This is a genomic window from Streptomyces inusitatus, assembly GCF_014651115.1.
GTDB lineage: Bacteria > Actinomycetota > Actinomycetes > Streptomycetales > Streptomycetaceae > Streptomyces > Streptomyces amakusaensis.
Genome location: NZ_BMWG01000021.1, coordinates 1 through 57671, shown reverse-complemented (window position 1 = coordinate 57671; position 57671 = coordinate 1). Strand labels below are relative to the sequence as shown.

Below are 57671 nucleotides of genomic sequence, written 5' to 3'. Positions count from 1 at the left end.
GGTCGAAATTCGGGTCCGCGAGGGCGGGTGTGGCGACGAGCAGCCGCCCTGTGAGCGAGGACACCTCGGTCATGCGAGACATGATCCCGCATCTTCGCCCCGCGCGGGGGCCGACCGTCCGACCGCTCGGCCCCACCCCCCAGAATGGGCCGTGACGGCACCCCGGAACCATCCGGAAGGTGACACTCCGAAGGCGGGGCGGAACCCAGCGTGCTGTAGCGAACTCATGACGTCGTGGAGGCTCCCGGCCCTTACTGCGGCGGGATCCCCGCCCCTTACCCTTTTCTCTGACCCTCTGCCCGACCTCCCCTCGCTCCACTGGAGGGGACACCCTCCGGAACGCGAGATTCATGACCGGCACAGACGATGTACTGCTTGTCCACGGCGGGACCCCGCTGGAGGGCGAGATCCGCGTCCGAGGCGCCAAGAACCTGGTGCCGAAGGCCATGGTCGCCGCCCTCCTCGGCAGCGAGCCGAGCAGAATGCGCAATGTGCCCGACATCCGCGATGTGCGGGTGGTGCGCGGACTGCTCCAGCTGCACGGCGTGACCGTCCGCCCGGGTGACGAGCCGGGCGAGCTGGTGCTGGACCCGACGCACGTCGAGAGCGCCAATGTGGCCGACATCGACGCCCACGCGGGTTCCTCGCGCATCCCGATCCTGTTCTGCGGTCCGCTGCTGCACCGGCTGGGCCATGCCTTCATCCCCGGTCTCGGCGGCTGTGACATCGGCGGCCGGCCGATCGACTTCCACTTCGACGTGCTGCGGAAGTTCGGCGCGACGATCGAGAAGCGCGAGGGCGGCCAGTATCTGGAGGCCCCGCAGCGGCTGCGCGGCTGCAAGATCCGGCTGCCGTACCCCTCGGTCGGCTCCACGGAGCAGGTGCTGCTGACGGCGGTGCTGGCGGAGGGCGTCACCGAGCTGTCGAACGCCGCGGTGGAGCCGGAGATCGAGGATCTGATCTCCGTACTCCAGAAAATGGGCGCGATCATCTCGCTGGACACCGACCGGACGATCCGGATCACCGGTGTCGACCGGCTCGGCGGCTACACCCACCGGGCGCTGCCGGACCGTCTGGAGGCGGCCTCCTGGGCGTCGGCGGCGCTGGCGACCGAGGGCGACATCTATGTGCGGGGCGCCCAGCAGCGCTCGATGATGACCTTCCTGAACACCTACCGCCGGGTCGGCGGGGCGTTCGAGATAGACGACGAGGGCATCCGCTTCTGGCACCCGGGCGGCACGCTGAACGCGATCGCCCTGGAGACGGACGTGCACCCCGGTTTCCAGACCGACTGGCAGCAGCCGCTGGTGGTGGCGCTCACCCAGGCGACGGGCCTCTCCATCGTCCACGAGACGGTCTACGAGTCCCGGCTCGGATTCACCTCCGCGCTCAACCAGATGGGTGCGCACATCCAGCTGTACCGCGAGTGCCTGGGCGGCTCGGACTGCCGCTTCGGCCAGCGGAACTTCCTCCACTCGGCGGTGGTGTCGGGTCCGACGAAGCTCCAGGGCGCGGATCTGGTCATCCCCGACCTGCGGGGCGGCTTCTCGTATCTGATCGCGGCGCTGGCCGCCCAGGGCACCTCCCGGGTGCATGGGATCGACCTGATCAACCGGGGTTACGAGAACTTCATGGACAAGCTGGTGAAGCTCGGGGCGAAGGTGGAGCTCCCGGGCCGCTGACACCGTCCCCCGGGGGCCCCGCGGGGCTCCCGGGGACACAGCAAGGGCGGCCACCTTGGCAAGGTGGCCGCCCTTGTGATGTTTCAGCGGTCGGACAGTCAGGCCCAGGGGCCTTACTTGCCCTTGGCCGCTTCCTTCAGCTTCGAGCCCGCCGAAACCTTCACGCTGTAACCGGCCGGAATCTGGATCGGGTCGCCGGTCTGCGGGTTACGCGCGGTACGAGCGGCACGGTGGGTGCGCTCGAAGGTCAGGAAGCCGGGGATGGTGACCTTCTCGTCGCCCTTGGCGACAATCTCGCCGACAGTCTCGGCGAGGGCGGCCAGCACGGCGTCGGCGTCCTTGCGGGTCACCTCGGCGCGGTCGGCCAGCGCGGCCACCAGCTCACTGCGGTTCATGTTCTTACTCCCGTGTTTCTACTTGCCTGTGAGGCGTGAGATCGAAGCCGATGCTGCCAGGGCCCTCTGACAGTCCCCGGACCAGGGTCTGCATCAGACCCTCTCGCCCGGTTACGCATCCTGCCCCCACCAATGGCGGGAACGCCAATCCGGCACCCTCCTGAGTCACACGAAAAGCGCCACTACCACATCGTGGTGACGCTCCGTTCACCAGGCGGGGACTCCGTGGAGCCGCCGGGGCCATGGTCCGCCACCCTAGATCGGCTGCCGGGGCCCGGCATCCCACGACGCGCCGGAGGTCAGGCCATGGGCGCACCGCCCAAGAGGGGCCGTCGGGAGAACTGTAAGTGGCCGCGGAGCCCTCGGCGACCGGGGGGATCCCCCTTGATCGTCCTGGGGCGGCGCTCACGGTCCGTACAGGCCCCGCCCGTGCCCCGGCCGCCCAGAGGGGCTCCGAGGCCGCCTGGGAGGGGTCTGGGGGCGCGCTCCGGGGCCGTCCCCGGGGCGCGCCGGGGCATGATCGGGCCGATCACGCGCGGGAGGGCCGGTCCCGGGTGTCCGGGCCGGCCCTCGCGCGCGCCCGGGCTACTGGTCCTGGGCGACGGGGGCGGCGGCGGCCCTGGCGGCCGTGCGGACGGCTCCGGCCACGGCTCCGGCGACCTTGTCGTTGAAGACCGAGGGGATGATGTAGTTCGGGTTCAGCTCGTCCTCGGTGACGACGTCGGCCAGCGCGGTCGCGGCGGCGAGCATCATCTCCGTGTTGACGGTGCGGGACTGGGCGTCCAGCAGACCGCGGAAGACACCCGGGAAGACCAGTACATTGTTGATCTGGTTCGGGAAGTCGGAGCGTCCGGTGGCGACGACCGCGGCGGTCTGGCGGGCGATCGCCGGGTCCACCTCGGGGTCCGGGTTCGCGAGCGCGAAGACGATCGCGCCGTCCGCCATCGCGGCGACGTCCTCCGCGCCCAGCAGGTTCGGGGCGGAGACGCCGATGAAGACGTCCGCGCCGACCACGGCCTGCTTCAGGGTGCCGGTGACGCCCTCGGGGTTGGTGTTGTCGGCGATCCAGCGCAGCGGGGACTCGGGGGCGGCGTCGACGAGGTCCTCGCGGCCCGCGTGCACCACGCCGTGGATGTCGGCGACCACCGCGTGCTTCACACCGGCGGCGAGCAGCAGCTTGAGGATGGCCGTGCCGGCCGCGCCGGCGCCGGACATGACGACCCGTACGTCGCCGACCGCCTTGTTGACGACGCGGAGCGCGTTGGTGAGCGCGGCGAGGACCACGATGGCGGTGCCGTGCTGGTCGTCGTGGAAGACCGGGATGTCCAGGGCCTCGCGCAGCCGGGCCTCGATCTCGAAGCAGCGGGGCGCGGAGATGTCCTCCAGGTTGATCCCGGCGAAGCCGGGCGCGATGGCCTTGACGATCGCGACGATCTCGTCGGTGTCCTGGGTGTCCAGGCAGATCGGCCAGGCGTCGATGCCGGCGAACCGCTTGAACAGGGCGGCCTTGCCCTCCATCACCGGCAGGGAGGCCATCGGGCCGATGTTGCCGAGGCCGAGGACGGCGGAGCCGTCGGTGACCACGGCGACCGAGTTCCGCTTGATGGTGAGACGGCGGGCGTCCTCGGGGTTCTCCGCGATGGCCATGCAGACCCGCGCCACACCCGGGGTGTAGATCATCGAGAGGTCGTCACGGTTGCGGATGGGGTGCTTCGACTGCATCTCGATCTTGCCGCCGAGGTGCATCAGGAACGTACGGTCGGAGACCTTGCCGAGGACGACGCCCTCGATGCCGCGGAGCTCTTCGACGATCTCCTCGGCGTGCGCGGTGGAGGTGGCCGCGATGGTCACATCGATCCGGAGCTTCTCGTGGCCGGAAGCGGTCACGTCCAGACCGGTCACGGAGCCGCCGGAGGACTCCACGGCCGTGGTGAGCTGGGAGACCGCGGTTCCGCTCGCGGGCACCTCCAGCCGGACCGTCATCGAATACGAGACGCTGGGCGCCGTTGCCATGACCGGGTTCCTCTGCTTTCCCTAGCTTCATTGCTATGCGCCCGCTGCGGGGGCACCCCGGGCGGACGCTTTACCGATGGTCGCACCTACCAGCCGGTAGCCGGTAATAGTGGTCGTTTTGTTTTCGGAAAGCGAATTCCGTGATACGGGAGAAATCCCCTCGGCGGGAACCCCCGAACGGCCCAGGGAGACCCCGGGAGACCTCGGGCGGCCCAACGGCAACAGGTCCATGCCGCCGGGGAGCCGGTGGCATGGACCTGCTGAACGAAGAGTGAGTGGCACCGACCCGCCATGCTCGCCTCGCGGCAAGTGGTCGCTCGAAGCGACGAAGGTTGGGCCCGGGGGCTTGGATCGAGCCGGTGCCACAACCAGGCTAACAAACCACCCCGGTAAGTGATTCCCCCCGCGCGGGTTGACTCCTCGTCACTCCCGTGCCTGGTCCGAACGGGTCTGGTCCGAACGGGTCTGCGGATTCCGGTCACCGGACGGGGACCGCTCGCGCCGCCGCCCCCCGGAGCGTCTGCCGCGCGCCTGGCGGGGCGGCTGCCCGCCCGCCTCCTGCTCGCGCGGCGGCTCGGCCGCGTCCTCGCGCAGCAGCCGGGGCACGCCCTCCGCGTCCGGCTCGTCACGGCCGCCCGAGATCACCGTCAGCTCCTGGGTCGCCCGGGTGAGTGCGACATACAGCACACGGAGTCCGACCGCGGAGTTGTCGGCGATCTCCGCCGGGCTGACCACGACGGTCGCGTCGTACTCCAGGCCCTTCGCCTCCAGCGAGCCGAGTGCCACCACCCGCTCGCCCAGACCCGCCAGCCAGCGCGCGGCCTCCTCGCGGCGGTGCATGGCGACGACCACGCCGACCGTGCCGTCCACCCGCTCCAGCAGCCGGCGCGCCTCCTCGCGCACCACCTCGGCCAGTTCCGCCCCGCCCACGGCGGCGAACCGGGGCACGATCCCCGTCGAGCGGACCGCCGCCGGGGACTCCATCCCGGGCATCGCCAGCGCCAGCACCCGGGCCGCCAGCTCGGCGATCTCCGCCGGGTTGCGGTAGTTGACGGTGAGCTGGAAGCGGCGGCGCGGACGGGTGCCGAGCGCCTCGTCGCGGATCTCGGCCGCCTCCTGCGGCTCGGGCCAGGAGGACTGCGCCGGGTCGCCGACGATCGTCCAGGTGGCGTGCCGCCCGCGGCGGCCGACCATGCGCCACTGCATCGGGGTGAGGTCCTGCGCCTCGTCGACGATGACGTGCGCGTACTCGGTGCGCTCCGCCGCCAGCCGCTCGGCCCGCTCGCGCTGGGTCTCCTCGCGCTGGGGCATCAGCTCCTCAAGACCGGTGAGCTGGTCCAGCGGGTCCAGCTCGCGCTTCTTCTTCGGCCGCGCCGGAGCCCCCAGCAGCGTCTGGAGCTCGTCCAGGAGCGCCACGTCGTGCACCGAGAGGGGACCCTTGCCGTCCTCGCCGGCCCGCCGGAGCGAGCGCGCCAGCCGGCGGATCTCGCCCGGGTTGAGGATCCGGCGCGCCCAGCGGCCGAGCCGCCGCTCGTCGGCCATGGCGGCAAGCACCCCGCGCGGGGTCAGCTCGGGCCACCACTCGTCCAGGAAGAGCCGGAAGCTGTCCTCGCCGGTGACGTCCTCGTCGAAGGAGGACCGCAGCTCGGCGGCGAGCTCCTGGTCGGTGTGGCGGCCGGCCGCCCCCGAGCGCGACCACAGCGCGTCCAGCAGCAGCCTGCGGGCGCGCGGGCGCAGCAGATTGACCGGGGCGGTGCCGCCGAGGACGTTGTTGCGGATGCGGCGCAGGTCGTCGGCCTCCAGCTCCAGCCGGCGGCCGAAGGCGACCACGCGGAGGCGCTCGGGCGTGCCCGGGGTCTCCTCGTCGCCGAGGGCGAGCTGTCCGTCCAGCACGGTCACCGTGGGGCCCGGGCGCTCCAGCGCGCCCCGGGAGGCGTTGCGGAGGACCTTCAGCATCCGGGCCGAGCCCTTGATCCGCGCCACGGCCGGCTCGTCGTACGCGGTGGCCTCCGCGCCGTCGACCAGATGGCCCACCGCGCGGATGGCGACCTGCCCCTCCTCGCCCAGCGAGGGCAGCACGCCCTCGGTGTAGGCGACGAGCAGCGGGGTCGGCGAGACGATCAGGATGCCGCCCGCGTACCGCCTGCGGTCCTGGTAGAGCAGATACGCGGCCCGGTGCAGCGCGACGGCGGTCTTCCCGGTGCCCGGGCCGCCCTCCACATAGGTCACGGAGGCGGCGGGGGCCCGGATGACCATGTCCTGTTCGGCCTGGATGGAGGCGACGATGTCGCGCATGGTGTGGCTGCGGGCCTGCCCGAGGGCGGCCATCAGCGCGCCGTCGCCGATGACCGGGAGTACGGAGCCGTCCAGACGGGCGGTCAGCTCGGGGCGCATCAGGTCGTCCTCGACCCCGAGGACCCGGCGGCCCTTGGAGCGGATGACCCGGCGGCGGACCACCCGGCCGGGCGCGACCGGGGTGGACCGGTAGAAGGGGGCCGCCGCGGGGGCCCGCCAGTCGATCACCAGGGGCGCGTAGTCGGTGTCGAGGACGCCGATCCGGCCGATGTGGAGGGTCTCGGCGATGTCGGCGGTGCTGTCGGGGCGCACCGCGTCGTCGGCGGGCTCCACCGAGGTGAACGCGCCGTCCGGGCCGCGCTCGCCGTCCTTGCCCAGCAGCAGGTCGATGCGGCCGAAGAGGAAGTCCTCGAACTCGTTGTTGAGGCGACTGAGGTGGACGCCGGCGCGGAAGACCTGCGCGTCCCGCTCGGCGAGCGCCCCGGGGGTGCCGACCTGCCCGAGTTTGGCGGCGTCCTTCATCAGGAACTCCGCCTCGTCGATCTTCTCCTCCAACCGGTGGTAGACCCGGTCGAGATGTTCCTGCTCAACGGCGATCTCGCGGTCCCGGACGGAGTCCTCCGGGGCGGATCCGCGGGCGGAGTCCTCCTGGACTGCGTCCCCCGCGGACTGATCGACAGCGTCGACAGCGGCTTCCTGCGCGGCCACCGAGGCCCCCTTCTGACGTGCACTGGGCAGCCGCCAACCGTACGCGAAGGGGGCGAATCTGTCAGGCGTCGACCTCCACGAGCTTCCTGCCGTCGAACGTACGCACCTCGAAGCGGTCGATCTGGGCATGGTCCATGGCCGCCCCGCCGTGGATGTACAGCGGTCTTCTGGAGGTGTCGTCCGGGCCGTCGGCCAGGCCGTAGCCGCCGCCGGGGACGGCCCAGGAGGTGATGATCTCCTCCTCGCCGGACTTGGAGACGGCGACGAGCAGGCACTTGAGCGGGCCCTTGATGTTCTTCAGCCGGAGGACGGCGTGGGTGCCCCAGTCCTTGCGCTCGATGCCGACGGAGGCGTTGACCTGGGTCGCGGAGTCGGTCGCCTCGGACTTCCGTTCGATGTCGTGGAAGAAGGCGTGCTCGGCCGGGGTGGGGTGACGGCCGCCGGGCCGGGCCGCCGCGCCGTCCCCCCGGGCGATGGTCACGACGGCGACGGCGGGGCCGCCGATGATCAGTACGGCCGCGACGGCCACCAGGATTCTGCCGCGTCTGCGGGCCGCGGCGCGGCGGGCCGCCACCTCGCCGAGCAGTCCGTTCAGCACCCTGGGGCCCGGCGGCGCGGGCTCCAGGGGCATGAATCGCGGGGGCGTCACATCCGTCCGGTCCGTGCGCTCCGCCCGGTCCGCCCGCTCCGTGCGATCCAGCGGCGGCGCCCCGGCCAGGGCCGCGAGCATCGGCTCCAGCCCGGAGAGTTCCTCGACGCCGGCCGAACAGCTCTCGCACTCCGTGAGATGCGCCTCGAACGCCGACGCTTCCGCGTCGTCGAGAACACCGAGCACATACGCGCCGACCGCGTCGTGCACGGATTCCCGATCCGGCATGGTCATGCCGTGACCCCCCTCTCCTCCAGCGCGAGTTTCATGGACCGGAGCGCGTAGAACACCCGGGAGCGCACCGTGCCGCTGGGTATGCCGAGCGTCTCGGCCGCCTCGTTGACCGTGCGCCCCTTGAAATACGTTTCGAGAAGAACTTCCCGATGCGCGGGTGTCAAATCATCGAGCGCGTCCGAGAGCGTCATCAGCCACAGCGCCTTGTCGATCTCGTCCTCCGCGGGCAGGACCTCCAGCGGCGACGGATCGACCTCCTGCGGCCGGGCCTGCCGGCTGCGGTGGCCGTCGATGACGATGCGGCGTGCGACCGTCACCAGCCAGGGGCGGACCGATCCGGTCGCCCGGTTGAGCTGACCGGCGTTCTTCCAGGCACGGATGAGCGTCTCCTGCACCACGTCCTCGGCCCTCTGCCGGTCCCCGGCGACGAGTCGCAGTACATGGGCGAACAGAGGCCCCGCGTGTTCGCGATACAGCGCGCGCATGAGTTCCTCTTCGGGGACCGAGGAGTCACGGCGCGCGTTCTCGCTGCGATGGCGGGTCCTGTGCGGACGGTCATCGGCCACGGCCGCATCTTTGCGCACCTGCAACCTCCCGGTCGAGACCTTGGTGTCGGCGGCTCTCGGCTGACTCCTTGTCCCTCTCTCCTACGGAGAAGGGCGGGGAGGCATTCAAAGCCTGGCCGAAAACATCCGTACCTGGTACGGGAGTTGACCGGTACGAGGTGGGTGCGGGCGATGCGGGTGGGGCGAATGGGGTGAGGGGGATCAGGGAGGCCCAATGGACCGATGTCGTCTTAGGGAGTGTCTTCGAGGACACTTCCGCAACACGCTTCAGGTCCGGGCCACGGCGGCGCGGCGGCGGTGGCGGGCGACCCGCTCGCGATTGCCGCAGACCTCGCTGGAGCACCAGCGCCGCCGGTGGCCGCGCGAGGTGTCCAGGTACACCCGCCGGCACCCCTCCCCCGCGCACTGCCGCAGCCCCGACCGGGCCGCCGGGTCGGTCAGCAGCTCCACCGCGTCCCGGGCCACCGCCGCCAGCAGCGCGCCGCACTCCGGCGGGGTGCCGAGCGTGCGCACCAGAGCGCCGTCGGTGTCCCGCACCGCGCGGATCGCCGGGGGCGGGCCGGCCGCCACGGCGTTGATCCGCTCCAGCGCGGACTCCGCCGAGCGGCCGTCGAGTTCCGCCCGTACCAGCTGATCGGTCCAGCTCCGCAGCTGTATGAACCGCTCGACCCAGGGCCCGGCCACCGCGCCCACCGGGGTCCCGGCGGGCAGCAGCCCCGCGCCGAGCAGCCAGCGGGCCAGCCGGCCGGCCCCCGCCAGCGGCTCCCCGCCCGCCGATTCGCCTTCGCCGGTCGCCATCAGGTCCAGACAGAGGCGGCCGGAGTCGAACCGCCAGTCGTGGGGAGCCGTACCGGTCGCAGCTGCCGTCATGCGCCTGTCACCGCCTCAAGGTCACTGGCTCGGGGACACCGGGTCCGGCCCGGGCTGGCCGTGCGCCCCGCCCCGGGTCTCCCTCCAGAGTGCCTGTCCCGGCGGGCGGCCGGAACCCCTCCTTCTGCCGGGATCGGACCGGCTCGGCGCGGGCGGCGGCCCGGGGGCGGTCGGGGGACGGTCGGGGGCGACGGCCCGGGGGGCGGTCAGCGGCGTACGACGTCCGGCGCGATGTCCTCGCGCTCGGCGGGGGCGGCGGTGCGCGCGGTGGCCTCCGTACCGCAGAAGGCGGCCTCCAGCGTGCGCGGCAGGGTGTTCAGCACGGCGGCGTTGTTGGACGCGTTGGCGAAGGAGGTGAGGGAGCGCTTCCCGTCCCCGGAGGCGAAGGAGTAGGTGTAGTACCCCTGCACGGCCCCGGTGTGCCCGTAGACCGAGACCCCGCAGGACAGATCGCGGCGGCGCAGCCCCAGCCCGTACCCCTGGGTGCTGTTGACCGTGGTCCAGCGCCGCATCTGGGTCAGCCGGGCGGCGGAGGTCAGCTCGCCGCGCAGCAGCGCGGAGAAGAAGGTGTTGAGATCGCGGGCGCTGGAGATGATCGCGCCCGCGCTCTGCGCCCAGGACGCCGTCTGACGGGTGGCGTCGACCAGGGAGGTCCCCGAGTCGTCGGAGGTCAGATACCCCTTGGAGTGCCGTCCGGGGAGGGCGGTCTCGGGGTGCACGTAGAAGGTGTCGGCGAGCTTCAGCGGGGTGATGATCCTCTCCCGGTAGGCCGCCCCGGTGGAGGTGCCGGTGAGCTTCTCGATCAGCATGCCCGCGACCACGAAGTTGGTGTTGGAGTACGCGTAGGCCCCGCCCGGCGAGCCCGTCGCGGCCTTCGCCAGCGAGAGGTCGAGCAGCTGCCGGTGGGTGAAGACCTTGTTCCGCACGGCCTCGAAGCCGGAGACGGTACGGGCGAAGAGGGTGTTGGTGTAGTCGTACAGCCCGCTGCGGTTGCCGAGCAGATGGCGCACAGTGATCTTCTTGTTGGGCAGCGCCCCCGGCAGATGCTTGACGACCGGGTCGTCCAGCCCCAGCACCCCCTCGTCCACCAACTGGAGCAGCACCACGGTGGTGAAGGTCTTGGTGACGCTGCCGATCCGGAACCGGTCCTCGGCGGTGATCGCCCGCTTGGTCCCCCGGTCCGCGAGTCCCTCGGCCAGCCGGTGCGCCTTGCCGTTGTCGTCGACCCTCGCCAGCGCCCCCGGCGCCCCGTTCGCCAGCGCCGAGCGCAGCGCCGCCCTCAGCGCCACCGGGTCGGGAGCGGCGGCGGGCAGGGCCGCCGCGCGCTCCGGTGCGCGCTCCGGTACGGGCGAGGGGGCGTGCGCGGCGTGCGCGGGGGTCGCGAGGAGGGACAGCAGGACCGCGCCGAGCGCCGTCGCCCTGCCCATCGTGCCTGGAGCCATGGAGCCGTTCTCCCGTTCTGCGGTACGGGCCGGGCGGCGGACGCGCGCCCGGCTGTCGCGTATATGAACGCCCCGGCCGCCCGCTTGCGTTCGTATGGCGTCGAGATCCCCCGCATGGCCCACAGCGCTCACTCCGGCGCGGCACCGGGCAGCCAGCGCGAAGGGTCCCTGAACAGCCGGCCGCCGCCCGCAGCGCGTCCAGCCCCGGGTGCCGCAGCCCCCGCCGCCACACCATCGAGAGCGGGGCGAGCGGTACGGGATCGGTGAGCGGCAGCAGCACACCGCCGGGCATCGCGGGGAAGTCGGCGACCGCCAGAACCGGTCTGCGGTCCCTGGCCATCACCCGGCGGAACTCCTCCGCGCCCACGGCCATGGGGGTGGGCGGCAGCACGGCGATGCCGCGCCCCGCGAAGAGCCGCCCCGCGAGTTCCGTCCACTCCGGGGTCCGGGGGTTGCCCGCCCCCGCGTAGACCGACTCCCCCGCGAGCGCGCCCAGCGGCACGCTGTCCCGCCCGGCCAGCGGATGGCCGTACGGCAGGATCACGGCCAGCGGCTCGTACCGCACCAACTGATGCTCAAGCAGGCCCCGGAGCGGCTGTTCGAGCCCGGCGGCGTAGCCGAAGGAGACATCGAGCCGCCCGGCGGCGATCTCGGTCGCGGGGGTGCGCGCCTTCACGGCGGGCGCGCTGCTGACCCGGCTCCCGATGGGCATGTTCGCCGTCAGCGCGGTGATCATGATCGCCGGGTCGCGGGGTTCCTACGCGCTCGCCGGGGCGGTCACCGCCACCGGGCTGGCCGTCACCGCACTGGTCGCGCCCTGGACCGCGCGGCTGGTGGACCGGCACGGGCAGGCCCGGGTGGCGGTGCCCGCCGTCGTGCTCGCGGTGCTCGGCTCGCTCGCGCTGGTGGTGTGCGTACGTCTGGACGCGCCCGACTGGACACTGTTCGCGGCCTACGCGGCGACCGCCACCACCCCGAACACGGGTGGCATGTCGCGGGCCCGCTGGGCCCACCTGCACCGGGACGACCCGGCCTCACTGCACACCGCGAACTCCTTCGAGCAGACCGCCGACGAGGTGGGCTTCACGGCGGGGCCGGTCGCCGCCGCGCTGCTGTGCTCGGCGCTCTTCCCGGAGGCGGGCACCCTGATCGGCGCGGCGCTGCTGCTGACAGGGGTGCTGATCTTCACCGGCCGGCGCGCCACCGAGCCGCCGCCCGTACCGGCTCGGCGGTGGCACTCTCCCTCGCCCTGCTCGTGGCGGGGGCGGCGACCGCCCCGGCGATGGTGACGGGGATGACGCTGGTGCAGCGGCTGACGCCCCGGGGCGCGCTGAACGAGGGCATGACGCTGGCGGTGACCTCGATCCTGGGCGGCATCGCGGCGGGCTCGGCGGCGGGCGGGGCAGCGGGCGGGGCAGCGGCGGCGGGCGGGGCAGCGGCTCCGGGCGGGGTCGCGGGGCCGGGCGGGCATGACAAAGGCCCGGCTGCGATGGCAGCCGGGCCTTTGCCCACATGGGATGAAGTGGAGATGGCGGGAATCGAACCCGCGTCCAACGGTGCGGAATCAGGGCTTCTCCGAGTGCAGTCCGCTGCGATTTTCTCGGCCCCGGAGATCACACGGACAAGTCTCCGACGGGCTCAGTCACTGTTTGATTTCCCTCTAATCCCCGTGACCGGGTCTAGAGGTTTAGTTCCCTAGTTGACGCCAGGAGCCGGGTCGGGAACAGTCCCCGGGCTGACGCTCCATGAGTGAAGGTTCGTTCTACTGCTTATTAGGCAGCGAGAGCGAAGGCTTCGGAGTTATCGCGCTTAGAATTGGCGATTATTGTTTGCGACATATGGTTAACGAGATCATTGCCGCTTCCTCGACTCGCTTCACCTGCTTCGACATCCGCTGTCGAAACCGATCATCCCCATGTTGATTTTTCAAAATGCGCCCCTGTGGTGGGGGGCAGTGCCATCGTACGTGACCGACCCGGCCGGATGCCAGCTTATTAACCCGGTCACGCGCTCCGCTGACGGCGGCGGACCGCCGACATCGCGCGGTCGGCCTCGCGCCGGTCCTGGCGCTCGCGCATGGTCTGGCGCTTGTCGTACTCCTTCTTGCCGCGCGCGAGAGCGATCTCGACCTTGGCCCGGCCGTCCCGGAAGTAGAGCGCCAGGGGCACGATCGTGTGACCCGTCTCCTGGGACTTGGACTCCAGCTTGTCGATCTCGGCCCGGTGCATCAGCAGCTTGCGCTTGCGCCGGGCGGCGTGGTTGGTCCAGGTGCCCTGGGTGTACTCGGGCACATGGACGTTGTGCAGCCATGCCTCGTGACCGTCGATCTGGACGAAGCCGTCCGCCAGGGAGGCCCGCCCCTGCCGCAGCGACTTGACCTCGGTACCGGTCAGCACGAGACCGCACTCATAGGTGTCGATGATGTGGTAGTCGTGCCGCGCCTTCTTGTTCTGCGCGATCAGCTTGCGCCCTGGGTCCTTTTCCTTAGCCATAGTGCGTTCATTTTCGCACTACGGCGCAACAGATTTACGCCCAGGATTCAGGAGGCCGCGCCGAGGCCGTCGAGCACGGCCACGGCCCGCTTCTCGGCCCCCTCGGCGGCCGGTACGTCGGGGGTGATGCCCTCGCCGTCGACATCGTGGCCGGCCGGGGTCCGGTAGTGGCCGACGGTCAGCTCGGCCACCGAGCCGTCGGGCAGCCGGCTCGGCATCTGCACCGAGCCCTTGCCGAAGGTGCGGGCGCCGACGGTCACCGCCCGGCCCCGGTCCTTCAGCGCCCCGGTGACCAGCTCGGCCGCGCTCATCGTGCCGCCGTCGACCAGCGCCACCACGGGCCTGGCGGTGTCGCCGCCGGGCTCCGCGTACAGCGCGCGCTGCTTCCCCCGTACGTCATAGGTGGCGATCAGTCCGCCGTCGAGGAAGACGGAGGCGGCGTCGACGGCCTCATGGAGCAGACCGCCGCTGTTGCCGCGCAGGTCCAGCAGGACTCCCGCGCCCTCGGGGGCCCGCCGGACGGCCTCCCGGACCCGGCCGCCGGTGCCCCGGGTGAAGGCCGCGACCCTGATCAGCACCGCGCCGCCGTCGAGCCGCCGGACGGTGACGGACTCGGTGCTCAGCTTCGTACGGGTCAGGGACTGGGTCCAGGACCGGCCCGCGCGCTCCAGGCCCAGGGCCACATGCGTACGGTCCCGGCCGCGCAGCAGGCCCACGACCTCGGTGACGGGCCGCCGGTCGACCCGCTCGCCGTCGATGGTGCGCAGCCGGTCGCCGGCCCGGATGCCGGCCCGGCCCGCCGGGCCCCCGGCGCGCACGTCGGCGATCTCGACCAGCCCGTCCCCGTCGCGGCGGGCCACCAGGCCGACGCCCGTGTACTCGCCGTCGAGGGCCTGGCGGAATGTCTCGTACTCGCCCTTGTCGTACACCGCGCCCCAGCGGTCGCCGCTGCGGCTGACGACCTCCTCGGCCGCCTCGGTGCCGGACTTCCCGTCCGCGACGGCCTCGGCGGCGGCCCGGGCCAGCAGGTCCTGGTCGACGGGGGCCAAGGCCTGGTCCCCGGCGCGCGGGGCGGGCTCGGGGTCCTGCTCTCGGGGCAGTGATCCGGTGGCCGCGGCGGAGGCGAGAACGGTCGCGAAAACCAACGTCAGGACCGCCCCGCGGCTGGTGCGGCGGGGCCGGCGGTGATGATCCGGGCCCGGCATGGCGCCGAGTCTAGGCGAAGCGAAAGGCGCCGTACGGCTGTTGCCGCACGGCGCCGGGGGGCGCGTGTCACACCTTGAGGTACTTGCGCAGCGCCAGGGAGGCGGCGATCGCGGGCATCAGCAGACCGATCGCGAGCACCAGCGGGAGCTTGGTGAAGACCGCGTCCCAGCCGATGAACTCGATCAGTTGCACCTTGTCCGCGAGGGCCAGGCCGTTGTCGATCAGGAAGTACCGGCCCAGCAGGAGGAATCCGCAGGCGACCGCGCCGCCGAGGAGCCCGGCGAAGGCCGCTTCCATGATGAACGGCATCTGGATGTAGAAGCTGGAGGAGCCGACCAGACGCATGATCCCGGTCTCACGCCTGCGGCTGAACGCCGAAACGCGCACGGTGTTGACGATCAGCATCATCGCGATCACCAGCATCAGCGCCATGACCACGAGCGCGGCCACTCTCATCGCGTTCATCAGGGAGAAGAGGTTCTCCAGGATGTCGCGCTGATCGCGCACCTGGTGGACGCCCTCCCGGTCCGCGAAGGCGCTCGCGACTACCTGGTACTTCTCCGGGTCCTTGAGCTTGACCCGGTACGACTCCTGCATCTGGTCCGGCGTGATCGTCGCCGCGATCGCCGTGTCTCCGTACTGCTCCTTGTAGAGCTTGTACGCCTGCTCGGCGGTCTCGTAATGGACGGTCTCGACAATGGACATCTTCTTGAGATCGGCCTGGATCTGCTGCTTCTGCTGATCGGTGACCGCGCCCTTGCCGCAGGACGAGCGATTGGTCGTCGCGTCGTTCTTGTTGCAGAGGAAGATCGAGACATTGACCTTGTCGTACCAGAAATCCTTCATCGTATTGACCTGCTGGCTCATCAGCAGCGCACCGCCGAAGAGCGCGAGCGAGAGAGCCACGGAGACGATGACGGCGAAGGTCATGGTGAGATTGCGGCGGAGACCTACGCCGATCTCCGACAGTACGAACTGGGCGCGCATCGCGTGCGTTCAGCCTTTCCTTGCGCTTTTCTGGCTCAGTGCTGGTAGCCGTAGACGCCGCGCGCCTGGTCGCGCACGAGACGGCCCTTCTCCAGCTCGATCACCCGCTTGCGCATCTGGTCGACGATGTTCTGGTCGTGGGTCGCCATCACCACGGTCGTACCGGTCCGGTTGATCCGGTCCAGGAGTTTCATGATGCCGACGGAGGTCTGCGGGTCGAGGTTGCCGGTGGGCTCGTCGGCGATCAGCAGCATGGGCCGGTTGACGAACGCGCGCGCGATGGCGACGCGCTGCTGCTCACCGCCGGACAGCTCGCCCGGCATCCGGTCCTCCTTGCCGCCGAGTCCGACGAGGTCGAGGACTTGCGGCACGGCCTTGCGGATCTCGCCGCGGGGCTTGCCGATGACCTCCTGCGCGAACGCGACGTTCTCGGCGACCGTCTTGTTCGGCAGCAGCCTGAAGTCCTGGAACACGGTGCCCAACTGGCGGCGCATGTGGGGCACCTTCCAGTTGGAGAGCCTGGCCAGGTCCTTGCCGAGGACATGCACCAGACCGGTGCTGGCGCGCTCCTCGCGGAGGATCAGCCGCAGGAAGGTCGACTTGCCGGAACCGGAGGAGCCGACGAGGAAGACGAACTCCCCCTTTTCGATATCGAGAGAGACATCGCGCAGGGCTGGGCGGTTCTGCTTCGGATAGCTCTTGGACACGTTGTCGAATCGGATCACGGGTGCACCATGGTCGGCCGGGAGTAGGTGTGCGTGACACTACGCGAAGCGGACTCGCGGGCGCAGTCCGCGGCCGGGGTTGTGCGCTTTGTCCCTCCAGTCAAGGGGGCCTCCGGGCGGGGCGCGCCGAAAAGCGCGGGAGCTGGCACAGTGGTAGGGGAACAGTCGCGTTTCCCTGGACGTTGTGGGGAGAGAACTGTGCTTACGGTCCGCGTCTGCGGCTCCGGCGCGCGGGAGGAGGAGAGCGCATGACCTATGACAGATTGGTATGCGCCAACTGCGCGGCCCCGGTCACCGAGGGCCGCTGTCCGGTCTGCCGGGCGAACCGCGCGCGGCTCGAACAGGAGCAGGGCGGCCCGTTCGGCGGTCTGAACCCGGCGCTGCTGATGCTGCTGGCCCTGCTGGTGGGCGTGCTGGCGGTGCTGGCCGCGCGCACCGCGTAGGAGACATGGACGCAGAAGGGCCCGGGGTGCTGTGCCACACCCCGGGCCCTTCTTCTGTGGCCTTCACCGACTCCCGTCCGTCACGACTCTGACACCGTGGGCGACGGGGGTACGGGTCGGTCCGCGCCGTTCCTGGATCAGGCAGCGGTGCGGTTGCCGCCGACGAGGCGCGGCAGCATACGGAAGCCGATACCACCGGCGATCATGGTCGCGGCGCCGATGAGCAGGTAGGTGGTCTCCAGCGCGCCGGTCTTGGCGAGCTCCTCCTTGGCCGCACCCTGCTCGACCGGCTTCGAGCCGGCGTTGTTGGTGTCGGTGTTGTCGGCGCTGTCGGCGCACTCGACGCCGTCGGCGTTGACGGTGCAGTCGGAGCCGGTGTCGCCACCGCCGCTGCCGCCCGCTTCACCGTCGACGGTCTCGCCACCCGTGCTGCCGGTGTCGCCCGCTTCACCGTCGACGGTCTCGCCGCCGGTGGTGCCGGTGTCGCCGCCGGTGGTGCCGGTGTCGCCGCCGGTGGTGCCGGTCGTACCCGTGGTGCCGGTCGTGCCGGTCGTACCCGTGGTGCCGGTCGTGCCCGTCGTACCCGTGGTGCCGGTCGTGCCCGTCGTACCGGTGGTGCCGGTCGTACCCGTCGTACCCGTGGTGCCAGTCGTACCGGTCGTGCCGGTCGTGCCGGTCGCACCCGTGGTGCCAGTCGTACCCGTCGTACCCGTCGTACCGGTGGTGCCGGTCGTGCCCGTCGTACCCGTGGTGCCAGTCGTACCCGTCGTACCCGTGGTGCCGGTCGTACCCGTCGTACCGGTGGTGCCAGTCGTACCCGTCGTACCGGTCGTACCAGTGGTGCCCGTCGTACCCGTCGTACCCGTCGTACCCGTGGTGGTGGCACCCGTGGTCCCGGTCGTACCCGTCGTGGTGGTACCCGTCGTACCGGTCGTGGTGGTACCCGTGGTCCCGGTCGTACCCGTCGTGGTGGTACCCGTGGTCCCGGTTGTACCCGTGGTGGTGGTACCCGGGTCGCCGGTGGTGTTACCGGTGGTGCCCGGGTCGGTGCCACCGATGCCGCCGACGGTGCCCGGGTCACCGGTGGTGTTGCCGCCGGTGGTGTTTTCGCCGGGATCGTCGTCCGAGCCGACGCCGAGACCGGCGTCGGCACCCACGTTGAAGTCGGAGCTGACGGCCGAGGCAGCGCCCGCGGCGGTCAGGGACGCTCCGGCGACGATCACCGCACCGGCGGCGATTCGCGCCACACGGAGCCGCATCTTCTTCGTCATCTAGCTGCTACCCCCAGTAGCTAATCGTTCAATCGAGCAGGGTCCGGGGCGGTGATCCGCCGGGGAGTTCGTTTTCCCCTCGGTTCACATCGGCCCCGGAAACACGCATGCCGCGCGCAACCCTTCCCAGTTTCCCCAGACGCGTCAAGACAGTTGTGCGTGCGATGTCCGCAATAGAGACGCTTGCCCGACGTGCGGGGATGCAACTGTGACATAAGAAGAGGGGGAGGGCGGAGAGAGCCGAGTTACCTTGTCGACAAAGAGAGCTGATTCGGGGATTTCACTCGTCCGAATGAATTCATCGGGGAGCGGCGAGAGGCTCGTATACGAAAGGCGCCGGACCCCTGAGGAGTCCGGCGCCTTTCGTGCGAAGAATCGGTGTTACTTCTCCTGGCGCTTGCGCCAGCGGATCCCGGCCTCCAGGAAGCCGTCGATCTCGCCGTCCAGCACCGCCTGCGGGTTGCCCACTTCGAACTCTGTGCGCAGGTCCTTGACCATCTGGTAGGGGTGCAGAACGTAGGAACGCATCTGGTTGCCCCAGGAGTTGCCGCCGTCGCCCTTGAGGGCGTCCATCTTGGCGCGCTCCTCCTGGCGGCGGCGCTCCAGCAGCTTCGCCTGGAGGACGTTCATCGCGCTCGCCTTGTTCTGGATCTGGGAGCGCTCGTTCTGACAGGAGACGACGATGCCGGTGGGGACGTGGGTGATCCGGACCGCGGAGTCGGTGGTGTTGACGCCCTGGCCGCCGGGGCCGGAGGCGCGGTAGACGTCCACGCGCAGCTCGGCCTCGTCGATCTCGACGTGGTCGCTCTGCTCGACCACGGGGAGCACCTCGACGCCCGCGAAGGAGGTCTGGCGGCGGCCCTGGTTGTCGAAGGGCGAGATGCGCACGAGGCGGTGGGTGCCCTGCTCGACGGAGAGCGTGCCGTAGGCGTACGGGGCCTTGACGACGAAGGTGGTCGACTTGATGCCGGCCTCCTCCGCGTAGGAGGTCTCGTAGATCTCGGTGGTGTGGCCGTGGCGCTCGGCCCAGCGGATGTACATGCGCTGGAGGCGCTCGGCGAAGTCGGAGGCGTCCACGCCGCCGGCCTCCGCGCGGATGTTGACGAGGGCCTCGCGCTCGTCGTACTCGCCGGAGAGGAGGGTGCGGACCTCCATCTCGTCCAGCGCCTTGCGGACGTCGGTCAGCTCGGACTCGGCCTCGGCGAGCGTGTCCGCGTCGTCCTCGGCCTCGGCCAGCTCGAAGAGGACGGAGAGATCGTCGATGCGACCGCGGAGTGCCTCGGTCTTGCGCAGCTCGGCCTGGAGGTGGGAGAGCTTGCTGGTGATCTTCTGCGCCGCCTCGGGGTCGTCCCAGAGGGACGGGGCCGCGGCCTGCTCCTCAAGCACGGCGATGTCGGCCCTCATCCTGTCGAGGTCCAGGACGGCCTCGATCGACCCCATGGTCGAGGAGAGGGACTTCAGCTCTTCGGATACATCGACGACTGCCACGGGTCCAGCGTAACGGCTCCGGGGAACGTTCCCGGCGGGTCCCTGTCATACGGGCCCCGGGAGGGGCGCTCCCCGGGGCCCCTCGGGGCTTGCCGGGGCCTTCTGGGACTGGCCTAGGGGGTGGGGGTGGAGTGGCGGGAATCGCGGGCCGGGGGGGTGCTCTCGCCGTCGCCGACGGCCAGCCAGCCGCCCACGCCGAGGGCGGCGGCGAGGGCCAGGCCCGCGACGCCGAGGGTGATCCGGCGCTTGCGCACGGCCCGGGAGACCCCGCCGGGGCGCGGGCCGGAGGCGCCGGACGTTCTGCCGCCGGCCTTGTTGCGGGCCGAGCCGGGGCGGGGCTGGCCGGGGGCGCGGGGCGCGCGTGCGGTGCCGTGGGCGCCGCCCGCCAGCTCGTCGGGGGCGGGGACCCGCATGGAGGTGTGGGTGTCGCGGTTGGAGTCGGCGGGGGCCGCGCCGGGGACGAGCGGGACCGCGCCCCGGCGGCGTGCCTCGGCCGCCGGTTCGGGGGTGGGCTCCCGGTAGGGCTCCGGCTGGGGCTCGGTGCCGGGCTCGTCGACGTCCAGCGGGGGCATGCCCGCCAGCATCGGCAGCAGCTCGCGGAGGCGTACGCCCAGCTCGGAGGCGCGGAGCCGGGAGGCGGGGGCCTTGGCGAGGCACTGGACGATCAGCTGCCACAGCTCGTCGGGGATGCCCGGGAGCGGGACCACGGTCTCGGTGACATGGCGGCGCAGGACCGCGCCGGGGTGGCCGCCGCCGAAGGGGGTGAAGCCGGCGAGCAGCTCGTACAGGACGGTCGCGAGGGCGTAGATGTCGACGGCGGCGCGCGGTGGCAGGCCTTCCACTATCTCGGGGGCGAGATAGTCCGGGGTGCCGATGATGCGGCTGGACTTGGTGCGGCGCGGGGTGTCGATGAGCTTGGCGACGCCGAAGTCGGTCAGCAGCGCGGGGTGGGAGCCGGCCGGGCCGAGGGGGCCCTCCATGTCGAGCAGGATGTTCTCCGGCTTGACGTCCCGGTGGACGACTCCGGCCTTGTGGGCGACGGCGAGGCCGTCGGCGACGTCCGCGACGATGGCGACGGCGGCCTCGGGGGCGAGGCGGCGCTCCCGGTCGAGGCGGGTGCGCAGGTCGGTGCCCCGGATCAGATCCATGACGAGGGCGAGGTCGTTGCCGTCGACCACGAGGTCGCGGACGCCGACGATATGGGGGTGGTCGAGCCCGAGCAGGGCGGTGCGCTCCTGGACGAAGCGTCCGACCAGCTCCTGGTCGGAGGCGAGGTCCTCGCGCAACAGCTTGACGGCGACGGGCCCGTCGGGGCCCTCACCCGCCCAGACCGTGCCCGCGCTGCCGCGCCCGAGGATCTGGTGGGCTGTGTACCGGCTGCCGATATTCCGTGCCAAGACTGCTCCCTCAGCGGCTGGCGTCGTCCCTAACGTACGCGGGGATCCGGAGCGTGTGTGCCCCGGATGACACCAACCTTCACTTCTCCGGGCGAAATCAACCCGCAGAAGTCGACATGTCTATTCGGTGGCCGGGTCCGGTCTCTCGACCGGGCCGGCCCGGTCGGGCCCGGCGGCTACTGCCCGCCGCCGCCACCGCCGCCGCTGCCGCTCGACGCGCCGATCTCGGAGATCCAGTCGGAGACCGCCGAGATGCCGTCGCCGATCGCGTGCCAGTAGCCCTTGCCCTGGGCGACCCAGTCCTGGAGCGGGGTCAGCTCCCAGACCAGCCAGCCGGCGACGACGAGCATGAGCAGGGAGACCAGACAGCCCTTGAGGCAGCCCAGGCCCGGGATCCGGGTCGGGTTGGCGCTCCGCTGGCGCGGCGGCCTGGGCTCCCGCCGCTGGGGCTGCTGAGGCTGCTGAGGCGCCTGCGGCTGCTGCGGAGGCGCGTACGGCTGGGGCGCGTACTGCTGCTGTTGCGGCTGCTGAGGCTGGGGCTGCGGGCGCTGCCGCCGGGGCTGGGGGCGCTGCTGGGGCGGCTGCTGAGGCTGCTGCGGCGGCGGTTGCTGCGGCTGGTAGGGCTGCGGCTGATGAGGCTGCTGGTAGGACTGCTGCTGATGCTGCTGGGGCGCGTACTGCTGCTGTTGCGGCTGCTGGGGCTGGCGCTGGGGGCGTCGTCGCAGCGGGTCCTGGCTCGGGTCGAGGTACTGGACCTGGGTCTGCTCATTGCGGTCGCGGGCGGCCTGGAGCTGGGACTGCCAGGGGTGCGGATCCCCCGGCCCGGGCTGCGGCGAGCCGTCCGGGCGCGGCGGCACGGGCGGCATCACGGCGGTCGGGTCGGCGGCTCCGGCTCCGGTGTGCGGCAGCACGCTCGTGGGGTCCGCGGCTCCCGCGGCCCCGGCGGCTCCCGTGTGCGGCAGGACGCTGGTCGGGTCGGCCGCGCCGGCCGGGCCGCCGGTCCCCCGCATCATGCTGGTCGCCGCGTTGGGGTCGAAAGAGCCCGCGTTGCCCGGCAGCACCTGGGTGGGGTCGGCGGCGCCCGGGGTGGGCGGGACGGGCGCGGGGGACGGGTCCGGTGTGAGCAGGGCGGCGACCCCGAAGGCCGCGTCGGCCTGGGCGGGCGTGGAGTGGACGCCGACCCCGGCCGCGACCGTGCGCAGCGCGCGGGCGAGGCTCTCGGCGCCGGGCCGCTCGCCCGGCTCCTTGCTCAGACACCGCTCGATGACCGTCCACAGCGGCTCGGGGACGGTGGTGGGGCGGCGGGGCTCCTCGGTCAGATGGCGGTGGAGCACTTCGAGGGCGGTGCCCCCGGCGAACGGGGGACGGCCGGTGACCAGCTCGTACAGCAAAATGCCCGCGCCGTAGACGTCGACGGCGGAGGTCTGCGGGCGGCCCTCGGCGGACTCGGGGGCGACATAGGACGGGGTGCCGACGAACTCATGGGCGCGGGTGAGGCCCGGGGAGTCCGCGAGGCGCGCGATGCCGAAGTCGGTCAGCATCGGGTGCATCTGGCCGTCGGCGTCGGTCTTCAGCAGGACGTTCGCCGGCTTGAGGTCGCGGTGGACCACGCCGTCGGCGTGGCTGGCGGCGAGCGCGTCCGCGACCTGGGCGGTCAGCAGGGCGGCGGCGACCGGGGTGAACGGCCCGTTCTCCCGGAGATAGCGGTGCAGGTCGGGACCGTCGATCAGATCCATCACCAGGGCGAGGAGGTCCCCCTCGACGACCAGGTCACGGGTCCTGACGATATTGGGGTGGGTGAGCCGGAGCAGGACGGAGCGCTCGCGCAGAAAGCGCATCACGATGTCCGGGTCGTTCGCCAGCTCCTCCTTGAGGACCTTGATCGCGACGGTCTCGCCCGGCTGGCCGGGCACGGCCGCCTCGGCGCCCGCCGTCTCGCGCTGACGGGCACGCCAGACGGTGCCCGTGGCACCGCGTCCGAGCGGCTGCTCCAGGAGGTACTTGCTGCCTACAGGCCGCACGTCATGCGCTCCCTGCTGATCGTGGTCCTTGCGTGGTCCTTGCGTGCTCCGGGCCCGCGGTGACTCCGCCCGGGTTTCCGGACCACTTTAGTGCCGCCGGGTGCGACACCGGCTGTTTGTCCACAGGCCGCACCCGGTGAGCCGTCCGGACGATCTTCGTCCGGCACGCTCCGGGCCCTCGCGGCGGTCCGCGGCGGTCGCGGCGGTCCGGACGCCGCAGAAAGAAGACGTCCGCGCGGGGGAGAAGGTTGCCGCACCGGGTGTGCCGTACACATCACACCGGCGGCCGGGAGAACCCAACCAGGCACTTTTCCGTCCGGAGCGGACCAATCAAGATCACTTATTGCCGGTACCCGGGCGTGTTGTCAGTGGCAGGTGCGAGGATGCCCTCAGCACGGAGCCGTGGGGGCGGGAGCCCTGTGGCCCGTGCCGACCTGCCGGGTGGGGGCGGTCCGAGGCGGCTCCCCCGCCGGGCGCCCTGTGCAGAAGGGATTGCTGACGGCGATGCAGCTCCGGCTGACCGTGTCCGCGCCGCGCGGCGGGCAGTCCGCGGCGGGAAGCGCGTCCGGGTCCGGCGCGGTTTCCGGGATCCGAGCGGGCTCCGGCTCGCGCGGGCGCTCGGGCGCGCGCGCGTGCGACGTCCTGGTCACCGCGCCCGCCGGCACGGCGCTGGCCGCCGTGGCATCGGCCCTGGCGACGGCCGTCGCCGGGCCGGACGCCCACGGCCCCGTCGTGGTCTACGCGGGAGACGAGCGCCTCGACGCCCAGCGCCGGGTGCTGGGCGAGCCGCCGCTGGTCGACGGTGCGGTGCTCTCGCTCCACTTCCCCGGCGAGGCCGAGCCGCCCGGCACCGACACCTCCGCGCAGCTCCATGTCGTCGCCGGGCCGGACGCGGGCGGGGTGCATCTGCTGCACGGCGGCCGGATCACCGTCGGCCGCTCGGCCGAGGCCGACGTCCCGCTGGCCGATCCCGATGTCTCGCGGCTGCACTGCGAGGTGACGATAGGGGACGACGGCCGGGTCACCGTCGCGGACCTGGGCTCGACCAACGGCACCTCGCTGGACGGCAGACCGGTGGGCCCCGGCCCGGTGCGGCTGCCCCCGGGCGCGCTGCTGCGGCTGGGCGAGTCCACGCTGCGGCTGACGGCCGGCGGGCGGGTACCGCCGCTGGTGACGGTCCCCGACGGAGAGGGACATCTGCGCGTGCCGTCGTCCGCCGCCGCCGTCGGCACCGACACGGGCACGAACACGGACACAGACACGGAATCCGGGGATGAATCCGGCGGGCCCGCCGAAGGCCCCGAGGGCGTGGAGAGCGCCGGGGAGGCCCCCGGCGTCCGGGCGCCCATATCCACGAGCGGGGCGGCCGGTCCGCGGGCCGCCCCGCTCGGGCTGACCTCCCGGGTGCCCGCGCAGTACGCCCCGGTCCGCTCGACGGACCCGGCGGACTCGGCGTACGAGGAGCCGGACGGCTCCGGCACGCCCGGGCCCGGCGCGGGCGGCACCCACGCGGCCCTGGCCGTCCCGCCCGCCCCGCTCCCCGAGCCGCCGCGCAAGCGGGGCATAGGGGCCTGGGCCCGCAGGCTCGCCGGGGGCCGGGAGGAGCCGGTGGAGCCGGTGCGTCCGGAGCCGGAGCCCCCGGTCCCCGCCGCCCCCGTCTCCGACATCTGGCCCGACCCCGCCGCCGTACTGCTCACCGCCCTCGGCCCCGGGCCCCGGCTGTGGGAGCGCGGGCCCGCGCACCCCGAGTCGCTGGTGCTGCGGCTGGGCACCGCCGACCGGGACGGGCTCTCGTCCGTACCGGTCACCGCCGGTCTGCGGGAGGCCGGGTCGCTCGGGCTCGCCGGGCCCCGGGAGCGGCTGGCCGGGACCGCCCGCGCCGCCGTGGCGCAGCTCGCCGCGCTGCACGCGCCGGCCGATCTGGAGATCGTGCTGATCAGCGCGGACCGGGCGCGGAGCCTGGAGGAGCGCAGGGCCGAGTGGTCCTGGCTCGGCTGGCTGCCGCATCTGCGCCCCGCGCACGGCCAGGACTGCCGGCTGCTGCTGGCGTACGACAAGGAGCAGGCCGCCGCGCGGACCGCCGAGCTGGTCCGGCGGCTGGACGACGGCCCGCTCGGCCCCGGCTGGCCCAGCGCCGACCGCGACGCGGTGGCGCGGGCGGCGGCCGGCCACGAAGGCCCCCGTACCGTCGTCGTCGTCGACGGAGACCCCGGCTCGGCCGCGCTGCGCGAGACCACGGCCCGGCTGGCGGGCGTGGGGCCGGCCGCCGGAATCCATCTGATCGTGCTGGCGGAGACCCCCGCCGCCTCGCCGCTCTCCCCGATAGCCGCCACCTACGAGACGGCCTGCGAAGCCTCGCTCGCCTTCCGCGAGTGCGGCGCGGTCGCCATACTCAGCGGCGATGTCGCCACCGCGCTGCGGCTGCTGCGCACGGCCGGCGGGCTGCCCGCGGGCCAGGGCGTCCCGGCCTCCGTGGACGCGGTCTCCGCCGCCTGGGCCGAGCGGTTCGCGCGGGCGCTCGCCCCGCTGCGCACCGAGGGCACGGGCCCCGGCCCGAGCGCAGCCACGGCGCTGCCCCGGTCGGCCCGGCTGCTGGACGAGCTGGGCCTGGCCCGGGCCACCCCCGCCTCGCTGATGGCGCGCTGGGCCTCGGGCACCTCCGACGGGGCCGTGGTCCTCGGCGCGGGCCCGGACGGCCCGGTCGCCCTCGATCTCACCGAGGACGGCCCCCATCTGCTGATCGAGGGCCCGCCCGGCAGTGGCCGCACCGAGCTGCTGCGCTCGGTCGCCGCCTCGCTGGCGGCCGCCGGCCGCCCCGACCGGGTCGGGCTGCTGCTCGTCGACGGAGCGGGCGGCGGGCGCGGCGAGGGGCTCGCGGTCTGCGAGGAGCTGCCGCATGTCGCCGAGCACCTGGTGGCGAGCGACCCGCTGCGGATGCGGGCCTTCGCGCAGGCGCTGGGCGCGGAGCTGAAGCGGCGTGCCGAGCTGCTGGGCGGGGTGGAGTTCGCCGAGAGCCAGACCCGGCGGCAGGTCGCGGAGCGGCTGGTGGGCCAGCGTCCCCCCGCCCCCTCGGTCTCCGCCCCGGCCCCTCACACCGCCTCCGCAGCCGCGTCCGCGGCCACCTCCGCGTCCGCGGCCACCTCCGCGTCCGCAGCCACCTCCGCCTCAGCCGGGCAGCACGACGGCACGGCGCGGGGCGATCTCGAATCCCCGCCGAGCCGCACGCTCCGGCTGCGCCCCGGCGCGCGCAACCGCGTCCCGGCACTCGCCGAGCGGCCGCTGCCCCGGCTGGTGGTGCTGGTGGACGACTTCGACGCGCTGGTGGCCCCCGCCCTGGGGAGTACGGGCAGGCCGGCCGCCGGTTCGGTGGTGCGGGCGCTGGAGGCCGTGGCGCGGGACGGCGCGCGGCTCGGGGTGCATCTGGTGGCGACCTCGGCCCGTCCGGAGCGCACCGCGGACACGGAGCCCGCGCGCGGTGCGCGGCTGCGGGTGGTGCTGGACGCGCCGCCCGCGTCGGCCGGGCCGGAGGATCCCGTTCCGGGGCGGGGCAGGCTGATGCTCCCGGACGGCCGGGTGACGCCCTTCCAGGGCGGCCGGGTGACGGGCCGTATTCCGCGCACGGCGACACTGCGGCCGACCGTGGTGCCGCTGGAGTGGGAGCGGATGGGCGATCCGCCCACCAGCCGTCCGGTGCGCGAGCTGGGCAACGGGCCGACGGACCTGGCGCTGCTGGCGAGCGCCCTGGAGCGCGCGGCGCATCTGGTGGACGCGGCCCCGGTGCCGCCGCTCTCCCCCGTACACCCCTGACCTTCCCCCGGGCCGGTCCCCGGGCGCCGGTTGGCAGTTGGCAAGGGGTGAACCGGCCAGGCTCGGCAGCCGCGCGGGCGGGACGCGGGCGAGATCACCTCACAGAGGGATCACGAAAGGCTCTCGGGTCGCCCGTCCGGTATTGCGGGCCCCCGGAGCCGGGGCATACACCTGTCGGGCAACGGGACAGCGCACGCGAGAGACGGGGCAGAAATGCACACAACTCTTCGCACGGGCAAGGCCGCAGCGGTATTCGCCGTCATCGCCGCACTCACCCTCGCCGCGTGCGGCGACGGGGGCGGCGGGAATGAGGGCGGCAGTGGGGGCGAGAGCGGGAAACCGAGTCCGCCCGGGGTCGAACTCCCCCGGCTGGACGGTGAGAAGATCCAGGTCACAGCGGTGTGGAGCGGGCCTGAGCAGGAGAACTTCGTCAAGGTTCTCGATGAGTTCGAACGGCGGACCGGGGCCGAGGTCACCTTTGTGCCCGCGCAGGACCCGATCGTCAACTTCCTCGGGACGAAGATCGCGGGCGGCAGCCCGCCGGATGTGGCGATGCTTCCGCAGCCCGGGGCCGTCCGGCAGACGGTGGAACGGGAGTGGGCCAAGCCGGTCGGACCGGCGGCCCGGGCGGAGCTGGCCGAAAACTACTCGCCGGGCTGGCAGGCGATCGGCCAGGTCGACGGCGAGCAGTACGGCGTCTACTACAAGGCCGCCAATAAATCGCTGGTCTGGTACAACAGCGCCGTCTTCGAGAACGCGGGCGTGCGGGAGCCGAAGACCTGGCAGGAGTTTCTGACCACCGCCGAGACGATCTCCGCATCGGGCGTCACGCCCGTGTCGGTCGCGGGCGCGGACGGCTGGACGCTCACCGACTGGTTCGAGAACGTCTATCTCTCCCAGTCGGGTCCGGAGAAGTACGACCGGCTCGCCGAGCACAAGATCAAGTGGACGGATCCCTCGGTACGGGAGGCGCTGACCGCCCTCGGGCAGCTCTTCGGCGAGGAGGCCCTGATCGCGGGCGGCGCGGACGGCGCGCTCCAGACCGAGTTCCCGGCGTCGGTCACCCAGACGTTCACCGGCGGGGACCAGCCCAAGGCCGCGATGGTCTTCGAGGGCGACTTCGTGGGCGTCAACATCGCGCAGACCGACGCGGAGATCGGCAAGGACGCCAAGGTGTTCCCGTTCCCCGCGGTCGGCGCGAAACCGCCGGTGGTGACGGGCGGCGACGCCGCCGTGGCGCTCAAGGACAGCAAGGGCGCGCAGGCGCTGCTGACCTTCCTCGCCTCGCCGGACGCGGCGGGGATCCAGGCGGCCGAGGGCGGTTTCGTCTCCCCGAACAAATCGCTGGACCTGGCCGTGTACCCCAATGAGGTGCAGCGTTCCATCGCCAAGGCGCTGATCGCGGCGGGCGACGACTTCCGCTTCGACATGTCGGACCAGATGCCGCAGTCGTTCGGCGGGACACCCGGCGAGGGTTTCTGGAAGCGGCTCCAGGACTTTCTGAAGGACCCGAAGGATGTGGCGGGAATCCAGCGGAAGCTGGAGTCGGACGCCGCCAAGGCGTACAAGGACTGAGGGGTGTCCACCGCGACGACAGCGGGGGGACCGGCGGATCCCACGGGCCCCGCGGCCCCCGCCGCTCCACGGCGCAAGAGCGTGACAGGCACCCGTAAAGCCCTCGTGGCCGGTTTTCTGCTGTCGGCGCTGGTGCTGCTGGGCGCGCTCGTGGTCTACCCGATCGGGTACTCGGTCCATCGGTCCTTCTTCGACGAGTCCGGCGGCGGTTTCGCGGGCTTCGACAACTACGCGCGGATCTTCACCGACGACAGCATCCTCGTCGCGGTGAAGAACAACGCGGTGTGGGTGGCGGTCGCGCCCGCCGTGGCGACGGCGCTGGGGCTGATCTTCGCCGTGCTGACCGAACGGGTCCGCTGGGGCACCGCGTTCAAGCTGATCGTCTTCATGCCGATGGCCGTCTCGATGCTCGCCGCCGGGATCATCTTCCGGCTGGTGTACGAGCAGGACCCGGACCGGGGCGTGGCGAACGCGGTCTGGGTCGGTGTGCACGACAGCTTCGCCGAGTCGGGGGGCTTCCCCGGGGCGCGTCCGCTGCCGGTGCATCCGCTGAAGCCCGGCGGCGGGGGTTCGTACCTCACCGAGAAACCGGTGAGCGCGGCCGAACCGGCGCTGCTGCCGCTGGTGGGCGTCGCCCCGGCGCGGATGCCGTCCGGCGCGCGCCCGGCCCGGGCCCCGGCGCAGACCCCTGCGGCGGACGGCCGGATCGCGGGCACTGCCTGGCTGGACTTCACCCGGGGCGGCGGCGGCCGGCCCAATGTGGTGGACGCCCAGGAGCTGGGGCTGAAGGGCATCACTGTGGAGGCGGTGCGGGACGGCGAGGTGGTCGCCACCGCCCGGGCCGGGGCGGACGGCGGTTTCTCGCTGCCGGCCTCGGCGGAGGGCACGCTGCTGCGGCTGCCCGCCGAGAACTTCCGGGAGCAGTACAACGGCGTCAGCTGGCTCGGGCCGTCGCTGGTGACTCCGGCGATCATCGGCAGCTATGTCTGGATGTGGGCGGGGTTCGCCATGGTGCTGATCGCGGCGGGGCTCGCGAGCGTGCCGCGTGAGCTGCTGGAGGCGGCGCGGATCGACGGCGCGAACGAGTGGCAGGTCTTCCGCCGGGTGACGGTGCCGCTGCTGGCCCCGGTCCTGGCGGTGGTGCTGGTCACGCTGATGATCAACGTTCTGAAGATCTTCGACCTGGTGTACATCATCGCGCCGGGCTCGGCCCAGGACGACGCCAATGTGCTGGCGCTCCAGCTGTACCGGTCGTCCTTCGGCTCGGACGCACATCTGGGAGTGGGCAGCGCGATCGCGGTGCTGCTGCTGGTGCTGGTGATCCCGGTGATGTTCTTCAACATCCGCCGTATGCGAAGGGAGAACCGCCGATGACCCCGACGACCCCGACGACCCGGACGACCCGGACGACGCCGACGAGCACGACGAGCACGACGGGTGGTGGCGCGGTGAAGGCGAAACGCTCCCTTCCGGCCCGGCTCGCGGCCCGGGCGGGCGGCGGCGCGGCCCGGGTCTTCCTGGTGCTGGTGGGTCTGTTCTGGCTGATGCCCACCTTCGGGCTGCTGATCTCCTCGCTGCGCGGGCCCGCCGACATCGCGGAGAGCGGCTGGTGGAAGGTGTTCACCGCGCCCGCGCAACTGACGACGGAGAATTACGCGCGGCTGCTGGAGAACGACGCGATCACCGGCTCGCTGCTCTCCAGCATCATGATCACCGTTCCGGCGACGGTGCTGGTGGTGGTGATCGGATCGCTGGCGGGGTACGCCTTCGCCTGGATGGAGTTCCCCGGCCGCGACTGGTGGTTCATGGCGGTGGTCGCCCTGCTGGTGGTCCCGGTGCAGGTGGCGCTGGTGCCGGTGTCCGAGCTCTTCGGCCGGGTCGGGCTCTTCGAGACGACCCTCGGGGTGATCCTCTTCCATGTGGCGTTCGGTCTGCCGTTCGCGATCTTCCTGTTGCGGAACTTCTTCGCGGAGATCCCCCGGGAGCTGCTGGAGGCCGCGCGGCTGGACGGGGCGGGCGAGCTGCGGCTGTTCGCGCGGGTGGTGATGCCGCTGGGCGCGCCGGCCATCGCCTCGCTGGGGATCTTCCAGTTCCTCTGGGTGTGGAACGACATGCTGGTGGCGCTGATCTTCGCCGATTCGGAGAGCGCGCCGATCACGGTGGCGTTGCAACGGCAGGTGCGGCAGTTCGGCAACAACATCGACGTCCTCGCGCCGGGGGCGTTTCTGTCGCTGGTCATTCCGCTGGCGGTGTTCTTCGCGTTCCAGAAGCAGTTCGTGTCGGGGGTGATGGCGGGCGCGGTGAAGTAGCGGGCTGCCGCGCGGCCAGGAATAGCAAGAAACCACACCAAAGCGCACTAAAGTACCGGCCGATGACGCCCCTTCGGTTCGCCTCCCTGCAACCTGCCCCCCTCGCCATCGAGTACGGGACGGGGAACAGGCCCCGCCATGCCCTCACGCTGGCCGCCGTCTGGGCCGCCACCCGCGTCGGCATGCTCGTCCTGCTGCTCGTCGACCACCTCGGCGACTCGGGCGTCGCGGGCGAGGTGCACCGGCTCTACCGGAGCTGGTACGAGCAGCTCGTCCAGGGCGCGTTCCCGCTGAACGACGTCACCTGGCAGTACCCGCCCGGCGCGGCGGTCGTCTTCCTCTCCCCCGCCGCGCTGCCCTGGCTGACCTACTTCCAGGCGTTCGTCGCCGTGGTCCTGCTCGCCGACGCGGTCGTCACCCTCGCCCTGGCCCGCGCCGGCCTCCGGGGCTCCGGACTCCAGGGAGCCGGACTCCAGGAGGCCGGACTCCAGGGAGCCTGGCTCTGGATCTGCGGGCTGCCGCTGCTGCTGAATCTGCCGCTCGCCCGCTACGACGTGCCCGTCACCGCCTTCGCCGTACTCGCCCTCCTCGCGCTGCGCGGACGGCCGCATCTGAGCGGGGCCCTCGCCGGGATCGGCGCACTGCTCAAGGTGTGGCCGCTGCTGACCCTCCTCGGCACGCCCAAGGGGCGCACCACCCGTACCGTCTGGGCCTGCGCCGCCGCCTCCGCCGCCGTGCTGATGACCGTACTGATGACCGGCTTCAGCGACCCCCTGGACTTTCTGCGGCAGCAGGGCGCGCGCGGGGTGCAGATCGAGTCGCTGGGCGGGACCGCGCTGCTGCTGGCCGGAGAGTGGGGATGGCCGGGGAAGGTGGCGTTCCAGTACGGCGCGTTCGAGTTCACCGGGCCGTACGTCCCGGCGGTGGCCCGGCTCTCGCTGGCGCTGAGCCTCGGCGCGATGTGCTGGCTGCTGCTGTGGCGGATCCGGGCCCGCCGCTGGACCCCGGCCACCGCCTACGACGCCGCGTTCGCCGCCGTCCTGCTCTTCACCGTCACCAGCCGGGTGCTCAGCCCGCAGTATCTGATCTGGCTGCTCGGCCTGGCGGCGGTCTGTCTGACCTCCCGGCACACCTGCCAGCGGCAGGTGGCGCTGCTGATGATCCCCGCGGCGGCGCTCAGCTCGCTCGCTTTCCCGCTGCTGTACGACCATGTCGTGGAGGGCACCGCGCTCGGCTGTCTGCTGATGGTGCTCCGCAACGGGCTGCTGGTCACGGCCGCCGTCCTCGCCTGCCGTCGGCTGTGGGCGGCGACCGTGTGAGCGCTCAGTCCCGGTCGGTACGAGCGGGCTCCGGATCCGGGTCCGGCTCGGGCTTCTTCCGGGGGTCGTACGGGATGTGCACGTCCCGCTGTTCGTCCCGGTCGAACGGCGGAGGGGTGTCCGTCCAGCTCTGCCCGACCATGACCGTGTACTCGATGATCTCGCCCTTCACCCGGCCGTGCCCGTCCCGGGTGGCCGCGGTGAGAGTGCCGAGCGGAGCCCCGGTCTTCTTGTCGAGGACGATCCGCTCCTCCGTACCGGCCTCCGGGTGGGGGATCGCCACCCCGTCGCCCGGCCGGCCCGAGCGGTCCTCGGTCTCGCCCAGCGAGCGCACCCCGGGCTCGGCGGCGAGCAGCCGGTAGGCGGCGGCGCGCAGCCCGGGGGTGGCGGGCATGCCGACCGCGATCTGCAGCGCCTTCGCCGCGACCAGCCGCCGCATGGTGTCGGGCGGCGCGTTGTAGTCGGCGTCCACGAGTTCGTACAGACGCTCGCGCAGGGCCTTGCCGTCCGTCGGCAGGGCGCGCAGCTCCGCGATCTCGATGTCGCCCATCGGCATGCTGTCCGTGGCGCCGCCGGGGGCGTCCTGGGTGATGAGGGCGGTGTCGTCGCGGGTCAGCTTCTCGAAGGAGTTGGCCACGTCCCAGGAGCTGGGCGAGCCGGCCCGGCGCCAGGCGCGCTCGTCGTCGGCGGTGGCGGGGCGGGTGCCGGCGGCGGTGTAACGGGACCAGCGCCGGTCGGCGTCCCGGGCGAGCCAGTACTCGGAGTCGCTCCGCCGGTCGACGGTGTAGCCGCCCGAACCGCCTTCGACCCGGTGCAGCGAGCCGTAACGCTGCTTCTGGTACCAGAACGCGCCCGTGGCGTCCGTGCCGCCACCGCCGTCGGCCTCCTGACGTGCGGCGGCGGCGAGCAGGAAGTCCCGGCCCGAGGCCGGTGCGGCCTCCCGGGAGGCCCCCGGACCGGGTCCGCCGTCTCCAGCCGGGCCCATCAGCGTGGCGACCACGGCGGCCGCCGCCGCTGCCGACACCAGGCCGATGCCCCACCGGGGGCTCACCCGGCGGACGGCGGCGGCGGCCCGGGGCGCTGCCCCCGGTGCCTCCGGCGGGCCCGGCAGGCCCGGCGGGCCGCTCATCGCCCGGGCCAGCTCCTCGGCCCTGGCCCCCGGATCGGGCGGGGCCGGCGGGGTCAGCCCGGTTCACCTTCACGCTTCCTCTCCTCCGAGCTGGACCCGGCGGGCGGGGGTGCGCCCCTGGGGGACGGCGGCCCCGGCAGCCGGTTCGGCCAGGTCGACGGCCCTGGTCAGCCGCTTGCGGGCCCGGTGCAGCCGTACGCGCATCGCGGCCGACGAGCAGCCGACGACGCTCGCCGCCTCGGCGGGGGTGAGCCCGTGCCAGGCCGCGAGGATCAGCACCTCGCGGTCGTCCTCGTCCAGCGTGGCCAGGGCGCCGAGCAGGGCGTTCCGGTCCGCCACCTCCTCGGCGACATCGTCCGCGCCGCCGCCGGGGGCGGACCGCTCGGTCCACTCCCCCAGCTCCGCGGCGAACGACTCGCGTCTGACCTCGGCGCGCACCGTGTCGCGCAGTATGTTCCGGGCCACGCCCAGCAGCCACGGCAGTGGTGTCCGGGGCACATCGGCCCAGCGCCGCCAGGCGACGGCGAAGGTCTCGCTCACCACCTCGTCGGCGATCTGCCGGCCGGCCCTGCTCACCGCGTAGGCCCACACCCGCCCGCGGCAGGCGTCGTACATCGCGGTGAAGCGGTCCGCTTCCTCGGTCACCGCCAGCACCTCCGTCCCCTCCGGGTTCCGTCTGTCATGGAGAAGTGGTGCGGCGGGGCCGATCGTTACAGCCGGGTACGGGAAAACCGGCCCGGGTCACCCGTCACCGGTCGGTCCGGGTACGCGGGAGCGCCCGCCCCCTCGGAAGGGTGACGGGCGCTCCAGGCGTGCGTTCGTACCGGCGTACCGGCTAGCTGTGGGTTCGCAGTAGCTGGCGCATCGTCCGCATCGCCACGGACAGATTCGCCAGGTCGAAGGTGTCGGAGCCCTGGATCTCCTCCAGGGTCGCCCGCGCGCGGCCCAGGATCGAGGCGTTCTTCTCCTCCCAGGTCTTGAAGCGCTCCTCGGGCGAGGAGGCTCCGTCGCCGACGGAGAGGACGTCCGCGGTGAGCATCGCGTGCGCCGCGTACAGATCCTCACGGATGGAGGCGCGGGCCATCGACTGCCAGCGGTCGGCCCTCGGCAGCTCGATGATGCGGTCCATGAGCTGGGTGATCCGCAGCCGGTCGGCGAGGTCGTAGTAGACCTCGGCGACCGCCATCGGGTCCTTCTTCGTGCGGTCGGCGATGGCGACGATGTCCAGCGTCGGGAAGGCGGAGGAGAAGCCGGCCACCCGGAGCGCCAGCCCCTCCGGGACGCCCGCGCCGGTCAGCTCGTCCAGGATTCCCTGGTACCACTCCAGGTCCGCGCCGCGCAGCATCTTGGGCAGCTCGCCCCAGACCTGCTCCACCCGGGCGGCGAAGAAGTCGACCGTCTCGGCGAGCTGCAAGGGCTGCGGCCGGTTGCCCAGCAGCCAGCGCGTGCCGCGCTCGACGAGCCGGCGCGAGTGCAGCCGGATCCGGGTCTGGACATCGGCCGCGACCTTGTTGTCCAGGGCCTCCACGGCGTCCCACACCGCGCCGAGACCGAAGATCTCGCGGGCGGCGGTCTGCGCGCGCACGACCTCCTCGATCGACGCGCCCGTCTCCTCCCGGAGCCGGTGCAGGAAGGTGGAGCCGCCGGTGTTCACCGTGTCGTTGACCAGCACGGTGGTGATGATCTCGCGGCGCAGCGCATGGCCGTCGACGGCTTCGGCGTACTTCTCGCGCAGCGGCTTGGGGAAGTACGCGTGGAGCAGCCGGCGCAGATACGGGTCGTCCGGCAGGCTGGTGCCGATCAGCTCCTCCGCCACCGTGATCTTGGTGTAGGCGAGGAGGACGGCCAGCTCGGGCTGGCTCATTCCCTTGTTGTTGTTGAGCAGCTCACGGATCTGCCGGTCGTTGGGGAGGAACTCCAGCGACCTGTCCAGCTCGCCGTCCCGGCCGAGCCTGCGCATGAAGCGCTGGTGGGCGTGGAGGAGGGAGGGCGACTGGGCGACCGCGTTGGCGAGGGCGACGTTCTGCGCGTAGTTGTTGCGCAGGACCAGCGCGCCGACCTCGTCGGTCATCCTGGCCAGCAGCTGGTTGCGCTGCTTGACGGTCAGATCGCCGTCCGTGACCAGACCGTTGAGCAGGATCTTGATGTTCACCTCGTGGTCGGAGGTGTCGACACCGGCGCTGTTGTCGATGGCGTCGGTGTTGATCCGGCCGCCGGTGCCCTCGGGGCCGCCGGTGCGGCTGAACTCGATCCGGCCCAGCTGGGTCAGTCCGAGGTTGCCGCCCTCGCCGACGACCTTGACCCGCAGCTCGTCGCCGTTGACCCGGATCGAGTCGTTGGCCTTGTCGCCGACATCGGCGCTGGTCTCGGCGGTCGCCTTGACATAGGTGCCGATGCCGCCGTTCCACAGCAGGTCCACGGGGGCCTGGAGGATCGCCTTCATCAGCTCGGCGGGCGTCAGCTTGGAGACACCGGCCTCGATCCCCAGCGCCTTGCGGATCTGCGCGTTGACGGGGATGGACTTGGCGGTACGGGGGTGGATGCCGCCGCCCGCCGACAGCAGCGACTTGTCGTAATCGGCCCAGCTGGAGCGCGGCAGCTCGAAGAGGCGGCGGCGCTCGGCGTAGGAGGTGGCCGCGTCCGGGCTGGGGTCGATGAAGATGTGGCGGTGGTCGAAGGCGGCGACCAGCCTGATGTGCTCGCTGAGCAGCATGCCGTTGCCGAACACATCGCCGGACATGTCTCCGACGCCGACGACGGTGAAGTCCTCGGTCTGGGTGTCGTGGCCCAGCTCGCGGAAGTGCCGTTTGACGGACTCCCACGCGCCGCGGGCGGTGATGCCCATGCCCTTGTGGTCGTATCCGGCGGAGCCGCCGGAGGCGAAGGCGTCGCCGAGCCAGAAGTCGTAGGCGACCGCGACCTCGTTGGCGATGTCGGAGAAGGACGCGGTGCCCTTGTCGGCGGCGACGACGAGATAGGTGTCGTCGCCGTCGTGGCGCACGACGCCGGAGGGCGGCACGACCTCTCCGGCGATCATGTTGTCGGTGATGTCGAGCAGGGCCGAGATGAAGGTCTTGTAGCTGGCGATGCCCTCGGCGAGCCAGGCGTCCCGGTCCAGGGAGGGGTCCGGGAGCTGCTTGGCGACGAAGCCGCCCTTCGCGCCGACCGGCACGATCACGGTGTTCTTGACCATCTGCGCCTTGACCAGGCCGAGGATCTCCGTACGGAAGTCCTCCCGCCGGTCGGACCAGCGCAGACCGCCGCGCGCGACCTTGCCGAAGCGCAGATGCACACCCTCGACGCGCGGGGAGTAGACCCAGATCTCGTACGCCGGGCGGGGCGCGGGCAGGTCGGGGATGGCCTGCGGGTCGAACTTCATCGACACATAGCTGTGGTGCTGCGCGGAGCCGCTCGCACTTTGGCCCCTCTTGTCGCTTCCATCGCCTGCGCTCTGGAAGAAGTTCGTCCGCAGGGTGGCCTTGATGACGGTGAGGAAGGAGCGCAGGATGCGGTCCTCGTCCAGGCTGGCGACCTGGTCGAGCGCGCCGTCGAGTTCTTCGAGGAGGCCGTCGGTCAGCTCGGTGCCCGCGCGCTGGCGCTCGGGGGACATCCGGGCCTCGAAGAGGGAGATCAGCAGCCGGGTGGTGTGGACATTGGTACGGAGGGTGTCCTCCATGTAGTCCTGGCTGAAGGTGGAGCCGGCCTGGCGCAGGTACTTGGCGTAGGCGCGCAGCACCATGGACTGCCGCCAGGTGAGGCCCGCGCCCAGCACCAGGGAGTTGAAGCCGTCGTTCTCGGCCTCGCCGGTCCAGACTGCGGCGAAGGCGTCCTGGAACCGCTCGCGGGCGTCGTCGCCGAGGTAGTCGCCGTTGCCCGCGGTGGGCGGCATCCGCAGACCGAAGTCGTAGATCCAGGCGATGGACCGGTCCGAGCAGCGCAGCTCGTAGGGGCGCTCGTCGACGACCTCGCAGCCGAGGCGCTGGAGGACCGGCAGTACGGCGGAGAGGGAGACCTGCTCGCCGGTGCGGTAGATCTTGAAGCGGCGCTCGCCGGGGCCCGCGCCGACCGGCTCGTAGAGGGAGAGTGCGAAGTTGCGGCCGGAGCTGGTGAGCGCTTCGAGGTGGACCAGGTCGGCGACGGCCGAGCGGGGCGAGTGGTCGGCCTTGTACCCCTCGGGGAAGGCGCTGCCGTAGAGCCGCAGCAGTTCGGCGGCGTGCTCCTCGCCCAGTTCGGCGGTGAGGGCGTCGGCGAAGCCGTCGGCCCAGGAGCGGGCGGCCTCCACGAGGCGGCCCTCGATCCGCTCGGTGTCGGCGTCGGTGAGGTGCGGCAGCTCGGTGCCCGGGGGGACCCGGACGACGAAGTGGATACGGGAGAGAATCGATTCCGTGTTCCACGCGGTGAAGTCGACGCTGGTGCCGCCCAGCTCCTCCTTGAGGATGTCGATCAGCCGCAGCCGCACCCCGGTGGTGTAGCGGTCGCGCGGCAGATAGACGAGGGCGGAGTAGTAGCGGCCGTACTCGTCCTGGCGCAGATAGAGCCGGAGCCTGCGGCGCTCCTGGAGGTAGAGGACGCTGGTGACGATGGTGCGGAGCTGGTCGACGGGGGTCTGGAACAGCTCGTCGCGCGGGTAGGTCTCCAGGATCTGGAGCAGGTCGCGGCCGTCGTGGCTGTTGGGCGAGAAGCCCGCGCCGTCGAGGACTTCGGCGACCTTGCGCCGTACGACCGGGACCCGGCGGACGGACTCGGTGTACGCGGCGGAGGAGAAGAGGCCGAGGAAGCGGCGCTCGCCGACCACATTGCCGTCGGCGTCGAACTTCTTGACCCCGACGTAGTCGAGATAGCTGGGCCGGTGCACGGTGGCCCGGCTGTTGGCCTTGGTGAGGACGAGCAGCTTGTGCTCGCGGGCCTTGGCGCGGGCGTCGGCGGGCAGCCGGCTGAAGGAGGGGCTGACGGGGTGGTCCTCGTCCTCGCTGTGGTGCGGGTCGGAGCGGAGGATGCCCAGGCCGGTGCCGGGGACGGCGGCCAGCGCGTCGGTCTCGGTGAGCTGATACTCCCGGTAGCCGAGGAAGGTGAAGTGGTCGGCGGCGAGCCAGCGCAGCAGCTCGCGGGCCTCCTCCACGTCCTGGTCGAGGAGATCGTCGGCGACCGGCTCCTTCGGCAGCTCGTCGGCGATGCGCAGCGCGGCCTCGCGCATCTTCTCCCAGTCCTCGACGGCCTCGCGCACGTCGGACAGGACGCGCAGCAGGTCGGAGGTGATCTGCTTGAGATCGGCGCGGTCGGTCTCGCGGTCGATCTCGACATGGATCCAGGACTCGACCAGGGCGTCGTGCGGGAGGGCCTTGGCGCCCTTGGCGCTCCGGCTGTGCCTGTCGGTGTGGAGGACCTCGATGAGCTTGCCGGTCACATCGCGGCGGACGGTGACCTGCGGGTGGATCACGACATGGATGCCGCGGCCCTGCCGGGAGAGCTCATTGGTGACCGAGTCGACGAGGAAGGGCATGTCGTCGGTGACGACCTCGACCACGGAGTGGCTGCACATCCACCCGTTCTCTTCGACGGTCGGGGTGTGGACCCGCACATTGGCCGTGCCCTGGGGGCGATTCTCGGCCAACCGGTAGTGGGAGAACGCCGCCCCGTAGACGTCGACCGGGTCTCGGTCGGCGAGGTCTTCGGGGGCCGTGTGCAGGTAGTAGCGCTGGAGGTAGCCGAGCAGGGTGTCCCGGTCCGGACGCTGCCCACGCTCGGACCCGGCGGGGAGGCGTCCCCCACCAGGACTGTTCTCAGCTACCCGGGCGGCCCGTGCGAGCAGCTCGGCCTTGGCTTCGTCCAGCTTGGTCTGCATGTCCTCTGACTCCTGTCGCGCGCCATTGCGTGACGTAGGGGGAAGGTGCGGCGCGACGCCATGACACGGGGTGTCCGGTCCTGGTCGGCGTCATGCCGCGATGAGAGTTGTCCGGGCCGTGTCCGGGAGAGAGGAACGACGGGGCCGGCGGAGAGGGATCACCGATCGCCCGGGCGCTGTGGCGTTCCGGGCGCAGGCCGGGGGCTTCGCTGCCCCCAGGGCGTATCGCGCTGATCACTGCTCCAGGCTATCCCCCCAGCCCCCTGAACCGTCATGAGCCTTATGTGTACAAAAGCGGGATGGGAAGTTTGACGCTTCGGACAGCGACACAGACCCTCTCGGCGGGCAGTCCCTCGCGGTGCAGGTTGGCGGGGGTGGAGAGGGGTGGTGGCGGTGGTTCCGCGCCGCCGCGGATCTCGTTTCCCCGCGGCCTCGTGTGTCCGGTTTCACATGCCTCATAAGGGGTGCGATGGGCCCTTCGGGATGACTCACGGCACACTGCGGCCATCCGAAGCGGTCCAGTCCGACAAGTGGGAGCACTCATGGCACCGAAGATCTTGATCGTCACCGGCGACGCGGCCGAGTCCCTGGAAGTCCTCTACCCGTACCAGCGGCTGCTGGAGGAGGGGTACGAGGTGCACATCGCGGCTCCCGCGCGTAAGAAACTCCAGTTCGTGGTGCACGATTTCGAGCCGGGTTTTGACACCTACACCGAGAAGCCGGGTTACACCTGGGAGGCGGATCTGGCCTTCTCCGAGGTCGACCCCGGGCAGTACACGGCGCTGGTCGTCCCGGGTGGGCGGGCCCCGGAGTATCTGCGCAACGACCCGGAGCTGCGCAAGATCACCAAGGCGTTCTTCGACGCCGACAAGCCGGTGGCCCAGATCTGCCACGGCCCGCTGCTGACGGCGGCGACGGGCGGCCTGGCGGGCCGCAGGGTCACCGCCTATCCGGCGCTGGAGCTGGACATGCAGGCGGCCGGTGCGAGCTTCCAGGACTCGGAGGCGGTGGTGGACGGCACCCTGGTCTCCTCCCGCGCCTGGCCGGACCACCCGGCGTGGATGCGGGAATTCCTGAAGGTGCTGCGCGCCAAGGGCTGAGCCGGGAGCGGGGCGGGCCGCGGGCAGGGGCGTACGGCGGGTCCCGGCCTTCGCGGGCCGGTCTCCGCCGACCTCCGCTGACCCGGCCCGACCTCCGGCGGCCGGGGCGGCTCGGGCGGCTCGTGGTGGCCGGAGCTCAGGGCGCAGGTCTCAGGGTGGCCGGGGCTCAGGGTGGCGGAGCTCAGGCCACCAGGCGTATCGCTTCCTCCACCGCGTGTTCCAGGGTGTCCACCACGGGCACCCCGGCCGCCTCCAGGCTGGCGCGGCTGTGCGAGCCGCCGGTGAAGAGCACCGCCCGCGCGCCCACGTGGGCCGCCGCCACCGCGTCGTCCACCGCGTCGCCGATGACCACCGTGCGCTCCGGGGAGACGGTCTCCGCCAGCGCCTCCAGATGCCGTCGCATATGCGGTGCCTTGGAGCCTCCGGAGGGCCCGGTCCGGCCCTCGACCCGTATGAAGTGGCTCTCGATGCCATAGCCCCGCACGACCGGGACCAGCTCGTCGTGCCCGTACATGCTCAGCAGTGACTGGCTGTGTCCGGCGAGCCGCCACTCCTTCAGCAGCCGCTCGGCGCCGTCCGTCAGCCCGCAGCCCACCCGTCGCTCGCTGTAGTGGCGGTGGAAGACCACATCGGTGATCTCCCACTCGGCGGCCGTCGGCGGGCGGCCGAGCACGCTCTCGTAGAACCGCGGTATCGGGATGCGGTACAGCTCCCGGTAGCGCTCCAGCGTGATCGGCCCGAGGCCGATCTCCGCGAACGCCGCGTTGGTCGCGGAGACGATGGCCGCCGCGTCGTCGAGCAGCGTGCCGTTCCAGTCCCAGACCAGATGTGTCCCGGGGCTCCCCGGGGCCCCGCTGTGATTCCCCATGCACAAAACCGTACCCGCCCGGTCTGACAATGGGCCCGTTCTTTATCGCCCGCCGGGGCGGCGGGCGGCTCGGCTCAGGCCCGGCCGACGAGGTTCGGGATCTCCTGGACGCCGTACCAGAGCAGCTCGTGGTCCTCAGCGCCGTCCACGGTGGACCGGGCGTCGTCGTCGCCCCGGTCTGCGGCCTCCAGCGCCCGGGCCGCGGCGGTCACCTCGCCGACCGCGCCGTCCGCGTCCACATGGACCGCGGCGGCCTTGGCCAGCGGCACGGCGGCGGCGATCCGCACCTCGCCGGGCTCCGGGTCCCGGTCGGGGGCGGCGCTCACGTCCTGGTCCCGTACGTCCACGGCCACGACGACCCGCCGCGCGGCCCCGCCGGGCACGCCCGCGATCAGGCGCAGCGAGGCGGCGGCGGCCCGGCCGAGCGCCGCGTACTCCAGCTCCTCGATGTCGTCGGAGGCGTACCACTCGCGCAGCCCGGGGGTGACGCCGTACGCGGTCACCGGGCCGGGGCCCAGTTCGCCCTTCATGTGCGCCTCTGCGAGACCGGAGAGGGTCAGGGGGACGTACACACGCATGGCTGGCCGCTTTCGTAGTCGGAAGACGCCCTCAGGATACGTGCGGGGTAACTCTTTCGGGCTGCCGCCATCGCCCCTCGCACAGCCGTCCCGGCCGCCGTCGGGCGCTCTCGCTCCCCGCCCCGACCAGGGACGGAGCGATGGTTGCGCACTCGGACGGGTGAATTTCCGGCGGGCCTGCCCGGGGCCGCGCGCCCATTGCGGCGGCGCGGTTGACCCCGTAGAAGGTCACCCAACAAGTTACCGACCGGTATTCATCCGGGTCGGGTCCGGTGCACAGGGGGGACACGCATGAACAGGACAAGGCCCGCGGGCCGGCACGACCAGCGGCGGCCCGGGGTCACGGCCTCGGCGATGGCCCGGGCCCGGCGGCAGCGCCCGCACTACTGGTTCGCCGACCGGCTCCTCGCCGTGCTCAGCGGCCAGCGCCCGGTGCACTGGATGCTCGGCCACACCATCGGCGACGCGTACGAGCAGCTGGTGCGCCTCGCCCCGGGAGCGCCCCTGCTCCCGGCGGACCGGGCGACCCCGGTCGTCCGGCACTGCGGCGAGTACCACCCCGGGCCGGGTGTCATCGAGGCGTTCGCCCGTATCGGCTCGGGAGACCGCGTCAGCGCGATGGCCTTCCGCCTCGAACAGGGCCGGGACCAGCGCTGGCGCTGCTCCGCCGTGGAGCTGGGCGGCGAACGCGTCACCGCCGCCCGCTGAGGGGCCGCCCGCGGCCCCACGGCCCTGGGAGGACAAGACAGCGGGCCGGACGCCATGATCGGCGTCCGGCCCGCTGCCGGGTGCTCAGCACCCCGTCCCTCCCGCCGGGCGGGAGAGCGCTACTTCTTGCGGCGGCGACCCGTGGTCTTCTGCGCCTTGCGGCGCTCGGCGCGGGTCAGACCGTCGGCCTCCGAGCGGGCGGGCTGACCGTCGGCGTCGAAGTCGCCCTCGATCACACCGCCCTCGCCGTCCACGGTGGGAGCGGAGAAGTGCAGCCGGTCCGGACGCTGGGGAGCCTCCAGGCCCTTGGCCCGGATCTCCGGACGCGCCGCGGGCACCGCGTCCTTCTTGTCCAGCGAGGTGCGCTGCGCGGAATCCGCCACCGGAACCTCCTCGACCTGCTGCTCGACCTGGACCTCCAGGTTGAACAGATAGCCGACGGACTCCTCCTTGATGCCGTCCATCATGGCGGTGAACATGTCGAAGCCCTCGCGCTGGTACTCCACCAGCGGGTCCTTCTGCGCCATGGCGCGCAGGCCGATGCCCTCCTGGAGATAGTCCATCTCGTAGAGGTGCTCACGCCACTTGCGGTCGAGGACGGAGAGCACCACACGCCGCTCCAGCTCGCGCATGATGTCCGAGCCGAGCTGCTTCTCGCGCTCCTCGTACTGCTCGTGGATGTCGTCCTTGATGGACTGGGCGATGAACTCGGCCGTGATGCCGGCCCGGTCGCCCGCCGCCTCCTCAAGGTCCTCGATGTCGGCCTTCACCGGGTAGAGCTGCTTGAACGCGCCCCACAGGCGGTCCATGTCCCATTCCTCGGCGAAGCCCTCGACCGTCTCCGCCTGGATGTAGGCGTCGATGGTGTCGTCCATGAAGTGGCTGATCTGCTCCTGGAGGTCCTCGCCCTCCAGAACCCGGCGGCGCTCGCCGTAGATGACCTTGCGCTGCCGGTTGAGGACGTCGTCGTACTTCAGGACGTTCTTACGCGTCTCGAAGTTCTGCTGCTCGACCTGGGACTGGGCGGACGCGATCGCGCGCGTCACCATCTTGTTCTCGATCGGGACGTCGTCGGGGACGTTCGCCATGGCCATCACGCGCTCGACCATCTGGGCCTTGAAGAGGCGCATCAGATCGTCGCCGAGCGAGAGATAGAACCGGGACTCGCCCGGGTCGCCCTGACGGCCGGAACGGCCGCGCAGCTGGTTGTCGATACGGCGCGACTCGTGCCGCTCGGTGCCCAGCACATAGAGCCCGCCGAGGTCCTTGACCTCTTCGAACTCCGCCTTGACGGCACCCTCGGCCCGCTCCAGCGCGGCGGGCAGGGCGGCGGCCCACTCCTCGACGTTCTCCACCGGGTCCAGGCCGCGCTGGCGCAGCTCCGCCTCGGCGAGGTCGTCCGGGTTTCCGCCGAGCTTGATGTCGGTGCCTCGGCCGGCCATGTTGGTGGCGACCGTGACCGCGCCCTTGCGGCCGGCCTGGGCGACGATGATCGCCTCACGGTCGTGCTGCTTGGCGTTGAGCACCTCGTGCTGGACGCCGCGCTTGTTGAGCTGCTGCGAGAGGTACTCGGACTTCTCGACGGAGGTCGTGCCGACGAGGATCGGCTGACCCTTCTCGTGCTTCTCCGCGATGTCGTCCACGACGGCCGCGAACTTCGCGACCTCGGTCCGGTAGATCAGGTCCGACTGGTCCTTGCGGACCATCGGCCGGTTGGTCGGGATGGGGACGACGCCGAGCTTGTAGATCTGGTGGAACTCGGCGGCCTCGGTCATCGCCGTACCGGTCATCCCGGACAGCTTGTTGTAGAGGAGGAAGAAGTTCTGGAGGGTGATCGTGGCGAGGGTCTGGTTCTCGTCCTTGATGTCCACCCCTTCCTTCGCCTCGATCGCCTGGTGCATGCCCTCGTTGTAGCGGCGGCCGGCGAGGATACGGCCGGTGTGCTCGTCGACGATCATGACTTCGCCGTCGATGACGACGTAGTCCTTGTCGTTCTTGAAGAGTTCCTTCGCCTTGATGGCGTTGTTGAGGTAACCCACGAGCGGGGTGTTCACCGACTCGTACAGGTTGTCGATGCCGAGCCAGTCCTCGACCTTCGCGACGCCGGACTCATGGATGCCCACGGTCCGCTTCTTCTCGTCGACCTCGTAGTCGCCGGTCTCCTCGATGCCCTTGAGGTGATTCCCGGCCTCGCCCTTGGTCAGCCGCTTCACCAGCTTGGCGAAGTCGCCGTACCACTTGGTCGCCTGGTCGGCCGGACCGGAGATGATCAGCGGCGTACGGGCCTCGTCGACGAGGATCGAGTCGACCTCGTCGACCACGGCGAAGTTGTGGCCGCGCTGGACGAGCTCGTCCTGGGACCACGCCATGTTGTCGCGCAGATAGTCGAAGCCGAACTCGTTGTTCGTGCCGTACGTGATGTCACAGGCGTACTGCTCGCGGCGCTGCGCGGGCGTCATGTTCGCCAGGATGCAGCCGACGGACAGACCCAGGAACTTGTGGACCCGGCCCATCATCTCGGAGTCGCGCTCGGCCAGATAGTCATTGACCGTGATCAGATGGACGCCCTTGCCGGAGAGCGCGTTGAGATACGTCGGAAGCGTGCCGACGAGGGTCTTGCCCTCACCGGTCTTCATCTCGGCGACATAGCCGAGGTGCAGCGCCGCGCCGCCCATCAGCTGTACGTCGTAGTGACGCTGGCCGAGGGCGCGCTTGGCGCCTTCGCGGACGGTGGCGAACGCCTCCGGAAGAAGATCGTCAAGGCTTTCGCCGGCGGCGAAACGCTCCTTGTACTCTTCCGTGAGCGCCCGCAACTCGGCGTCGGAGAGGCTGATGAAATCCTCTTCGATGGAGTTGACCTGGTCCGCGATGCGGTGCAGTTTGCGCAGGATCTTGCCTTCGCCTGCACGCATGAGCTTGTTGAAGACGGACACTGAGGCTGGTCTCCTTGCCGAATCGGGCCTGGCTGAGTCGTGGTGGACACTGGCGCGGGCACGGCAGGCGGGCCCCACCGCAACGGCCATCGTAAGCGAGGACCCCGCCGGGTCGGGAGGTCCGTGGTCGGCCGGGCCTTCTGTCACCCGTTCTGAGAACGCCCGGGACGGGCGGAAGGTGCCGCCCCGGCGGGAAAAGTGCTCGCGCGGGCCCCGGGGCCCCAGCAGACTCCGTTCATGGAACCCGTCACGCTCACCACCGAGCGCCTCCGCCTGCGCACCTTCACCGCCGACGACACCGAAGCGGTCCTCCAGGCGTGTCAGGACCCGGCCATCCAGCGCTGGACCACCGTTCCTTCCCCGTACGAGCGACAGCACGCCGCCGAGTACACCGAGCGGATGGTCCCGGACGGCTGGGAGACCTCGACGATGTGCACCTTCGCGGCCGTGGACCGCGCCGACGGCGAGCTGCTGGCCTCGGTCGCGGTCACCCTGCGCACCCACTCCGGCACCTGGGAGATCGGCTACTGGACGGCCCCCGGACACCGGGGCCGCGGGATCATGACGGAGGCCGTGGGAGCGGTCGCGCACTGGACCCTCACCCGGCTCGGCGCGACCCGGCTGGAATGGCGGGCCGAGGTCGGGAACACCGGCTCGCGCGCCGTGGCGGAGAAGGCGGGATTCACCGTCGAGGGGACACTGCGCGCGGGCCTGCTCAACAAGGACACCCTCCGCGACACCTGGGTCGGCTCGCTGCTCCCCTCCGATCTGGGACTGCCCTCCCCGTACGCGTATCTCCCGGCCCGCGACGGGGCCGGCCTCCCGGACGGCCCGGCCCGCCGGTGAGCGCGGGCGGCCCGGAACCGGAGGGAAGGGCGGCGCACTGTCAGTGCCGCCGTCTATCGTGCGGATCATGACGACGCTGCCTCCTCCCGCCGCCGAACTCTCCGCCGACGAGGCCCGCCGGGTGGCACTGCGCGCCCAGGGATTCCTGGGCGCGCCCGACCGGCGGGGCGGGGTCCGCGGTGTGCTGCGGCATCTGGGAGCGGTGCAGCTGGACACCATCTCGGTGCTGGCCCGTTCGCACGAGCTGATCCCGTACGCCCGCCTCGGCGCGGTCGGCCGCGGAGCCGTCGAGGACGCCTACTGGACCGAGGGCCACGCCTTTGAGTACTGGTCGCACGCCGCGTGCGTCCTGCCGGTCGAGGAGTGGCCGCACTTCGCCTTCCGCCGCCGCGCCTACCGCGACCGCCCTCAGTGGCACCACGACCTCCCGGACGACGCGTACGAGACGGTCATCAAGCAGCTGCGCGCCGAGGGCCCGCTGACGGCGACCGAGCTGGGCGGCGCGAAGAACGGCGGCGAGTGGTGGGACTGGTCCGCCTCAAAGATCGCCGTCGAGCGGGCGCTGATGGTGGGCGAGGTGGTGTGCACGGAGCGGCGCGGCTGGAAGCGCGTCTACGACCTGGCCGAGCGGGCGATCCCGGCCGCGCTGCGCGAGGAGGAGCCGACCGACGCGGAGTGTCTGCGCCGGCTGGTCCGGCAGGCCGGCCAGTCGCTGGGGGTGGGCACCCGGGCCGACATCGCCGACTATCACCGGCTCAAGGGCGAGCAGTTCGACGCGGTGGTCGCCGACTCGGGTCTGGTGCCGGTGGCGGTCGAGGGCTGGGCCAAACCGGCCTGGGCGGACCCGGCGGCGCTGGCGACCGCCCCGAAGGGCCGCCACCGCACGACGCTGCTCTCCCCCTTCGACTCGCTGATCTGGGAGCGGGCGCGCACCGAGCGGATCTTCGGCTTCACCCACCGGCTGGAGGCGTATGTCCCCAAGCCCAAGCGGGTGCACGGGTACTTCGCCATGCCGCTGCTGTCGGGCGGCCGGCTGCTGGGCCGGGTCGACCCGGCGCGCGAGGGGAGGACGCTGGTGGCCAGGCAGGTGTCGCTGGACACCGCGAAGGCGGTGGAGCCGATGGCCAGGGCGCTGCGGGAGGCCGCCGAGTGGGTGGGCTGCGACCTGGTCCGGGTGGAGCGCGTCGACCGGCCCGAGCTGGCCGGGCCCCTGGTCGCGGCTCTCGGCTGAGCGCGCGCCGGGCGGGCGGCCCCCGCCCGGCCGCCCGGCGGGCCGTGCGGGGCGGCGGAGCCGCTACCGGATCTCCAGGATCTTCTCCCGCATCGCGTAGACCACGGCCTCCATCCTGGAGTGGAGCTGAAGCTTCTCCAGGATGTTGCGGACGTGGTTCTTCACCGTGTTCTCGGAGATGAACAGCTCTTTGGCGATGTCCCGGTTGTTCATTCCGGTGGCCACCAGTTTGAGCACCTCCAGCTCCCGGTCGGTGAGCCTGGGCGCGGGCACGAGTCTGCGCTCGTCGGTGCGCTGGATCATCGACTTGAATTCGGTGAGGAGCTTGGAGGCCATGGAGGGGCTGATCTGGGACTGCCCGTCGGCGACCGCGCGAATCGCCGTGGCCACCTCGTCGGTGGAGATCTCCTTGAGGAGATAACCGGTGGCGCCCGCCTTGATCGCGTCGTAGAGGTCCGCCTCCTCGTCGCTGATCGTCAGCATGATGATCTTCGCGCTGGGGGCCACCTCCTTGATGGAGGTGCAGGCCTCGATACCGCCGCGCCGAGGCATCCGCACATCCATCAGCACGATGTCCGGGAGCAGGTCGGCGGCCTTGTCCACCGCCTCCGCCCCGTCGCCCGCCTCGCCGACGACCTGGATGTCCTCCTCCTGGGCCAGCACGATCTCCAGCCCGCGCCGGAAGAGCGCGTGGTCGTCCACCACCAGGACCCGGATGGGCTCGGCACGGGAGCCGCCCGTGGTCGCCGTGCCGGCGCCGGCGACCGGGTGTGCGGCGTCGGCCGTGTGGTGGTGCACCGGCCCGAAGCTGTCAGCCATCGTTCCTCCCCCTGAAGGCAGTGACCTGAAAAGGCATATCAGGTTGCCAACGCCTGCGCGTGGAGCACGGGTTGGCCTTGAGCTTCCATGCTTTCATGCCCGGAGGGCGCGTCGGTGCCTCCGCGGGTCGCACGGTGGTGCCCCCGAGGGCGCACAGGGCGCGTCGGGGGCACCGTCTCAACTCCGCTTCCGCCTGCGGGGGGGGGGGAGGTCGGCGGGATCAGCCGCCGAGTGCTCCTCCGGCACCGGCCGCCTCGGAGCCGGCCAGGGGGTCGGTCTCCAAATGGATGACGCCGTAGTCGTAGGCGTGTCGCCGGTAGACGACACTGGGCCGCTTCGTCTCGGAATCGACGAAGAGGTAGAAGTCGTGCCCGACCAGCTCCATTTCATAGAGCGCCTGGTCGAGCGTCATAGCGGCGGCGGCATGGACTTTCTCCCGGACCACCAGCGGACCTTCGCCCTGTACTTCGAGCGGTCCGATCCTGGTGGTCGGAATGGTCTCGGCCCGTTCTTCCGAAGCGGTACGGCCGTTGGCGTCCAACTCCGCGATTCCGGGCACCACATCGGGCACCTCGGCCGCCGAGAGACGGCCATTGCCACGGCGGGTGTAGCGCTTGTCGTGCTGCTTGCGCAGCCTTGCCTCCAGTTTGCCGGTGGCGAGGTCAAGCGCTGCGTACGGGTCGCCGGCCGCGGCCTCCGCCCGGATCACCGGGCCCCTGGAGTGGAGTGTGATCTCCACGCGGTCGGAACGGTCGGCCTGCCGCGGGTTGTGTTCTTTGGACACTTCAACGTCCAGGCTGATCACCTTGGCGTCGAGCTTCTGGATCTTGTCCAGCTTCAGCTTCTCGGCCACGTGCTTGCGGAACCGCTCGGGCACCTCGGTCTTGCGGCCCTTGACGACGATGTCCACGCAGAACTCCGTTCCCGGATTGCTCCGCCCGCCCTCAGGCTGCGGAGCGTCTCCCTCTTGCACCAGACCCCGGTGAATGTGCCGAGGTCTCGGACTAGGCGACTTTCACCTCCTCCTCCCCAGCCGACAAGATCCCCACCCCACCAACTTTCGAGGTTTAAAGCCTCAAAATCCCTGGCCGTGAGCACGGCAGTGCATTCGGTGAGGTACAGCATCCTTTTCGTGGATCCTCACAACCGAACATAGCTCGATCGGGCGGATATCGGCACCCGCTACCAGCATCTACCTCCGTTCAGAGCATTTCCTGCTCTTACTTGCTGCAACGTTGCACCTTCCCCGTCGGTTCCGATTTATTTCACGCGGTTCGGATTTATCTCACGGAGCGAGGAGGGTGCGGCGACGACCGCGGCGGTCATCCGCGCGAGCCCGGGGACTCTCCCTCCACCGGCCGCCCGCAGCGCCCTGGCGGCCTCGGCCAGTGAGGCGCCGGTCGTCATCAGATCGTCCACCAGGACCGCCCTGCCGCCTGCCAGCAGCCGCCCGGCGCCCGCCACGGCCTCCAGGGCCCCGGCGAGGTTCTCCACCCGCTCCCGGGCCGTCAGGCCCGCCTGGTCGACGACTTCCCGGCGCTGCCTCAGCACCGGGAGCACCCAGGCCGGTGTCCCCGCGCGCCGCAGCTCCCGCGCCGCGGCGCGGGCGATCCTGCGCGCCGCGTCGTGCCCCCGCGCCCGGACCGCCCGCCGGGCCGACGGCACGGGCACCAGCAGCAAGGGCCGGGAGAGCCGCGTACCGACCGAGCCGGCCCGCACGGCTCCGGCGAGCGCCGTCCCCAGGGGCCGGGCCAGCCCCAGCGCACCCCTCTCCTTGTGTGCCAGGAGGACCGCCCGCACCGCATCCTCGTACAGCGCCGCCGCGTGAACCCCCGGCAGCCCCGGGGGCTCGGGATCGGGTGTCACCCGGCGCGCGGCGAAGCCGTGCAACTCGGTCGCGCACTCCGCGCACAGCGGTGTCGGGGGAACACCGCAGCCCGCGCACACGACCGGCAGCACCAGGCCCGAGATCTCCCGCCACCACGCCCGCATGACCACCACTGTGCCAAGGGCCCGCGACCCCCGCCACCGCTGTGGAAAACCCCGGGCTCCCGCCATCAGCGGGACCCGGGGTTTTCCACAGGGGTGGCGTCGCGAGCGACCGGTCAGCCAGGGTAGACGGGCGAGGATCCCTTGGTGACCACCGTCTGCCAGTTCGCCCCGGCGGGCAGCCGCACGATGCCGTCACCGCCGGAGTGGGCCACCAGCGGAAGGCTCTCGTCGTCGGACGCGGCGACCGCCTTGACACTGTTGAGCCCCTGGAGCACGGCGGCGGGCGAGCTGGAGCCGTCGGTCTGGATATAGCGCACCTGCTGCACACCGCCCGACTCCTTGCCGACCACCACGAGCCGGCTGGGACCCGCCCACGACACCGCGGTCACCGTCTCCATCTGGGGAGCGGCCGGCCGCAGCTCCGCGATGGTCACCACCGGGTCGTCCTTGGGCCCCTCGCGCTCCACCCGTCCGATCTTGAGCGTGGTCCTGCCCTTCTCGGTCAGGAGCAGCGCGATCCGGGTGCCGTCGGCCGACACCCTCAGCGACTCGATCCGCGCACCGCCGAGCCCCTGGGCGAAGCCGACCTCCGTGGCCGGGCCCGCGCCGTCCTCGAAGCGCATGAGCGCCGTACGCGCCGGGTCCCGGTCGGCGATCCACAGATCGCCGCGCCCGTCCCAGCTGGGCGCGGAGAGACGGTCCTGCGGAGCCACGCCCCGGCTCCGCAGCACCATGGCGGGCACCGCGCCCTCGGAGCTGATCGAGGAGACATGCAGCTGCCGGTGGTCCTCGGAGACCGCGGCGGCGGTGCTCTCGTCCCGGGCCACCGCGACCTGGCTCATCCGGTGCCGGCCGTCGCCGAAGGGCCCGAGCACATGCTGCGGCTTGTCCTCGGCGTCGTCCGGCAACACCGCCAGCTGGCCCTTCTCGTCCACGAAGTACTGATTGCCCGCCCTGGCCGAGGAATGGTCCGGCGCGTACCCCTCCTCCTGGCCGCTGGGCAGCGCGCACAGCGAGGTGCCGTTCGAACGCTCCAACTCCACCTCGTCGACCCGGGCCGACGACAGATCCTTCAGGGTGAAGAGGATCTGCGCCGCCATCCTGTTGCACTGGGTCCGCTCCATGCCCGACGCCTTCTCGTTGAGCGGCACCTTCAGGGTGTTGCGGTCGTCGAACGTCAGCGAGGTGACGCCCTTCTTCAGCGCCGTACCCGGCGGGAAGGGCGATTCGACCACCGGTTCCAGCCAGCTAGTCGGCCCGTCCAGCAGCGCCTTGACCGACTGGGTCACCGGGTCCATCCGGGTGACCGGATCCGTACGCTGCCGTATGAAGATCGGATCGGCCACGACCGTGGGACGCCCGTCGGCGAAGTAGTACTTATTGACCGCCCGGTAGTTGCGCTGGAAGTCGGAGGCGCCGAGCACCAGGCCGGGCGGCAGATTGTCGATACGCCACTCCTTGCCCTCGGCACCGCCCAGCTGGGACAGATGAATGGTCTTGCGGTACTCGGTGGGCGAGATCGCCTGATACGCGTGCTCGGCGTCGACGGCAGCGATCTGCTGGCCGAGCAGCGGATAGTCCACGCCCGGATTGTCCCGCCCGCCCGGCGTCTGCACCCCGGGATCCGGAGCGGCGGCCAGCACCGTCGTACCGGCCTCCGGCCGCCACTTCTTCGACATCTCCGGCGTCAGATAGGTACGCGCCGTCGCGAAATTGGCGTCATCACTGGTCATCGCCTCAAGGAAACCGGTGACCACCTCGTCGGGCGTCGCCCCCTTCCGCGGAGGCACCGCCTCCACCCGCACCTGCGAGTCCGCGCGGGGAGACGCCTTGACCGCACGCACATCACCACTGGTGGGCATCGAGGCGCAGCCCGCCAGCAACAACCCGCTGCCGCCGAGCAGCGCGCCGAGACGCAGCCCGCCCCGGCGGCCCTGACGACTACGACGGAGATCAGCGCCCACGAGTCCTGTCCTCCCGGTCCGGCGATGTCTGTACGACGGGCCCGTCCGGCCGCTCGGCCCCCCGCGCCACCACCCGGGCACCACTGCCCGGCAGCGCCGCCGGGTCCACACCCGACGGACACGCGGCCGGCGGCGCGGGCAGCGTCGACCTGGCCGACGCCTGCTGAGCGGGTACGGAGGTCAGCAGATGCCCGCTGCTCTTCGGCTCACCGACCGCGGCGCGCTCCCGGTTCTGCCGCGAATCCTCGGGCTCCAGCGGTATCGGCGAGCCCCGCAGCGGCTCGTCCGCCGTACGCGGCAGCGTCAGCCGGAACTGCGAGCCGCCACCGGGCTCACCCCACGCCTGGAGCCAGCCACCGTGCAGCCTGGCGTCCTCGACGGCGATCGAGAGCCCGAGCCCGGTGCCACCGGTGGTACGCGCCCGAGCCGGGTCGGCCCGCCAGAAGCGATTGAACACACGCGTCGCCTCGCCCGGCTTCAGACCCACCCCGTAGTCCCGCACAGCCACCGCGACAGCACCGCCCGCGACCGCCATCCGTACCACCACATCCCGTCCCTCACCGTGCTCGACGGCGTTGACGACCAGATTCCGCAGAACACGCTCGACCCGGCGGGCATCGGCCTCCGCGACCACGGGCTGCTCGTCACCGACGACCCGCACCCGGCTGCCCTTGCGCTCGGCCAGCGGCTCCGCGCCGCCGATCACCCGGCGTACGACCTCGCGCAGATCTATCGGCTCGGCCTCCAGCGCGGCGGCTCCCGCGTCGAAGCGGCTGATCTCCAGCAGATCGGAGAGCAGCGACTCAAAACGGTCGAGCTGATCCCCGAGCAGCTCGGCGGAGCGCGCGGTGATCGGATCGAAGTCCTTACGGGCCTCATGAATGACATCGGCGGCCATCCGGACCGTCGTCAGCGGGGTGCGCAGCTCGTGCGAGACGTCCGAGACGAAACGCCGCTGCATCCGCGACAACTCCTCCAGCTGCTGAATCTTCAGCTGAAGGCTCTGGGCCATCTTGTTGAAGGCCTCACCCAGGCGGGCGATGTCGTCCTCGCCGGTGACCTTCATCCGCTCCTGGAGACGCCCCGCCGAGAGCCGCTCCGCGATCCCGGCCGCCATCCGCACCGGCGTCACGATCTGCCGCACCACCAGCCAGGCGATCGCGCCCAGCAGCACGACCACGAACAGCCCCGCCGTGGCCAGCGTTGTCCTGACCAGGTTGAGCGACTCCTCCTCCTGCGCCAGCGGGAAGAGGTAGTACAGCTCGTACGGCTCACCGTCGGCGTCATTGAGCCTGGTGCCGACCACCAGGCCCGGCTCCGGCTCGTGCTCGTCGTTCTTGTACATGATCTGGATGTACGTCTCGTACGTCCCGGTCCCCTGGCCCACGGACGTCCGCAGCGCCTCGGGAATGGACGCGATGTCGACACCGCCGGAGGTCCGCGGACCCCGGTTGGCGCCCGCGCCCGAGCCCTCGGACTCGGCGCTCAGCGCCACCACATTGAACGCGCCCTGCCCACCGCTGGCGAGCTGTTCCACCAGATCGGAGCGCCAGGAACTGGACGCGGTCCGTCCGTCCTCCGTGCCCCGGCCGTCCTGCCCACCAGGGTCGACCGGCTCATTGGCCCGCTCCCGGGCCACCGAGAACCCGCCGGCCGCCTGACTCTGCGCGGCCTTCGCCTTCGCCTCAAGCAGACCGTTGCGCACCTGCCCGATGACGACGAAACCGAGCAGCACCACCACGCCGAGCGACATCAGCAGCGTGGTCACCACAATTCTGAGCTGGATGTTCCGCCGCCACAGCCGGATCGCCGGCAACAGCGGACGCCGGAACCAGCGCATGGCGAACCTGACCATCAGACGTCCGGGCTCGCCGGACCCGCCCGGCCGTCCGCCACCCGGCGGACGACCGAAACGCGACGGCCCACGACCCGGACCGGCAGCCCGCTCCCCACGGACTCCCGGGTCCCCGGGCTCCGGAGCAACGCTGCCTTGGCGCATATCAGCTCGGCCCGGCCTTGTAACCGACACCACGGACGGTCACCACGATCTCCGGACGCTCCGGATCCTTCTCCACCTTGGACCGCAGCCGCTGCACATGAACATTCACCAGCCGGGTGTCGGCGGCATGGCGGTACCCCCAGACCTGCTCCAGAAGCACCTCTCGGGTGAACACCTGCCACGGCTTGCGCGCCAGGGCCACCAGCAGATCGAACTCCAGCGGGGTCAGCGCGATGGACTGACCCTCGCGCTTGACCGAATGCCCAGCCACGTCAATGACCAGATCCCCGATCGCCAGCTGCTCCGGCGCTGGCTCCTCGGACCTCCTCAATCGCGCCCTGATACGGGCGACCAGTTCCTTCGGTTTGAACGGCTTGACGATGTAGTCGTCGGCGCCGGACTCCAGCCCGACCACCACATCAACGGTGTCGCTCTTGGCCGTGAGCATCACGATCGGCACCCCGGACTCGGCGCGGATCAGCCTGCACACCTCGATGCCGTCCCGTCCGGGCAGCATGAGATCCAGCAGCACCAGATCCGGCTTGGCCTCACGGAAAGCAGCAAGTGCCTTGTCACCGTCCGCTACGAACGACGGCTCGAAACCTTCACCACGCAGCACAATCCCGAGCATCTCGGCCAGTGCGGTGTCGTCGTCGACGACAAGGACTCGTCCCTTCATAATCGACATCATCCCATTAGCTAATCGTGACCTGGCGTGACCTGGCACACAGAGCCGCTATTCCGTCCCCTGTGACCGGGGACAACACCCCCTCCTCGGTCACGATCGCGGTCACCAGTTCCGGTGGTGTGACATCGAAGGCGGGGTTGTACGCCCGAGTCCCCGGCGGCGCGACCACGAGCCCCTCACCCAGGGCCCCGGGCGGCTCCGTCACCTCACGCCCGGGCCGCTGCTCCACCACGATCGACGCCCCGTCCGCCGTACCCGGGTCGATCGTCGTCGTGGGCGCGACCACGACGAACGGCACCCGGTGATACTTGGCCAGCACCGCCAGCGGGTAGCTGCCCACCTTGTTCGCCACAGAACCGTCGGCGGCGATCCGGTCGGCCCCGATCAGCACCGCGTCCACCTCCCCCGCCGTGAAAAGCGAACCCGCCGCGTTGTCGGTGAGCAGGGTGTACGGCAGCCCGTTGCGAGCCGCCTCGTAGGCGGTCAGCCGGGCCCCCTGCAACAGCGGCCTCGTCTCGTCCACCCACAGCCCGCGCAGCCTGCCCGCGCGGTGCGCGGCGAGCGCCACCGCGAACGCCGTCCCCTCGCCGCCCGACACCAGGGCCCCGGTATTGCAGTGAGTGAGGATCCGGTGACCGCCGCCGCCCGGAAGCAGCTCATCGAGCAGAGCGAGCCCGTGCCCGGCCATCGCCGAGCTGGCCTCGGCGTCCCTCCGGTGCAGCTCCCGCGCGGCCGCCAGCGCCGCCCCGGCGGCCCGCTCGGCCCCCTCACCCGCCGACGCCCGCCAGGCATCGGCCGCCAGCCGCACCCCGTACGCCAAATTCACCGCCGTGGGACGCGAACGCTCCAGCAGCGTCGCCGCCTCCTCCGCATCCCGTCCCCTCGCTGCGGCGAGGGCGACCCCATAGGCCCCCGCGATGCCCAGCAACGGCGCACCCCGCACGGCCAGCGTCTGAATCGCCCGCACCAGCGCGGGCACATCCGCACAGACCAGCCGGACCTCCTCGGCGGGCAGCCGCGTCTGGTCGAGCAAGGTCAGCACCGGCCCGCCGGGAGACTCCTCCCAGCGGATCACCGGTGTCCTGAACGGCTCGTCACGTGCCTCGTCGTGCGCGTACTGATCAGCCATCCACTCAGTCTGCCCGCTGAGCCACCCACAATGAAGGCACGAACGAGATACGGGGGCCCGCCCACCGGTGGGCCCCGCGTGGCACGATGGGCTGCCGGCCTGCCGAACTGACACACGGACGGGCCCCGCGCACTCGTCGGTTCGCCGAACCGACTCCCCAACCAATCCATGAGGTGGACGACTGTGAACGACACTCCGGGCTGGGCTTCGCCCGGATCCGCTCACTCCGAAGGCCAGAACGCGGACGTGCCACGGCCCGCCGAGCCCTCCGACGCGACCGGCCCCTCCACGAAGTGGTCCAGCAACCAACCGCCGCCGAGCCAGTGGTCCCCGCCGTCCGACCAGGGCGGCCGGTACGGACCGCCGCCCCCACAGCCCAACCCCGGCTGGGGGGGGGGCGGGCGGCCCGACCACAGCTGGGCACCACCCCCCGGCCCCCAGGCCGGAGGCCGCCCCCGACCGCCCCCCCCCCCCCCCCACCCCTCGGGGCGGGGGCCGGCGGCGCCCGGCCGTACAACAGCTGGCAGCATCCCCCGGCCGCCAAGCCGGGAGTCATCCCGCTGCGCCCGCTCGGCATGGGCGAGATCTTCGAGGGCGCGGTCTCCACACTGCGCCGCCACTGGCGCACCATGCTCACCATCACGGTCACCATCTCCGTGATCGCCCAGCTCGCCAACACTCTGACGAACCTTTATCTGACGCCTGATCCGGTACGGGTCGACGCCAAGCCGGGTTCCGCCGAAGCTCTGCGCCAGAGCGTCGAATACCTCCAGGCCAGCCTTCTGGGGCTGGTGCCGACAATGATCATCACCATGGTCGTGACGCTGTTCACCACGGCGCTGCTGACCATCGTCATGAGCCGCTCGGTGCTGGGCCGTCCGGTCACCCTCGCGGAGGCCTGGCGCGAGGCCCGGCCGAGACTGCCCCAACTGCTGGGGCTCATCGCGCTGATGCCGGCCATCGCCCTGGCCGTCACCGTGGTCGGTCTGCTGCCCGGCATGCTGGTGGGCGGCACGGTCGGCCGGACTCTCATCGCTTTCGGAACGATCGCGGCCATAGCCGTCGTCATCTGGCTGTACATCCGGTTCGTCCTCGCGTCGCCCGCTCTGATGCTGGAGCGTCAGGGCGTCATCGCCTCACTGCGCCGCTCGTCCAAGCTCGTTCAGAACGCCTGGTGGCGGATCTTCGGCATCATCCTGCTGACCCTGGTCATCACGCTCCTTGTCACACTGGTCGTCGCCGTACCGTTCACGGTGATCGGGTTCATCGCGGACGGCAGCGGCATCGGCGACCTCATGGCCGGTCGCAACCCCGATTTCGGCTGGCAGTTCCTGACCATCACGGGTATCGGCGGGGTCATCGCCGCCGCCATCACCTCCCCCGTCTCCGCGGGCGTGACCGTTCTCCTCTACATCGATCAGCGCATCCGGCGCGAGGCACTCGACCTCGAACTCGCCCGCGCCGCCGGCCTCCCCGGCTACGGCACCGAGCCCCCCTCCGGCGCCCCGGCCAACTGACCGGCCTCACCACCAGGGTTACCAAGGCCCGGTCACCGATCCGCGACAGCGGCCCGGTGACCGGGCCTTCGTGTTACCTCCTCAGGCCCCTCCACCTGCCACCCACGTACAGGTGCAGGTGTAGGTCTGTGCACGCGGGAGAGGAGTGCGGTGGCCGCCGCCGCCGTGCAACAGCCGCTGTCCGTCTCTGCCCATCCATACGTATGTACGCGCCTGCATGGGGACCACGACGGGAACCACAACGGGGCTGTGCCCCGGCTTAGGCAGGCCGTATCCGGGGTCCGTATCCAGGTAGTCGGAAGAATGAGTCGGGAAGGAGAAAAGATCCTGAACGCAAAAATGCCTCAGTCCCCGGACACAATGTGTCCGGGGACTGAGGCTAAAAATTGTTCGGCGGCGTCCTACTCTCCCACAGGGTCCCCCCTGCAGTACCA

At 71.6% G+C, this 57671-nt stretch carries 40 protein-coding genes, 1 other RNA gene and 3 pseudogenes (1 of these 44 running past the window's edge); 13 read left to right on the top strand and 31 right to left on the bottom strand.

Annotated elements, in window-relative coordinates; all coding sequences use genetic code 11:
* Window positions 1-73 carry the 5' end (the start) of a YqgE/AlgH family protein gene (locus IE247_RS25935; protein WP_190125702.1) on the bottom strand. The gene continues 488 nt to the left of window position 1, outside the view, so 73 of the gene's 561 nt are visible here — the first part of the coding sequence; the start codon lies at window positions 71-73; its stop codon lies off the left edge, out of view.
* A gap of 277 nt (window positions 74-350) precedes the next feature.
* On the opposite strand from IE247_RS25935, the gene murA reads away from it, so the two are divergent.
* On the top strand, window positions 351-1682 hold the full coding sequence (gene murA / locus IE247_RS25930) for a UDP-N-acetylglucosamine 1-carboxyvinyltransferase (RefSeq protein WP_190125701.1): 1332 nt from the start codon (window positions 351-353) through the stop codon (window positions 1680-1682).
* Between the two features lie 113 nt (window positions 1683-1795).
* Here murA and IE247_RS25925 read toward each other — a convergent pair whose 3' ends face one another.
* The 8 genes and pseudogenes from IE247_RS25925 to IE247_RS34555 form a co-directional block, all read right to left on the bottom strand.
* Window positions 1796-2077 carry an HU family DNA-binding protein gene (locus IE247_RS25925; protein WP_003954777.1) on the bottom strand — a complete coding sequence of 94 codons (282 nt, stop codon included), beginning with the start codon at window positions 2075-2077 and terminating at the stop codon, window positions 1796-1798.
* 585 nt (window positions 2078-2662) lie between these two features.
* Window positions 2663-4090, bottom strand: a complete 1428-nt coding sequence (locus IE247_RS25920; RefSeq protein ID WP_190125700.1) for an NAD-dependent malic enzyme — start codon at window positions 4088-4090, stop codon at window positions 2663-2665.
* A 585-nt stretch (window positions 4091-4675) separates the two neighbouring features.
* Window positions 4676-7093 (bottom strand): annotated as a pseudogene (locus IE247_RS25915) (HelD family protein); the annotation flags it as partial.
* Window positions 7094-7154: 61 nt separating this feature from the next.
* Window positions 7155-7976 carry a zf-HC2 domain-containing protein gene (locus tag IE247_RS25910; protein ID WP_190125698.1) on the bottom strand — a complete coding sequence of 274 codons (822 nt, stop codon included), beginning with the start codon at window positions 7974-7976 and terminating at the stop codon, window positions 7155-7157.
* Window positions 7973-8566 carry a sigma-70 family RNA polymerase sigma factor gene (locus IE247_RS25905; RefSeq protein ID WP_190125697.1) on the bottom strand — a complete coding sequence of 198 codons (594 nt, stop codon included), beginning with the start codon at window positions 8564-8566 and terminating at the stop codon, window positions 7973-7975. The genes IE247_RS25910 and IE247_RS25905 overlap by 4 nt, the downstream gene beginning before the upstream one ends.
* A gap of 243 nt (window positions 8567-8809) precedes the next feature.
* Window positions 8810-9412 carry a CGNR zinc finger domain-containing protein gene (locus IE247_RS25900; RefSeq protein ID WP_190125696.1) on the bottom strand — a complete coding sequence of 201 codons (603 nt, stop codon included), beginning with the start codon at window positions 9410-9412 and terminating at the stop codon, window positions 8810-8812.
* Between the two features lie 206 nt (window positions 9413-9618).
* The gene (locus IE247_RS25895; RefSeq protein WP_190125695.1) at window positions 9619-10854 is read right to left on the bottom strand and encodes a serine hydrolase domain-containing protein; all 1236 of its coding nucleotides are present in this window, start codon (window positions 10852-10854) and stop codon (window positions 9619-9621) included.
* A 178-nt stretch (window positions 10855-11032) separates the two neighbouring features.
* Window positions 11033-11512, bottom strand: a pseudogene (locus IE247_RS34555) (LysR substrate-binding domain-containing protein); the annotation flags it as partial.
* On the opposite strand from IE247_RS34555, the pseudogene IE247_RS25885 reads away from it, so the two are divergent.
* Window positions 11472-12298, top strand: a pseudogene (locus tag IE247_RS25885) (MFS transporter); the annotation flags it as partial. The pseudogenes IE247_RS34555 and IE247_RS25885 overlap by 41 nt on opposite strands.
* 76 nt (window positions 12299-12374) lie before the next feature.
* Here IE247_RS25885 and ssrA read toward each other — a convergent pair.
* The 5 genes from ssrA to ftsE form a co-directional block, all read right to left on the bottom strand.
* Window positions 12375-12769: a transfer-messenger RNA gene (gene ssrA / locus IE247_RS25880) on the bottom strand.
* A gap of 88 nt (window positions 12770-12857) precedes the next feature.
* Window positions 12858-13346: an SsrA-binding protein SmpB gene (smpB, locus tag IE247_RS25875; protein ID WP_190125693.1), complete on the bottom strand. Its 489-nt coding sequence runs from the start codon at window positions 13344-13346 to the stop codon at window positions 12858-12860.
* A 47-nt stretch (window positions 13347-13393) separates the two neighbouring features.
* On the bottom strand, window positions 13394-14551 hold the full coding sequence (locus tag IE247_RS25870; protein ID WP_190125692.1) for a S41 family peptidase: 1158 nt from the start codon (window positions 14549-14551) through the stop codon (window positions 13394-13396).
* A 67-nt stretch (window positions 14552-14618) separates the two neighbouring features.
* Complete coding sequence (gene ftsX / locus IE247_RS25865) at window positions 14619-15539, bottom strand: permease-like cell division protein FtsX (RefSeq protein WP_190125691.1); 921 nt, start codon at window positions 15537-15539, stop codon at window positions 14619-14621.
* 35 nt (window positions 15540-15574) lie between these two features.
* Window positions 15575-16264, bottom strand: coding sequence for a cell division ATP-binding protein FtsE (ftsE, locus tag IE247_RS25860; protein ID WP_190125690.1), 690 nt, complete (start codon window positions 16262-16264; stop codon window positions 15575-15577).
* A gap of 248 nt (window positions 16265-16512) precedes the next feature.
* On the opposite strand from ftsE, the gene IE247_RS25855 reads away from it, so the two are divergent.
* Window positions 16513-16707 (top strand): hypothetical protein, encoded by a 195-nt coding sequence (locus IE247_RS25855; RefSeq protein WP_190125689.1) that lies wholly within the window; start codon window positions 16513-16515, stop codon window positions 16705-16707.
* Window positions 16708-16844: 137 nt separating this feature from the next.
* Here the strand turns inward: IE247_RS25855 and IE247_RS25850 are convergent, their stop codons facing one another.
* The 4 genes from IE247_RS25850 to IE247_RS25835 all read right to left on the bottom strand — a co-directional run bounded on the left by IE247_RS25850 (window position 16845) and on the right by IE247_RS25835 (window position 22884).
* A complete protein-coding gene (locus tag IE247_RS25850; RefSeq protein ID WP_190125688.1) occupies window positions 16845-17978 on the bottom strand; it encodes a hypothetical protein in 1134 nt (377 codons plus the stop codon).
* Window positions 17979-18359: 381 nt separating this feature from the next.
* A complete protein-coding gene (gene prfB, locus IE247_RS25845) occupies window positions 18360-19466 on the bottom strand; it encodes a peptide chain release factor 2 (RefSeq protein WP_190125687.1) in 1107 nt (368 codons plus the stop codon).
* A gap of 113 nt (window positions 19467-19579) precedes the next feature.
* Window positions 19580-20863 carry a serine/threonine-protein kinase gene (locus IE247_RS25840; RefSeq protein ID WP_190125686.1) on the bottom strand — a complete coding sequence of 428 codons (1284 nt, stop codon included), beginning with the start codon at window positions 20861-20863 and terminating at the stop codon, window positions 19580-19582.
* Between the two features lie 176 nt (window positions 20864-21039).
* Complete coding sequence (locus tag IE247_RS25835; RefSeq protein WP_190125685.1) at window positions 21040-22884, bottom strand: serine/threonine-protein kinase; 1845 nt, start codon at window positions 22882-22884, stop codon at window positions 21040-21042.
* A gap of 504 nt (window positions 22885-23388) precedes the next feature.
* On the opposite strand from IE247_RS25835, the gene IE247_RS25830 reads away from it, so the two are divergent.
* The 5 genes from IE247_RS25830 to IE247_RS25810 all read left to right on the top strand — a co-directional run bounded on the left by IE247_RS25830 (window position 23389) and on the right by IE247_RS25810 (window position 31894).
* Entirely contained in the window at window positions 23389-26691 is a 3303-nt protein-coding gene (locus tag IE247_RS25830) for an FHA domain-containing protein (RefSeq protein ID WP_190125684.1), read from the top strand.
* Between the two features lie 213 nt (window positions 26692-26904).
* On the top strand, window positions 26905-28266 hold the full coding sequence (locus IE247_RS25825; RefSeq protein ID WP_190125683.1) for an ABC transporter substrate-binding protein: 1362 nt from the start codon (window positions 26905-26907) through the stop codon (window positions 28264-28266).
* Window positions 28267-28347: 81 nt separating this feature from the next.
* A complete protein-coding gene (locus IE247_RS25820) occupies window positions 28348-29640 on the top strand; it encodes a carbohydrate ABC transporter permease (protein ID WP_229869354.1) in 1293 nt (430 codons plus the stop codon).
* Window positions 29637-30575 carry a carbohydrate ABC transporter permease gene (locus tag IE247_RS25815; protein ID WP_190125681.1) on the top strand — a complete coding sequence of 313 codons (939 nt, stop codon included), beginning with the start codon at window positions 29637-29639 and terminating at the stop codon, window positions 30573-30575. Before IE247_RS25820 ends, IE247_RS25815 begins: the two co-directional genes overlap by 4 nt.
* Before the next feature lie 62 nt (window positions 30576-30637).
* A complete protein-coding gene (locus tag IE247_RS25810; protein WP_190125680.1) occupies window positions 30638-31894 on the top strand; it encodes a glycosyltransferase 87 family protein in 1257 nt (418 codons plus the stop codon).
* Window positions 31895-31898: 4 nt separating this feature from the next.
* Here the strand turns inward: IE247_RS25810 and IE247_RS25805 are convergent, their stop codons facing one another.
* From IE247_RS25805 to IE247_RS25795, 3 genes are all read right to left on the bottom strand, one after another.
* Window positions 31899-33080: a CU044_5270 family protein gene (locus tag IE247_RS25805; protein WP_268247244.1), complete on the bottom strand. Its 1182-nt coding sequence runs from the start codon at window positions 33078-33080 to the stop codon at window positions 31899-31901.
* Between the two features lie 12 nt (window positions 33081-33092).
* Window positions 33093-33668 (bottom strand): RNA polymerase sigma factor, encoded by a 576-nt coding sequence (locus IE247_RS25800; RefSeq protein ID WP_229869353.1) that lies wholly within the window; start codon window positions 33666-33668, stop codon window positions 33093-33095.
* 190 nt (window positions 33669-33858) lie between these two features.
* Window positions 33859-38865 (bottom strand): NAD-glutamate dehydrogenase, encoded by a 5007-nt coding sequence (locus IE247_RS25795; RefSeq protein ID WP_190125678.1) that lies wholly within the window; start codon window positions 38863-38865, stop codon window positions 33859-33861.
* A gap of 542 nt (window positions 38866-39407) precedes the next feature.
* Here IE247_RS25795 and IE247_RS25790 point away from each other — a divergent pair.
* Window positions 39408-39965 carry a DJ-1/PfpI family protein gene (locus tag IE247_RS25790; RefSeq protein WP_190125677.1) on the top strand — a complete coding sequence of 186 codons (558 nt, stop codon included), beginning with the start codon at window positions 39408-39410 and terminating at the stop codon, window positions 39963-39965.
* Window positions 39966-40146: 181 nt separating this feature from the next.
* Here IE247_RS25790 and IE247_RS25785 read toward each other — a convergent pair whose 3' ends face one another.
* Together IE247_RS25785 and IE247_RS25780 are read right to left on the bottom strand one after the other, a co-directional pair.
* Window positions 40147-40833, bottom strand: coding sequence for an HAD family hydrolase (locus tag IE247_RS25785; RefSeq protein WP_190125676.1), 687 nt, complete (start codon window positions 40831-40833; stop codon window positions 40147-40149).
* A 74-nt stretch (window positions 40834-40907) separates the two neighbouring features.
* Window positions 40908-41411 (bottom strand): DUF6912 family protein, encoded by a 504-nt coding sequence (locus IE247_RS25780; protein ID WP_190125675.1) that lies wholly within the window; start codon window positions 41409-41411, stop codon window positions 40908-40910.
* 291 nt (window positions 41412-41702) lie between these two features.
* Here IE247_RS25780 and IE247_RS25775 point away from each other — a divergent pair, with 291 nt between their 5' ends.
* Complete coding sequence (locus tag IE247_RS25775; RefSeq protein ID WP_190125674.1) at window positions 41703-42119, top strand: Rv3235 family protein; 417 nt, start codon at window positions 41703-41705, stop codon at window positions 42117-42119.
* Window positions 42120-42238: 119 nt separating this feature from the next.
* On the opposite strand, the gene secA is transcribed toward IE247_RS25775, so the two are convergent.
* Window positions 42239-45052: a preprotein translocase subunit SecA gene (gene secA, locus IE247_RS25770; protein ID WP_190125673.1), complete on the bottom strand. Its 2814-nt coding sequence runs from the start codon at window positions 45050-45052 to the stop codon at window positions 42239-42241.
* 237 nt (window positions 45053-45289) lie between these two features.
* On the opposite strand from secA, the gene IE247_RS25765 reads away from it, so the two are divergent.
* Both IE247_RS25765 and IE247_RS25760 read left to right on the top strand, forming a co-directional pair.
* Window positions 45290-45898, top strand: a complete 609-nt coding sequence (locus tag IE247_RS25765) for a GNAT family N-acetyltransferase (RefSeq protein WP_190125672.1) — start codon at window positions 45290-45292, stop codon at window positions 45896-45898.
* Window positions 45899-45965: 67 nt separating this feature from the next.
* Window positions 45966-47129, top strand: coding sequence for a winged helix-turn-helix domain-containing protein (locus tag IE247_RS25760; protein WP_190125671.1), 1164 nt, complete (start codon window positions 45966-45968; stop codon window positions 47127-47129).
* A 63-nt stretch (window positions 47130-47192) separates the two neighbouring features.
* Here IE247_RS25760 and IE247_RS25755 read toward each other — a convergent pair whose 3' ends face one another.
* The 7 genes from IE247_RS25755 to mtnA form a co-directional block, all read right to left on the bottom strand.
* The gene (locus tag IE247_RS25755) at window positions 47193-47948 is read right to left on the bottom strand and encodes a response regulator (protein ID WP_190125670.1); all 756 of its coding nucleotides are present in this window, start codon (window positions 47946-47948) and stop codon (window positions 47193-47195) included.
* A gap of 220 nt (window positions 47949-48168) precedes the next feature.
* A complete protein-coding gene (hpf, locus tag IE247_RS25750) occupies window positions 48169-48858 on the bottom strand; it encodes a ribosome hibernation-promoting factor, HPF/YfiA family (RefSeq protein WP_190125669.1) in 690 nt (229 codons plus the stop codon).
* A gap of 350 nt (window positions 48859-49208) precedes the next feature.
* On the bottom strand, window positions 49209-49940 hold the full coding sequence (locus IE247_RS25745; protein WP_190125668.1) for a ComF family protein: 732 nt from the start codon (window positions 49938-49940) through the stop codon (window positions 49209-49211).
* 113 nt (window positions 49941-50053) lie between these two features.
* Window positions 50054-51904 carry an LpqB family beta-propeller domain-containing protein gene (locus tag IE247_RS25740; protein WP_373305606.1) on the bottom strand — a complete coding sequence of 617 codons (1851 nt, stop codon included), beginning with the start codon at window positions 51902-51904 and terminating at the stop codon, window positions 50054-50056.
* On the bottom strand, window positions 51894-53903 hold the full coding sequence (gene mtrB / locus IE247_RS25735) for an MtrAB system histidine kinase MtrB (protein WP_190125667.1): 2010 nt from the start codon (window positions 53901-53903) through the stop codon (window positions 51894-51896). The genes IE247_RS25740 and mtrB overlap by 11 nt, the downstream gene beginning before the upstream one ends.
* A 1-nt stretch (window position 53904) precedes the next feature.
* Window positions 53905-54594, bottom strand: coding sequence for a two-component system response regulator MtrA (gene mtrA / locus IE247_RS25730; protein ID WP_187438793.1), 690 nt, complete (start codon window positions 54592-54594; stop codon window positions 53905-53907).
* 4 nt (window positions 54595-54598) lie between these two features.
* Complete coding sequence (mtnA, locus tag IE247_RS25725; RefSeq protein WP_190125666.1) at window positions 54599-55720, bottom strand: S-methyl-5-thioribose-1-phosphate isomerase; 1122 nt, start codon at window positions 55718-55720, stop codon at window positions 54599-54601.
* A 575-nt stretch (window positions 55721-56295) separates the two neighbouring features.
* Here mtnA and IE247_RS25720 point away from each other — a divergent pair.
* A complete protein-coding gene (locus IE247_RS25720) occupies window positions 56296-57237 on the top strand; it encodes a DUF7847 domain-containing protein (protein WP_190125665.1) in 942 nt (313 codons plus the stop codon).
* Window positions 57238-57671: the final 434 nt, after the last annotated feature.

Bases quoted from the DNA above. Each gene is read 5' to 3' on its own strand.
- IE247_RS25910 (WP_190125698.1), bottom strand. From the start codon at position 7,976: ATGACCATGCCGGATCGGGAATCCGTGCACGACGCGGTCGGCGCGTAT.
- ftsX (WP_190125691.1), bottom strand. From the start codon at position 15,539: ATGCGCGCCCAGTTCGTACTGTCGGAGATCGGCGTAGGTCTCCGCCGC.
- murA (WP_190125701.1), top strand. From the start codon at position 351: ATGACCGGCACAGACGATGTACTGCTTGTCCACGGCGGGACCCCGCTG.
- IE247_RS25780 (WP_190125675.1), bottom strand. From the start codon at position 41,411: ATGCGTGTGTACGTCCCCCTGACCCTCTCCGGTCTCGCAGAGGCGCAC.
- IE247_RS25825 (WP_190125683.1), top strand. From the start codon at position 26,905: ATGCACACAACTCTTCGCACGGGCAAGGCCGCAGCGGTATTCGCCGTC.
- IE247_RS25810 (WP_190125680.1), top strand. From the start codon at position 30,638: ATGACGCCCCTTCGGTTCGCCTCCCTGCAACCTGCCCCCCTCGCCATC.
- IE247_RS25720 (WP_190125665.1), top strand. From the start codon at position 56,296: ATGGGCGAGATCTTCGAGGGCGCGGTCTCCACACTGCGCCGCCACTGG.
- IE247_RS25760 (WP_190125671.1), top strand. From the start codon at position 45,966: ATGACGACGCTGCCTCCTCCCGCCGCCGAACTCTCCGCCGACGAGGCC.
- IE247_RS25815 (WP_190125681.1), top strand. From the start codon at position 29,637: ATGACCCCGACGACCCCGACGACCCGGACGACCCGGACGACGCCGACG.
- IE247_RS25830 (WP_190125684.1), top strand. From the start codon at position 23,389: ATGCAGCTCCGGCTGACCGTGTCCGCGCCGCGCGGCGGGCAGTCCGCG.
- IE247_RS25850 (WP_190125688.1), bottom strand. From the start codon at position 17,978: ATGACGAAGAAGATGCGGCTCCGTGTGGCGCGAATCGCCGCCGGTGCG.
- IE247_RS25745 (WP_190125668.1), bottom strand. From the start codon at position 49,940: ATGCGGGCGTGGTGGCGGGAGATCTCGGGCCTGGTGCTGCCGGTCGTG.
- IE247_RS25900 (WP_190125696.1), bottom strand. From the start codon at position 9,412: ATGACGGCAGCTGCGACCGGTACGGCTCCCCACGACTGGCGGTTCGAC.
- IE247_RS25855 (WP_190125689.1), top strand. From the start codon at position 16,513: ATGACCTATGACAGATTGGTATGCGCCAACTGCGCGGCCCCGGTCACC.
- IE247_RS25870 (WP_190125692.1), bottom strand. From the start codon at position 14,551: ATGCCGGGCCCGGATCATCACCGCCGGCCCCGCCGCACCAGCCGCGGG.
- mtrA (WP_187438793.1), bottom strand. From the start codon at position 54,594: ATGATGTCGATTATGAAGGGACGAGTCCTTGTCGTCGACGACGACACC.
- IE247_RS25895 (WP_190125695.1), bottom strand. From the start codon at position 10,854: ATGGCTCCAGGCACGATGGGCAGGGCGACGGCGCTCGGCGCGGTCCTG.
- smpB (WP_190125693.1), bottom strand. From the start codon at position 13,346: ATGGCTAAGGAAAAGGACCCAGGGCGCAAGCTGATCGCGCAGAACAAG.
- IE247_RS25920 (WP_190125700.1), bottom strand. From the start codon at position 4,090: ATGGCAACGGCGCCCAGCGTCTCGTATTCGATGACGGTCCGGCTGGAG.
- IE247_RS25790 (WP_190125677.1), top strand. From the start codon at position 39,408: ATGGCACCGAAGATCTTGATCGTCACCGGCGACGCGGCCGAGTCCCTG.
- IE247_RS25925 (WP_003954777.1), bottom strand. From the start codon at position 2,077: ATGAACCGCAGTGAGCTGGTGGCCGCGCTGGCCGACCGCGCCGAGGTG.
- IE247_RS25795 (WP_190125678.1), bottom strand. From the start codon at position 38,865: ATGCAGACCAAGCTGGACGAAGCCAAGGCCGAGCTGCTCGCACGGGCC.
- mtrB (WP_190125667.1), bottom strand. From the start codon at position 53,903: ATGCGCCAAGGCAGCGTTGCTCCGGAGCCCGGGGACCCGGGAGTCCGT.
- IE247_RS25775 (WP_190125674.1), top strand. From the start codon at position 41,703: ATGAACAGGACAAGGCCCGCGGGCCGGCACGACCAGCGGCGGCCCGGG.
- IE247_RS25755 (WP_190125670.1), bottom strand. From the start codon at position 47,948: ATGGCTGACAGCTTCGGGCCGGTGCACCACCACACGGCCGACGCCGCA.
- IE247_RS25765 (WP_190125672.1), top strand. From the start codon at position 45,290: ATGGAACCCGTCACGCTCACCACCGAGCGCCTCCGCCTGCGCACCTTC.
- mtnA (WP_190125666.1), bottom strand. From the start codon at position 55,720: ATGGCTGATCAGTACGCGCACGACGAGGCACGTGACGAGCCGTTCAGG.
- IE247_RS25785 (WP_190125676.1), bottom strand. From the start codon at position 40,833: ATGGGGAATCACAGCGGGGCCCCGGGGAGCCCCGGGACACATCTGGTC.